Origin of the sequence: Pseudotabrizicola sediminis (assembly GCF_004745575.1) — a bacterium.
In the GTDB taxonomy this organism is placed as follows: domain Bacteria; phylum Pseudomonadota; class Alphaproteobacteria; order Rhodobacterales; family Rhodobacteraceae; genus Pseudotabrizicola; species Pseudotabrizicola sediminis.
In genome coordinates this window covers 57,121-114,530 of sequence record NZ_RPEM01000004.1, presented here as the reverse complement: position 1 = coordinate 114,530, position 57,410 = coordinate 57,121, and the positions used below count along the sequence as shown (strand labels likewise).

Sequence of the window (57,410 nt, the reverse complement as noted above, 5' to 3'; positions counted from 1 at the left end):
CAAAGGCCTGCCCGGCGATCTGAACTTTTCGTTGGGCAAGCGCGAAGAGCTGCCATCGGTTCTCGGGCAAAGCCCGGTCCGCCGGACCGAACTGGCAGATCTGTGCCGCCGCATCGTGTTCGAGATCTACACCCCCGCTGCCGTTTTGTTGAACAGCCGGCTCGAATGCCTGTATCTGCTTGGCGAGACCGAAACATATCTGAAGGTCACGCAAGGGCATCATGACCCCGGCATTGTGGGCATGTTGCCGAAATCGCTGCGGCTGCGGTTCCGCACCGCTGCGGCAACCTGCACGCCAGAGAACCCTTTGGTGACCGTTTCGGGCGGGCGCTTGCCGGGCACCGGCAATTTCAACATCGTCTTGCACGCCGTATCGACCGGAACCGAACCGTTGATGCTTGCCTGTTTTGTCAACGCCTCCGGTCAGCAGCCAAAGGGCGATGAACAGGAGGCCGACGGGCAGGATGGCCGCACCGGCGATCTGGAAGCGGATCTGAAAGCCGCACGCAGCGACCTGTCCGCTGCCTTGCGTGATCTGGAGGAAGAGGTCGAGGCCCATGGCATGGACGCGGCCGAGGCGCTGTCGGTCAACGAAGAGTTTCAGTCCACGAATGAGGAGTTGCTGGCGTCGAAAGAAGAGCTGCAATCGCTCAACGAAGAGCTGACAGCGCTGAACAGCCAGCTGCAGGAAACACTGGAACGTCACCGCACCACCGCGAATGACCTGCAGAACGTGCTGTTCAGCACCGATGTGGCCACCCTGTTTCTGGACCCAGACCTGAACATCCGCTTTTTCACGCCCGCCGCCCGTGCAATCTTTCGGGTGATCCCGACGGATGTCGGCCGGCCGATTGCCGATCTGGCTGCCGTGTCGAAAGATGACGATCTGGCGGCAGATGCGCGCGCCGTTCTGACGGATGGCGACCCCAGTGAGCGTGAAACGGTAGGTGCCGATGGCAAGTATTTCCTGCGCCGCATCCAGCCCTATCGCGCCGAAGGCGGACGGGTCGAGGGCGTGGTGATCACATATGTCGACATCACGGATCGCAAACGGAGCAATGCAGCCCTTGAGGCTGCCATGAGCGAGGCGGAGCGGGCGACCAAAGCCAAGTCGCGGTTTCTCGCCTCGGCCAGCCATGATCTGCGCCAGCCGCTGCAATCCATGGCGCTGCTGCACAAGCTGCTGGCCCCGCACAAACGGTCAACCGAAGGCGCACGGCTGGCCGCGCTGCTGGATCAGACGCTTGGCTCGATGACCGCAATGCTGGATTCGATGCTGGACGTGAACCGGATTGAATCCGGGATCGTGCGGCCCGCGATGCGGCCGGTGGCGATTGCGACGTTGATACAGCGCCTTGCCGATGAATTCGGCCCGCAGTGCAAGATAAAGGGGCTGAAGCTGCGCGCGGTGTCCTGCAAGGCCTGGGTGCGGACCGATCCGCAGCTTCTGGAACAGATGCTGCGCAATCTTCTGTCCAACGCGCTGAAGTATACGCCAAAAGGTGGCATCCTGCTGGGCTGCCGCCGGCGCGGCGGGGTGTTGAACCTTCTTGTCTGTGACACCGGGATAGGTGTGGCAGCGCAGGATACCAAAACCATCTTTGACGCCTATTCTACCGCCACCAAGCCAGCCGGGGCCTTCGGACAGGGGCTGGGGCTGGGATTGTCGATCGTGCAACGGTTGGCCGATTTGATGGATCACCCGGTCACTGTCCGTTCGACCCCCGGCAAGGGATCGGCGTTCATGATCACGCTGCCGGTTGCCGATCCGATACCCGATACATTGCCATCAGCGCAGTCCGTGCCAGAACACATAAGGGTTGCGAGCCAGATCGGGACGATTCTCGTGGTCGAGGATGAAGAGCCGCTGCGCGACCTTCTGGCCGAGTTTCTGACGAGAGAGGGTCATACCGTTGTGGCCAAGTCGAGTGCGCAGGACGCGCTGAACTGGGCCAGCGGCGATGTGCTGCCGCCGGATCTGCTTCTGGCTGATTTCGATCTGTATGGCGGGACCAATGGGCTGTCCCTGGCGCAGGATCTGCCCGATGTTCTGGGCTGTGCGGTTCCGACCATCATCCTGACCGGCGATATCACCACGTCGACGCTGAAGCGCATTGCGGCGTCGCCCCATCACCAGATCACAAAACCGGTGATGCCCGAAGTGCTGCTGGCGCTGATATCCGATCTGATGCGAAAGGCGCGCGTCAAGGCGGGCAAGAGTACCCGGCCGCCGGAAGCGGATGTGCCGACAGTGCATGTCGTCGACGATGATCCGATGATCCGCGAAACCATGCGCCGGCTGTTCGAGGCCGAGGGGTGGCGGGTTTTCATCTACAAATCGGCCGAAGGTTTTCTGGCCGCCCCGTGTCTTGGCGGCAATGCCTGCCTGCTGGTGGACAACCTGCTGCCCGGCATGGACGGGGTCGCTCTGATCACCCTGCTGCGCGAACGGCAGTCGGACCTGCCCGCCGTCATGCTGACCGGCCACGGCGACGCCGCGACGGCGGTGGCGGCGCTGCGGGCGGGAGCAACCGATTTGATTGAAAAGCCGGCCAGTGCCGCCGATCTGCTGGCCAGTATCCGGCATGCCATCAAGGCGGGCACCAAGGCGCATCCGATGACGGAAACGCGCAAGGCCGCCCAGCAGCGGTTTTCCGGCCTGACCGAGCGTGAGCGGGAAGTTCTGACCCTGGTTCTGTCGGGCGCGCCCAACAAGATCATCGCGCATGACCTTGGCATCAACCAGCGCACGGTCGAGAACCATCGCGCTTCAGTGATGCGCAAGACGCGCGCGGTGTCTTTGCCAGAGCTTGTCCGCCTCGCCCTCGCGGCAGAGGTGCCGATACGCTGAAATCAGGGTGGGGGCGGCTTCGTTCCGACGATGCCGCCCGTTCGTCACGGCCTAGTTCTGTGTGGCGGAAAAGCTCCGCCCTGCCAGCAAATCGCAGGTCGCTTGGTCAGCGGTCACATCAAAGCCATCTGTGTCACCCATGGTAAAGTCGCAGTCCATGGGAAGGGCATCGGTCGCCTCGGCATCCGTCGACGCTTCCAGCCGCAAGGTACCGTCTTCTACAGTGTACTGGCCGGACAGGGCTTGGGCGTCGCCTGTAATCTCAAACGTACCTGCGTCGGTCAAAACCAGGGTCATGTCTTCGGAATTGTATTCGCCAGCCTGAAGCAACGGCGACGGCTGGTTTGTCGCAGTCACGTCTTCGTCGGCAGCGTTGCTTTGGGTGGGGGCATCCTGATCTGACGCGCCAGCCTCATCCTCTTCAGGTGGCGTGTCATTCTGCGGCTCTGCTGAGGTGTCTTGGTCGCCAGCTTCTGGGTCTGACCCAACCGGTGTATCAGCCCGTGCTTCTGTCTCCGGTGCCGCCGCTGCGCCCGCCTCGCCGTCAGGCGCATCAGACGTTTCACCCGCCTGTTCCGTCGCCATGCGCCCGAAGTCTTCGGCCTCACTCGCGATCAGCGCGTTCTGCTGCGCCATCCGTTCTTCCAGCTGCTGCTCGATCCGCAACAGGTCTTGCGACCGGGTGGACACATCTTCGGTCAGGCTGCTCAGCACGGCCTGCCGCTCCTCTCGCTGCGCCTGAATGGCTGCCACATCTTCGGTCAGCGTGGCCTGCAAACCGCCCAGCCGCGCAACCTCATCGGTCAGGCTGCGTGACTGTTCCTCAAGCCGGATCGACTCTTCACGCAACTGCGCCGTCGCTTCCTCGGTCGCTGCCGCTTCTTGCAATACGGTTTGCAGGCGGGTCTCTGCCTCGGCCGCCGTCTCGCTGAGCGTGGCCGACTCGGCTGTCAGATCAGACAGCACCTGGCGCACCTCGGCTTCGCGCGCGCGCGCATCTTCCAACCGTGATCCGACCAGCGCCATCTCTTCCGTCTGCGTTGCAACCTGGGCTTCCAGATCAGCGCGGCGCTGTTCATACCCTGCGAGTTCGTCGCGCAACGGCTGAACCTGCGCCTCCAGTTCACCCAGGGCGCTCTGACCAGCCTCCTGCTCGGCGGTGATCCCGGTCAGCACTGCCTGTGCTTCGTCACGCTGAAGGGTCAGCTGATCCAGTTCGGCCTGCACGGCAGCCAGTTGTGCCGTTCTGTCGTCCACTTCGGGGGAGAGCTGCGCGATTGAGGCGTTCAACTCCGACAGCGTCGCTGACGCGGTGCGCTGGGCTTCAAGGTCTTGCTGCAGGGTTGTGCGCTCCGCGACCGCTGTTTCCAGCTGGTCGGCCATGTCGCGTTGCTGGGTGAAGAAATAAATGGTGCCGATCCAGCCGATCACGGCTGCAATCGCAATGACGCTGGTTGTCGTGTTCAGTCCGCTTTTCGTGTCATTGGCCATTGTGTGGCTTGCCCCCTTTTGAAAAATCTCTCTGAATGTCCGTCCAGATTGGGCCGACCGGTAGGACGGCCCAAGGCCGCAGGTCAGTCAGGTCGGACGACCCGGCACTTGGTAAAGCAACGACCGGACCAGCCATCAGGTTCCCGATCACCCAATATCATCGGCATTCTGCGCAACCGGGCAGCGTCAGCCAAAGGCTTCAGCGACCCGGCGCACCGCCGATGCGGGACCTGCGCTTAGGAAGTGATTTCTTCAATATCAACGCTGTGGCTGCCAGACTGGCGTCCGTCCAGCCGCAGCCGCCCTGTTACCGGGGCCACATCGTCGTAATCGCGGCCAAAGCCCACGTCGATGTGGTCATTGCGGGCAAAGCAGGCATTGGTCGGGTCGTAATCGACCCAGCCCATTTCCTCGCCCGTCCAGGCGCGGACCCAGGCATGCATCGCGTCGGCCCCGACCAGGCGTGGCTTGCCCGGCGGCGGCAGGGTGCGCAGATAGCCCGCGACATAGGCGGCGGGCACGCCCAGCCTGCGCAACGCCCCGACCATGATCTGCGCAAAATCCTGACAGACGCCCCGGCCCTGAACAAAGGCATCCTCGGGGGTAGTGTTGACGCTGGTGGCCTTGGAATCAAAGATCATGTGGTCGTGCAAGGCCCGGCCCAGCGTTTCCACCATATCGCGCACCGTGCGTTGGTCGTTGCGCAGATCCTGCGCAAAGGCGGCAATCCGGGGCGTGGCCGCAATACGGCGGGACGGCAGGGTAAAGTGATGCGGCGCGTGCGACCCCACACTGCGATGGGCCGCAAGCTCTGCCGCCAGACCCGGCAAGGGCGGCGACAGATCCAGCAAACTGTCATCTGCGGTGCGTTCGACCACCGAGTGCATCGTCAGCGCCAGACGGGTCAGGCCGGGGGGCATTGCGGCTTCGATCACATTGGTGCCGAAAAAGTCGCGAAACTCGCCGCGTTCCCCCACATCGGGTTGAAACGCATAGCCCGACTCGCGCACCTGTTGTCGCCCAGGAATATCGGCCGGCAGGATGCGGAACAGTTGCCGCCCCGCGCCGGTGGGGCGTGCGAAATCATAGCGTATGGATTGGCGAACGGCGTACAGCGTCACCGCAAGTAGGCCTCGGTCAGCAGATCAGAGATCCCGGCGATCTTGCCGCGCATATCCTGCAGCGCGGCGGTGGTCAGCGTGTCGGGCGTGGCGGTGGCAATATCGACCTGACAGCGCAGCATGGCGCGGCCTAGTGGCGACAGTTGCCCATGGGTGGCCGCGCCCGGCAGGGTCTGCACCTGTTCGTTCAGCCCGTCGAACAGATGGCGCAGCGAGCGGGGGTTCATCGGGTCGAGCGCCAGAAGTTCGATCACCGACTCGCGCGAAGACGCCACGCTGAAGCGGCGGCGGTGGGTCAGCACAGAGTCGCCCAACTCGATGCACAGATCAAGGCCGCCAGCCGCCGCCTTGGTATCTGCAAAGGCCGCCAATGCGCCGGTCAGCGAAGAAGACCGCTCCAGCTGCCGCCCGATCGACAGGAATCGCCAGCCGAAAAAGCGGTACATGTTTTCATGCACCAGACCGGAAAAACCCGCCAGCTTGCGCAGCAGCGCCGACAGGGCGCGGGCGGCATCATCGCCGGGGGTCACATTGCCGGCCATGCGCCGCGCAGTCTTGTCCAGATCATTCAGCGCCGACCAGCCATCGGGGGAAAAGCGGTCGCGCACCTGCCCGGCGGTGGCCACGGCCGCGCCCAACGTGTCCAGCAGTCCCGGCGGCAATCCGGCTGCGCCATCGACGCCATAGCCTTTGAGCACCGCATCCATCAGCTTTTGCAGCGGCAACGCCGCGCGCCCGCCTTCGGCCAGCCGGATATGCCGGGCGCGGAGCAGACGGATGATGCCTTCGGTCCGTTCGACATAGCGGCCCAGCCAATACAGGTTGTCCGCCGCCCGCGTTGGCAGCGCGCCGGGTACCGAACGCCGGTCGGGCGCATCTGCCGGGGGGACCATGCTGATTGCGGGCACTTCATCTTTGCTGACGATCCAGACATCCGCTGCACTGCCCCCGCGTTGCATCGCAAGCGCGGTCGGGTCGGTCGAGGCCCCGATCCGGGCAAAACCGCCCTGCATCACCTGCCAGCCGGTGGGCGTGCGGGCCAGAAACACCCGCAGGCTCATCGGACGCGGCACGATCCTGCCGTCGATCAGCGCAGGTGTGGTCGAAAGGGTAACGGCCTCTTGCGCCACCAGATCAGGCCCCTCCTGTGCCAACCGCTGCGCCAGTTCTTCCGGGGTCAGCGTCGCGCCAGGGATGCTTTCGCCCTGCCGGTCGAAGGGCAGGCCGGTGCCAAGTGCAGGTGACAGCACCAGACGCGCGCGCGCTGCCATTACCTGCGCCTGCTCGGCGCGGCTGCCGCACCACCAGGTCGCGATATTGGGCATGGCCAGCTTTGTGCCGGTCAGATGCAGCGACAGTTTGGGCAAAAACGCCATCAGCGCCCGGGTTTCCAGCACGCCGGACCCCAGTGAATTCACCATGGTCAGCCCGCCCTGACGCAGCACCGCCACCATGCCCGGCGTGCCGATGCGCGACGCTGGGTCAAGCTCCAGCGGGTCGGCGTAGCTGCCGTCCAATCGCCGCCAAAGCACATCCAGTGCGCGCAGGCCGGATACCGTGCGCACCATCAGCCGGCCATCAGCCACGGTCAGGTCTTCGCCCTGCACAAGAGAGACGCCCATATAGCGCGCGATCCACGCCTGCTCGAAATAGGTCTCGTTCAACGGGCCGGGTGTCATGATCGCCACCCGACCATCGCGCGCGCCGCGCAGGCCCAGCAGGGCATCGCGGAATTCGCGGAAAAACGCGGCAAGGCGGTGGATGTTCTGGCCGGCAAACACATCCGTATAGGCGCGCGAGGTGGCCACCCGATTTTCCAGCGCATAGCCCGCGCCCGAGGGGGCCTGTGTGCGATCGGCCAGTACCCACCAGCGGCCATCCGGCCCGCGCCCGATCTCGAACGCCACAAAGTGCAGAAAATGCCCCGAGGCCGGGCGCACACCCACAAGGGGCCGAAGCCATTCCGGGTTGCCTGCAACCAGTGCCGCAGGCAGATGCCCCTCGGCCACCAGCCGGTTGTCGCCATACAGATCCGCCATCACCTTTTCCAGCAGATCGGCCCGCTGGATCAGGGCGGGGGTCAGCTCGGCCCAGTCGGCCTCGTCGATCAGTACGGGAACATGGCTCAGGGGCCAGGGCCGTTCAACCGACTGGCCGGAGCCATATTGCCGGTAGAACACGCCCGAATCGCGCAGGTACTGATCGGCACGGCCGGTGGCGCGGGTAAGCCCTTCGTCGGTCAGGCTTTGCAGATGGTCGATCAGCGGCTGCCAAAGGGGCCGCAGCGTGCCGTCTGCCGTCACCAGCTCATCCGGCACACCGGGCAAGGCGCGGTAGGCCGACAGGCCGCGATCCCGCGTCTTGCCGGTTCCCGTTGTCTTCACATTTGCCGTCGCTGCACTGTCCATCGCCGGACTAGAGACCTATGGGCCGCCTCAGGTCAAGCGTCAGCGGGAATTCCCGGTGCGGGCGTTCCGGAATGGGGCGCGGATGATGACCGGGGCGATGGCCGCCCGCCTCGAACCGCGCCAGCCGCCGCGCCTCGGCCTCATTGCCGTTGACGGGGAAGGTGTCGTAGTTGCGCCCGCCCGGATGGGCGACATGATAGACGCAGCCGCCAAGCGGGCGCGCTGACCATGTATCATAAATGTCAAAGGTCAGCGGCGCATCGACCGGCAGCACTGGGTGGATCGCCGATGACGGCTGCCACGCCTTGTAGCGCAGGCCCGCCACAGCCTCACCAGCCCCCACACCGGTCAGCGGCATCATGCGACCGTTGCACAGCACCTGATACCGTGACGGGTCGGGCGCGGTCAGCTTGACCTGCAACCGTTCGGTCGAACTGTCGGTGTAGCGCACGGTGCCGCCGATGGCCCCGGTCTCGCCAAGCACATGCCAGGGTTCCAGCGCCTGACGCAGTTCCAGATGTACGCCTTCGTATTCCACCTCGCCGCAGAACGGGAAGCGGAATTCGGCCTGCGCCTTGAACCAGGCCTCATCGAGCGCGAAGCCGTGTTGCGCAAGGTCGGCCAGCACATCGCGGAAATCCTGCCAGACATGGTGCGGCAGCATGAAACGGTCGTGCAGGGCGGTGCCCCAGCGGGTCATTTCCCCCTGCGCCGGGCTGGCCCAGAACCGGGCGATCAGCGCGCGGATCAGCAGTTGCTGCGACAGGCTCATGCGTGGGTCTGGCGGCATCTCGAAGCCGCGGAATTCGACCAGACCGAGGCGCCCGGTGGGGCCGTCAGGCGAGAACAGCTTGTCGATGCAGATCTCGGCCCGGTGGGTGTTGCCGGTGACATCGGTCAGCATGTTGCGCAGCAGCCGGTCCACCAGCCATGGCATCGGGGCGGCACCCTGCCCGGGGGCGGGGATCTGCGCCAGCGCGATTTCCATTTCATACAGCGCATCGTGCCGCGCCTCGTCCATGCGCGGGGCTTGGCTTGTTGGCCCGATGAACAGGCCCGAAAACAGGTAAGACAGCGATGGGTGCCGGTTCCAGTGCAGGATCAGGCTGCGAAGCAGGTCAGGCCGGCGCAGGAAGGGGCTGTCATTGGGTGTGGCCCCGCCGACGACCACATGGTTGCCGCCCCCCGTTCCGGCATGCTTGCCGTCGATCATGAACTTGTCGGCACCAAGGCGGCACTGGCGCGCCTCTTCATAGACGGCGCTCGTGATATCGACGCAGTCCTGCCAGTTGTGGGCGGGATGCACGTTCACCTCGATCACGCCCGGATCGGGGGCGACGCGGATCACGTTCAGGCGCGGGTCATGCGGTGGGGCATAACCTTCGATATGGACCTGAAGGCCCAGCTTTTTCGCCGCCTCTTCCGCGGCGCGCACCAGTTCAAGGTAATCCTCCACCGATACCACCGGCGGCATGAACACGCACAGCCGCCCGTCGCGCGGTTCCACCGACAGGGCAGTGCGGATGTGGCCATCCAACTCCTTTTCGCCAGAGCCTTGTTCAACCATCGCGCCCTGCGCGCCCCCGGCGGTAAAGCTGGCAGAGGCTTGCGGGCGCTGTTCGGTCACGTCCGGGCTGTTCGGGGTGGGCAGCGGTGCGCGGTCAACCGTGGGATCAACCGGGTTGATATAGGGGTATTGCGACGGCGGCAGCCAAGGCAGGCTTTCCAGCGGCAGACGGTAGCCCACCGGGCTGTCACCGGGCACCAGGAACATGTGCCCGCGCCGCAGCTTCCATTTTTCGGTCCGCCAGCGGCGGCCCGAGGCCTGTGATTGCCAGCTTTGCACCGGCAGCACAAAGCCCGAAGGGTTGGTCAGCCCGCGGTTGAACACGGTGGCCAGACGATGCCGTTCCTCGGGGTCTTTCAGCTTGGAATTGGCCGGGGTCACATTGTCGGGCAGGTTGGCCTCTTTGACCAGCCATTGCGCCGGGTCCTCATAGGCGGGCACGATGCAGTCGGCCTCCAGCGCCAGATCCTCGGCGATCTGTGCCAGCAGACGCTGGGCATCCTCTGTGGTCACCCCTGTCTGCGCGCCCTCTTCGGCGATCAGGGCGGGGTCGGACCAGATCGGCTGACCATCGGTGCGCCAGTACAGCGAGAACGTCCAGCGCGGCAGCGTTTCGCCGGGATACCATTTGCCCTGCCCGTAATGCAAAAACCCGCCTGGCGCAAAACGGTCGCGCAGGCGGCGGATCAACTGGTCGGCCAGCACGCGCTTGGTGGGGCCGACTGCGGCGGTATTCCACTCTTCCGCCTCGAAATCGTCAATGGAAACAAAGGTTGGCTCGCCGCCCATTGTCAGGCGCACATCCCCCGCATCAAGGGCTGAATCCACCTTTTGCCCCAGCGCATTCAGCTGATCCCAGGCCTCATCGCTGAACGGTTTGGTGATGCGCGGATGTTCGGCCACGCGGGCCACAGTCATGTCAAACGCGAAATCGACCTCGGCAAAGCTCGCCATGCCTGAAATCGGGGCAGCGTTGCGGTAATGCGGGGTCGCGGCCAGCGGGATATGGCTTTCGCCGGCCAAAAGGCCGCTGGTCGGGTCAAGGCCCACCCAGCCCGCACCCGGCAGATACACCTCGCACCACGCGTGCAGATCGGTGAAGTCTACTTCGGTGCCCGATGGGCCGTCCAGCGCCTTCAGATCTGGTTTCAGCTGGATCAGATAGCCCGACACAAACCGCGCGGCAAAGCCCAGATGCCGCAGCGCCTGCACCAGAAGCCAGCTGGAATCACGGCACGACCCGCTTTGCACACCCAGCGTTTCCTCGGGCGTCTGCACGCCGGGCTCCATCCGGATGGTATAGCGCAAGTGTCCTGCCACCTGCGCATTCAGGTTCACCACGAAATCGACGCTGCGCACCCGGTCTTTCGGCACCGAAGCCAGAAACGCCTGCAACAGCGGCCCTGCAGGCTCGGCCCGTCGGTAAATTTCCAGATCATCTGTCAGATCGATCGGATACTCGAACGGCCATGTTTCCGCCGCCTCTTCGACAAAGAAATCGAACGGGTTGTAGATCGCCATGTCGGCGACCAGATCGACCTCAATCTTGAACTCGCGCACCGGCTCGGGAAACACGAAGCGCGCCAGCCAGTTGCCGAACGGATCCTGCTGGTGGTTCACGAAATGCCCGCCCGGACTGACCTTGAGCGAATGTGAGATCACCCGGGTCCGGCTGTGCGGGGCAGGGCGCAGACGAATGACCTGCGGCCCCAGCGTGACCGGACGGTCATATTTGTAATGCGTCAGATGATGAATCGCGGCCTTGATCGACATTCGGTTACTTCTCGTGAGGTCAGGTTCTGCATAGCAGCAGCATCGGTTTATATATGTAGATAGCCCTGTATGTCACGTTTGCCGCCTTACTGTTGCACAAATCCCAATCGTTTCCAAAATGACTGCGCAGGGATTGTGCAAATGCGGAACTTTGCGCGGCGATCGTTTGTTTCCCCTTCCGGAACGGTGCGCGGGAATTCCCCGGATAGGACGCACGAGTGCCGTGATCCTGCCTGATTTCGGGATCACTACCAACCTACGAACCCGTATTGCTGCCTGCTGGGGATAAAAATGGACCGATTGACTGAAATGGAAGCCTTCGCGACGGTCGTTGACCAGGGCGGCTTCACCGATGCGGCAAAAAAAATGGGTATCTCCAAATCTGCCGTGTCAAAGCACGTCTCGGCCCTCGAAGCGCGGCTTGGCGCGCGACTGTTGAACCGGACCACCCGGCGCGTCAGCCCCACCGAGATCGGCCTTGCCTATTACGACCGCGCCCGCCGGGTTCTGAACGACGCCGGAGAGGCGGATGCACTGGTCACCTCGATGCAATCGGCACCATCGGGATTGTTGCGCATCAGCGTGGCCACCGATTTCGGGGTCAACCTGCTGTCGCCCATTCTGGGTGATTTCCTGCTGGAATACCCCGATATCACCGTGAATATGGTGCTGAACAATCGCTACGTCGAACTGATCAGCGAAGGTTTTGACATGGCAATCCGCGTGGGTGAGCTGGAAGACAGCTCCCTGCGCGCCCGCAAGCTGACGGACACGACCAAGCGGATGATCGCGTCGCCCAGCTATTTCCAGCGCTATGGCCGTCCGCTCAAGATCGATGACCTGAACGAACACAAACTGCTGCACTATTCGAATCAGGCCAATGGCAATGTGTGGAAGATCACCGCTCCGTCAGGCGAAAAGCGTCAGGTCCGCACGGCAGGCTGGCTGACGGTCAATGACGGCCAGTCGCTGCTGAATGCGGCAATCTCCGGCCTTGGCATCGCCTATCTGCCCAGCTTTCTGTACGCCGAAGCGATGAAGGCCGGCCAGATCGAAGAGGCGCTGCCCGGTCTGCCGACCGAGGTTCTGGGCATCTATGCCGTCTACCCGCCGGGTCGCTTTACCCAGCCCAAGGTGCGAGCCTTTATCGACTTTCTGGCCCGCCGATATTCGGACAAAGGCCCTGACAAGTGGTGACCCACTACTGATCGTTTTCCGGTGACGGCATCAGGGTCGAGGTCACGATGACTTCGACCCTTCGGTTTCTCTCACGACCGTGTTCGGTCAGGTTGCTGCTGCGTGGGGCCAGATAGCCCACGCCCTGCGCTTCCAACTGTGCGGCCGGAATGTCCTCGGTGCCGATCAGAACCTGCCGAGCCGCCTCGGCGCGTTTGCGCGACAGGGCGATATTGCCCTCCAACCCGCCTGACGCATCGGTATGTCCCACCAGCGCGACGGTCGTTTCGGGGTTCTGGCGCAACCAGTTGGCCAAGGCGGTAAGCGACGCAAACGGCCCTTCGGCTAGCGTCGAAGAGCCGGAGGTAAACACCAGATCCTCCAGCGCGACCGCACCACCTGACATCAGACGTTCCCCGAAAGGGGCCTGTGCAGCGGCAGCGGGCTGCGCTGTCACCTGCGCGCTGCCATCCGGAGCCTTGGTCGATTTGGTCAGCAAGGGGGTTGCGCTGACCGGCCCGCCGACATGGATCAGCTGCACAAAACCCGCTGCCGCCGTCCGGCTGACGATCAGGCTGACCACCTCGTCCCCCCGCGCTGCCGCGAAAAATCGGTAATCGCCCAGATCGACATGCATCTCGGGTTCCGGCAGGATCTGCGTACCATAGCGGAAATCAAAGCCGCCACACGCCGCCGCTTCGCATTCAAAGACCGTTTTGAAACCTGCTGTGGTCAGCTGTGTGCGCAGGGGGGCCAGCAGTTCCAGTGTCGTGGCCCCAGCCGCATCGATCCGCCATGCGGTCTGTCGCAGCGGGCCTTCGACCGTGCGGGTGGGCACAGCGCCATTTGAAAAGGCCGCAACCGGCAGGGCGTAAGAGGTCAGCGTTTCAGTCTTGTCCACGCTCGGCACCGCCGCAAAGGGCATGTCCAGCGTAACTCCCTGTGCCAGCCCGATGGGTGCCACAAGCGTCAGCGCAAGCGCTGCAAGAAAGGTGTTTCGGGTCTGTTTCACCTGCCGTCGCCTCTTCGGGCTTATCGCTGCCGATAATGATACTGTCCCACAACCCCCATCCCAAGGGAAGCATAGAGGTTGCGCGCCGGGCTGTTCGCGACCGTGACCACCATCGTCAGACTGTCCGCCCCGTTCTGTTGCGCCCAGCCTGCCGCTGCCCGCAGGATATGGTGCGCGGAACCCTGCCGACGGGCTTTGCTGCGCACCTCTAACGCATGCAACATCGCCACCCCCTGATGGATCGCCACAAAAGCAACGCCGGTGGGCTGGTCATTGACCCGCCCTAGAACAACGCATTTCGGTGCCAAAGCCCGTTGCATAACCGCCAGCCGTGCCGGCCCGATGCCGCCATCGCGCCAGATTTCGGCGCATATCGCCAACGGCGGCCAATGCGCAAAGGCCGCCATCGGCGGTGGGGCGGGGTCAGCCAGCAGGGCGCAGGGGGCTGCATAGGCCACCACCGGATCGACCACCCGGTAGCCGCGCGACTGCAATGCCTGATCCAGCCCATCATCGCCTTGCCGGATCAGAAACAGTGCCTCCTGTCCCAGCGCTGCCATCGCCGCTTCGGCTTCCGGGATCGCCTCATCGCTCCAGCCCGGCCCGGCGGTTGCCGCACACACCCGCTTGCCGCCGCCTTGCCCATCGCGGATGCACCATGGCCCGACCGGGAAGGCCCGCGCAGGGGGCCAGGTCTGTTCCATCACATCCGCCAGCGTCTCGGGTGTCATCCGAACAGCGCCGCCAGCCGGGTCATCGCGGTGTCGATCTGCCCGGCATCGATGCCCCGGATCACCAGATTTGTGCCATGCGCGCCATTCTGAATGAAGGGATACGACCCCATGCTCAGGTCGGGAAACTCTGCCGCAAGCTGACCAAACGGCCCCGCCACCTCACCCTCGCCACGGTTGACGCGCAGAGACTGGCTCAGCAAGGGCGCGCCGCCGGTCAGGGTTGGCAGCACGCTGGCCACCATCGCCTGAAAGATATTGGGCACCCCCGCCATCACATGCACATTGCCGATGCTGAACCCCGGCGCCGTGCTGACCGGGTTGTCGATGAGTGCCGCGCCATCGGGAATGCGGGCCATGCGCCTGCGGGCTTCGTTGAACTCCAGCCCTGCGCGGTCATAATGTGCGGCCAGCAGCGCCAGCGCATCAGCGCGCTGGCTGATGTCCACGCCAAAGGCCGCGGCAATCGCCTCAGCCGTGATGTCATCATGCGTCGGCCCGATGCCGCCGCTGGTGAACAGATGATCATACCCGGCGCGCAGCGCATTGACGGCCGACACGATGGTGTCGTGATCATCGGCCACCACCCTCACCTCCATCAGGCGGATGCCGTGGCGGGTCAGCTCGCCTGCAAGGTAGTGCATGTTCGAGTCGCGGGTGCGGCCCGACAGGATTTCATCGCCAATCACCAGCATTGCGGCAGAAGGATTTCCAGAAGGATGTGTCGCCCGATTTTCCATCACATTTTCCTTTTCTTGATCCTGTCCGGGTATAGGCCGGGCGGGTCGCGTTTCAAACCCTGCTCTGCGGTCTTGTGCCCCTCTGGTCAAGCAGTACCGATTTGCCTATTTAGGGCAGCATGCAAAGGACATATGACATGCACGATACAGCCGGGCGCATCACCAAAGACGGAATCCGCATCTATGAAGATGCCGATTTCGCCGGAATGCGCGCCGCAGGACAGGTCGCGGCCGAGATCCTTGACGCGGTGGCCGAGCTGGTCAAACCGGGGGCGACCACGGCAGAGCTGGATGATTTCATCCGCCAAGACATCGAACGGCGTGGCGTGACCTCGGCCACGATCGGCTACAAAGGGTATCGGCACGCGTCCTGCATCTCGGTCAATCATGTGGTTTGCCATGGCATTCCGGGTGGCAAGTTGCTGGCCGATGGCGATATCCTCAACGTTGATGTGACGGTGATCGTTGATGGCTGGTTCGGCGATACCAGTCGGATGTATGTCGCCGGCAATCTGCCGCGCAAGGCCGAACGGCTGATCGACGTGACCCATGAAGGCCTGATGCGCGGCATTGCCACCGTGATGCCGGGCAACACCTTTGGTGATATCGGTCATGCGATTCAAACCTATGTCGAGGCGAACCGCATGTCGGTGGTGCGCGATTTCTGCGGCCATGGTTTGGGCCGGGTGTTCCACGCGCCCCCCAATGTGCTGCACTATGGCCGCCCCGGTGGTGGCGCGGTGTTGGAAAAAGGCATGTTCTTCACCATCGAGCCGATGGTGAACCTTGGCCGTCCCGAAACCAAGGTTCTTGCTGATGACTGGACTGCGGTGACCCGTGACAGATCGCTGTCGGCGCAGTTCGAGCATTCGGTCGGCGTCACCGCCACGGGCTGCGAGATCTTCACCCTGTCCCCCGCAGGCCGCTTTCACCCGACCTGGGGCTGAACGTCCGGGCCAGCACGGGGGCAAGCGCAGGCGGATCGCACCCCACTCCGCCGCCTGTGACGGCAAGCCACCTTTGTCTGGCGTGTGACCACAGACCCGCCGGTCTATTGGCACCGCGCAAGTGTTTGCCGGAACAAGCGTCTTCGAACCTGATAGGGTGCATTCAGTTCACCACAAAGTCCGCGTGCAATGCCCCGGCTGCCTTGATGCTTTTCAGGATGTCGATCATGTCATGCGGGGCCACGCCGAGCGCGTTCAGCCCGGTCACCAGTTCAGACAGGGACGTGCCGCCAGAGACTTCGGCCAGCCCGTTGCCTGGATCGCGGTTTATCTCGACATTCGTGCGCGGAACCACCATCGTTTCCCCTTCGGCAAAGGGGTTGGGCTGAACCACCATCGGTGCTTCTTCAATCCGCACGGCCAGGTTGCCCTGCGCCACTGCGACCCGGCTGATCCGCACATCTTGCCCGATCACAATGGTGCCCGACCGTTGGTCGACCACCACCCGCGCGCGGGTTTCGGGCGAAATGGTCAGATTCTCGATCTGCCCGATGACATGCGCAGGCGAGCGCATGCCTGCCACTGCTACATTCATCTCCACCGTGCCGGAATCCAGCATTACCGCAAAGCGCGGCCCGAATTCGCGGTTCAGTACCGTTTCAATTCGCGAGGCGGTGGTGAAGTCCGGGTTACGCAATGCCAGCCGGATTGACTGCAACATGGTGAAGTCAAAATCAATCTCCCGCTCCACCCGTGCGCCAGAGGGGATGACCCCGGCGGTTGGCACACCTTGCACCACCCGCGCGGCCTCCCCTTCGGCGGCGATGCCGCCGGCAATGATCGTGCCCTGCGCCACGGCATAGATCTGACCATCCGCGCCGTTCAGCGGGGTCATCACCAGGGTGCCGCCCAGCAGACTTTTGGAATCGCCGATGGCCGAAACCGTCACGTCGATCCGCCCGCCGGCCCGGGCAAAGGGCGGCAGGCTTGCGGTAACAAAGACTGCGGCCACGTTCCTTGGACGATACGCCTCACCGGCCACGTTCACGCCCAGCCGTTCCAGGAGGTTCGACATGATCTCTTCGGTAAAGGGCGCATTGCGGATCCCGTCACCGGTGCCATTGAGCCCGACAACCAGACCGTATCCCACCAGATCATTGCCCCGCACCCCGTCGAATTCGACAAGATCCTTGATCCGCACTTGATCCGTTAACCGGATCTCGTCTGCCAGCGCCGGGCCACAGCACAGTGCGAGCAGGACAATGACCAGCCGGCGGATCATCGCAGGAAATCCGTCAGCGACATGCGCGACAGCCGCGCCGTGATCGCATAAAGCGATTCCAGATTGGTCTGTACCGCTTCCAGCTCGATTGCCAGACGTTCGGGGTCGCTGCGGACCAGATCGCCTTGCGCCATTTCCTGCGCCAACAGATCCACCGCATTGCGGCTTTGCGCGGCCTCGATCCGACCCTCGGAAATGCCAAGCTGCGCGGCAAGGGTGGTCATGTCATCATTTCCGGTCAGCAGCGCTTCGGCTGAAAGGCGCGCAAGCTTCTTCGTCTCGGTTGCGGGCAGGGGAGAGGCAGGGTCACCCAGCAGCGCCGCCGCAGTCATGCCCTTGAGCATGGCGCGGAAGGCCGGATCTTCGGCGGTGACTGCCAGCCAGACCCGGTCGGTCGCCGACACGGCCACCGATCCCAGCGGCACGCCGCCCTGATAAGCCAGAGCGCGATAGCCTGCGGGGTCATCAAACCAATTGGAAATCCGGTCCATCGCCTCTTGCGCGGTGGTGGCCCCAACCAACTCGGCGCGCAGCGCGGGCAGGATCGTGTCGGCCCCGGCGACCGAAGGCTGATTTATCGCCTGTCCGGAAAACAGTGACCGCCCGCCCGACGTCACGTTCATGCTTGCCAGAACCGTATCCAGTCGTCCGCGCGCATCCACGCCGGTCAGGGCGACGTTGTCTTCGGTGCTCAACTGCGAGGCCGTCAGCAAGGGGGCCACCATCGCCTTTGTCGTGGCGGCTACCGTGGCCAGCGCCGATTGCATCGCGGCACTGTGCGCTGCCGCCTCGCGCGCGGCGGATTGATAGCCTTTGGTCATTGTGCGGTCGCGCGACACCGATGTCAGGCGGGTAAGATCGCCGTTCAGCGTGGCCGCGACATCGCTGATGCGGCCGGAGGCGAATTCCTCGGTCAGACGACCCAGGTCGCCCTTCAGGCGGGACGTCTGCGATTTCAGCAGCAGGGACTGGGCCAGATCGCCGGCAGATATCATCGTCATGTCACAACCCCAGCAGAATTTTGATCAGTTAGTCGACTGTCTGGATGACCTTTGCATTCGCGGCATAGGCCTGTTCGATCATCAGCAAGTTCTGCATTTCCTGATCGGTATCGACCCCATCGCGCAGCAGCGCGGATCTCAGACCCTCGGCGCGGGCACCGGCAAAGGCGGTGCCGGATTCTGCGCTCAACCGGTTGACCGCTTGCATTGATGCAATGTCGGACGCAAAGCCCGCCAGGCTGCGTGCGCCGGGCGACAGGCCGCCCGAGGCCTGCACCCGCACCGCGCTCAGCGCGCCAGACACTGCAGTCAGTCGCCCTTCAAAGCCTACGGGGCCGGGTGCCGCCGCACCCAGGCCATCGCGCAACCGCCACAGGGCACCGCCCGAGTCCGGCTCGACCAGCGGGTTCAGCGTGATGCGCCCGGCCAGCCCGATCTCGTTCAGCGGGACAAAAGCGCTGCCGTTGTCGGTGAACAGGGCTGGCGCGCCGGGCGCGCGGGTGGGGTCAACAGCGGGATCAGCCACCCGCTCGATCAGGTCGCGGGCCAACGCATCCAGATTGGCCTGAGCCTCCGGAGCCTGCCGGTCGCGCAGATCGAACAGCGCCGACAGCCGCCCTTCGCCCAGCCTGCCACCCGCCGGCGTTGTGGTCAGGGGCTTGCCGTTCACCGTCAGGCCCGACAGGGTGCCAGCGGCCAGTGACAGCTCGGGCGTGATCATCGCAGTCGCCGAAAAGACGATCTGAACCGGCTGCCCTTCCAGCAGGATTGTGCCGCCGGTGGTGTAAAGCGCGATCTTGTCATTTTCGCGCAGCGCTTCGCGCACCGGGACGATGGCAGAAATCGAATCGACCAACTGCTGGCGCTGGTCTTTCAGCGCACTGGTCTCACGCCCGGATGCAGCAAAAGTCTGAATGCGGGTGTTCAGTTCCGCCACCCCGGCCAGCGCATCATTCAGCCGCCTGACATCCAGCGCGATCTTTGTATCGGCGGCCTGCCGTTCGGTCTGGATCGCCTCGGCAATCTGACCAAGCTCTTGGGTCAGGCTGCGGGCAGCGTCGACCACCGAGGCAAGCCGTGCATCCACCTCTGGCCGGGCCGCCGCCTCGACCAGGCTGCGTTCAAAGGTGGCAATCCGCGCCGACAGGGACCCGTCCTGATCAGCGGTTCCCATCACCTGATCCATGCGTGACAGGAACGCAGATGCCGTGGCGCGTCCGCCCATGGCCGCCGACGCCAGCCGCAGATCCTGCAACAGCAAGCTGTCGATCTGTCGGGCAATCCCGGTGACCGAAACCCCGCCACCGCCCAGACCACGACTGCTGGCCGAAAGCTGCACCTCGCGCCGGGCATAGCCTTCGGTCAGGGCGTTCGAGACGTTGTTGGCGGTGACATCGGCCATCCGTGATGTAGCGGACAGCCCGGACAGGGCCGAGTTTAGCGCAGATGCAATGCTCATCTATCGACCCTTACCGTTTGATATTGGTGGTTTCCTGCAGCATTTCATCAACCGTCTGGATTACCTTGGCGTTTGACGAATAGGCCCGCTGGGTGGTGATCAGCGCGGTCAGTTCCGCGGCGATATCAGTGGTCGATCCTTCGCGGGCAAAGCCCTGAATACTGCCGGTCGGCCCTTCGCCAGCGTTCCACAGGAAAAAGGCCCCAGAGGCAGAAGAGATTTCGAAGGTCTGGGCGCTGAGCGCGGTCAACCCGTTCAGATTGGGCACATCGACCAGCGGAATCTGGTACACCCGGCGTATGAAGCCGGTGTCAAAACTTGCCATCAGATAGCCATTCTCGTCAATTTCAAGCCCGGTCAAAGTGCCGGTGGGCGAGCCGTTTTTCGACACATTGCCGGGCACAAACTTGTCACCCAACTGGGTCAGCCCTCCCGGCTCGCCAATGCGGCCGATGGTCAGCGCGATGGGGCCGCCGGTTGCGGCAACAGGAAGAGTCATCGCGCCTGTGGCCGGATCATAGGCACCGCCTGTCACGGTGGTGACCGATGCCAACGTGCCGCCAGCCGTGCCGGTGGTATCAAATACCAGCGTATATGTTCCAATGACTGCCCCGCCGAGGGCGCTGTCGGTGACTTCAAGCGTCCAGCTGTTGGATGCGGCGGTGGCAGGGGCTACCGGTACGACCGGCGTAAAGCTGAGCCCCAGCGACTGCGCGGTGCCGGTATTGGTGTAATACTCCACCCGCAGTGGAATCTCGCCCCCCGGCGACCCGACGTTGGTTTCTGCTGCAGGAAGGTTGACGGCAAGGCTGACGGTCGTGGTCGGATCGGCGGCGGTTTGGTTGGTGGCAATCACCACCGGCCGCAGTCCCGATGTCGTATCGCGTGAGAAATCCGGGATGTTGCCGTTGCGGTCAGCGGGCACGCCCATCAGCACCAGCCCGGAATCGGTGCGCAGAACGCCATCCTTGTCCATCCGGAACGACCCGGTCGTGGTCATCAGCATGGGTTGCGCGCCAGTGGCGTTTCCGGTCAGCCGCACGGCAGGCATCACCGGCAGCATGCCACGCCCCGCCACGGCAATATCCAGCGCGTTAGACGTGCCGACAAGGCCGCCCTGTTCATCAATCAGCCGTTGGCTGGATGCGCGCACGCCGCCGGCCGAGTATTTGCCGCCGCCGCCGCCTGCCGAAAGCACCATGCTTTCAAATTCGGTCGCGGCCCGTTTGTAGCCAAAGGTCGACGCGTTGGCGATGTTGTCAGAAATGGTTGCAAGCCTGGTCGCATTCGCGCTCAAGCCTGCAACGCCCGCGTTCAGCGAGGAAGAAATAGTCATCAATGCCGCCTTTCTACAGGTCGATGCCTCTATGTGCCTCGCACCCTGCAACATGGCGATTAACAGCCAGCTAATATCGACAGTTTGACGAAACCGGCTAGCGGTCGTTTCGCAGCAAGATCACCTCCAGCCGGTTGTTTCGGATCACCGACGGGTCCGGGGTCAGCGGTTTGCGGTCGGCAAAACCGGTGACGCGGGCAAAGCGGCTGTCTTGTACTCCTTGGCCCTGCAACAGCGTGCGGCCCGCCTGTGCCCGGGCCGCAGACAGCGGCCAGACCGGATTTTCGCGCAACATCATCGGATAGCTGCGCACATGCCCGCCCACAGCCAGATCATTGCGGGTGGCCTGCAACACCTCGGCCAGCACCTGTGACAGATCGCGCAGGGTCTGCGTCGGATTGGCGGTTTCGGCGTCGAACAACGGGGCCTGCTCTAGATCGAACATCTCGATCACCAGCCCTTCGTCGGTCACCCGGGTGACCACATGGCGCAGCAAACGTTCCATCGTCATGCTTTCGCCACTGCGGGCCATAAGGGCCTTTTGCGCCTGCGCCAGCCGTTCTTCCTCGGCCTCGGCCGCCTCACCGGCTTCCCCGGACTCACCTTTTGCCTTTTCCTGCTTTGTAGGTGCGCCCGGTGCCGCTCCGGTGCCGCTTTGGGTCAGCGTATCTTCGGACATGATGGAATCGCCACCAAAGGCACCATCCCCGCCGCCAGAGACCCGGCTTAGCGGAATAACCGGACTGAAATAGTCCGAAATTCCCTTTCGTTGTTGATCAGTCGTTGCGTTCAGCAGCCACATCAGCATGAAGAAGGCCATCATGGCCGTCACGAAATCAGCATAGGCAACCTTCCACGCACCCCCGTGGTGGCCACCGCCGATAACTTTCTTCTTCCGCTTGATGATGACTGGCGCGGCATTTGCTTGCCCTGCCATCACACACCCATTTTTTACACCCGTCCCCGGTCTACACGGGCGCGGTAAACCGGGGCTTAAAGATTGGTGTTTTAGGTATTTCCGGACCTTAGTCCGCCGAAGACCGCGCCCACAGATTGATGTCTTCTTCCGCCGCCACCTGGTCAATCTGCGCCAGTTCCCCGGCGGTGAAGGTCAGGTTATGGATGGCCCCCACGCAATCCACCACCTGTTCCGGCTTTGACGCGCCGATCAGTGCCGTGGTGATCTTTTCTTCGCGCAGCACCCAGGCAATCGCCATCTGCGCCAGCGTCTGCCCGCGGGCCTGCGCGATGGCATCCAGTGCTTTCACACTTTCAATCGCGCGTGGGGTGATGGTGCCGGGGTTCAGGCTTTTGCCTTGCGCGGCGCGGCTGCCATCCGGAATGCCGCCCAGATATTTCTTGGTCAGAATCCCCTGCGCCAGCGGGGTAAAGGCGATCGATCCGATTCCCAGCTCCTGCAGCGTTTCGCGCAACCCGTCTTTTTCCACCCAGCGGTTCAGAATGTTATAGCTGGGCTGATGGATCACGCAGGGCGTTCCAAGCGATTTCAGAAGCGCCGCCGCCTCACGCGTCTTCGCGCTGGAATAGCTGGAAATTCCTACATACAGCGCCCGGCCTGACCGCACGATCTGGTCCAGCGCGCCCATGGTTTCCTCCAGCGGCGTGTCGGGGTCAAAGCGGTGCGAATAGAAGATATCCACATACTCCAGCCCCATCCGCTTCAGGCTCTGATCACAGGATGCGATCAGATTTTTCCGGCTGCCCCATTCGCCATAAGGCCCCTGCCACATCAGATAGCCCGCCTTCGAGCTGATGATCAACTCATCCCGGTGTCCGGCAAAGTCAGTCCGCAAAATCTCGCCGAACGCCTCTTCGGCACTGCCGGGGGGCGGGCCGTAATTGTTGGCCAGGTCGAAATGCGTGATCCCGTGGTCAAAGGCCGTGCGGCAGATGTCGCGCTTGGTCTGATGTGGGGTGTCATGCCCGAAATTGTGCCATAGCCCAAGGCTGATGGCAGGCAGTGTCAGCCCGGACGCGCCACAGCGGCGATATGACATGCGCGAATAACGGTCGGGATGTGCGGTGTAAGTCATGGGAAATCCTTCTGTTGGCGTTATCATTTCACCCCAGGACAGGTTCTGCAAGTTGCACACAGGTGGACAACGGGCATAGATGGGCGCATGAAACAGCGGTTGGTATCAGGATTTTACTTTCTGTCGGCGGTCTGGGGCCGGATCAATGACGGCCATTTCGGCCTGATTGCCGCCGGCGTGGCGTTTTATGCCATGTTCGCGGTGTTTCCCGGCCTTGCCGCCAGCGTCGCGATCTTCAGCCTGATGGCCGACCCCAAGGTGATTGAAGAGTATCTGGACGTGGGTGAGCAGTTCCTGCCCACCGATGCCGCGCTTCTGATCCACAATCAGGTCATGGGCCTGCTGTCGACACCCCGCACAACGCTGGGTTGGGCCACCTTTGTCTCGCTGATGATCGCGCTTTACTCTGCACGTGCCGGAGTTTCGGCGCTGATCACCGGGCTTGACGTGGTAAACCGCGCCACGTCGCGCGGCTGGGTCTGGGGCTGGGTGGCCGATATCGGGCTGACGCTGGCGCTGATTTTTGCTATCGTCGTTGGGCTGGCCACCATCGTTCTGGTGCCGCTGGCGTTGAACTATATCAATCTCGGTCCGGCGGAAGAGTGGTTTCTGGGTATCTTGCCATGGGTCGCCATGTTTGTGCTGGTGCTCAGCTGCCTGTCGATCCTGTATCACTTTGGTCCCAACCTGCCCTCGGGCAACGGGCGGCCCCGGGTGTCGGTCGGCGTGGTGGTGGCGGCGCTGACATGGTCGGCAGTCAGCTTTGCGTTTTCGGCCTATCTGGCCAATTTTGACAGTTACAACCGGATATATGGCTCCATCGGTGCCGTGGTGGCGCTTTTGATGTGGCTGTATCTTGGCGTGCTGGCGGTGTTGCTCGGCGGTGCGGTTAACGCCGAACTGACGTCGCCCAAGATCAGAACCCAAAAACTCACGGCCCCGGAGCTCAAGGACTGACCGTCACCTCCGCATTCGCGGTCACCTCGCGCCAGTCGGAAATCCGCCCATCCGGCCAGATCACCCGCACCTCGGCCCGATCCGCCTCGCCCAGCCCAAAATGCTGCGGCCCCCAGATGCCGCTGACATGCCCGCCGCCCGAGGTGATCTCGTGCCGTTGCAGATGATCCCCTGTCCGCACCTCGACCCAAGCCCCGATTCCGGTGGGGTTCGGCCCCGGCTGGCGCAGATCGATGCGGGTCCAGTTGCCGACCTGCCCAATGTTGCGCCAGACCTGTGCGGGCGCGTTGCGGTTGACCACCACCAGATCCAGCGCACCGTCGCCGTTCAGATCGACCACAGCGCCGCCGCGCGCGGCCTGCGTGCTGGCCACGCCCGCCGTGTCTGCGCTTTCCACAAACACCCCATCCGCGCCCTGCAACAGCAGATTGTTGGGGTCCGCCATGGCAAAATCAGGCATTTCCCAGACATTGCCCTTGGCCACGAACAGATCGGCCCGCCCGTCATTGTTCACATCGGCAAACTGCGCATGCCAGCCGGTTGATGGCCGCAGATCATCCCCCATGAAGGGCCGATGCGCCGTCACACCCTTGGCCCAAGCCACATCGGTATACTCCGGCACGGCATCCGGGGCGGGGGTGACAAGCCGTTGCAGCTTGTTGTCCGCCATGCTGGTCAGGTAAAACTCGGGGTAGCCATCGGCATCCAGATCGGTGCTGGCGATGCCCATGCCCCAGATCCGCAGCCGTTGCCAGCCTTCCTCGGCGGTGTACAGGCGCGGCGGCTGGCCCGGGTCCAGATGCCACATCTGTTCCTCTCCACCCTCGTAATACTCGCGGTCGTTCGACACCCGCAGCGACTTTCTCCCCGATCCGTTCCAGTCGGTGAACAGCATCGACAGCGCACAAAAGCTGGGCGTCAGGGGCAGGGGGGGCGCATAAGCGGCCCCCGACGGGCGGTGCAGCCAGTTGTCGGTGCACGACCCCCAAGGATACGCCTCTTCGCGCTGGTTGATGTAATTGCCGATGGCCAGCGTGGGCAAAGTTGCCCCCGTTTCCCACATCGCGGCAAAGGCGGTGGACCATGCATCGCCACCGTCAAAGCCCCAAGCCTCATTTGCGCGCTCGAACCGGCAGTTCCCAAGCCCGCGCATCACCACATTCTCGCCCACGCGCAGCAGCACCAGATCGGTGATTCCGTCGCTGTCGATGTCGATGGGATAGGTGCCCGTTACCGCCTCAAGCTCGATCCCTGACTCAACGGGCGCAAAGGCCAATGCCCCGCCCGCAGAGCTTTCGTTCACGAACAAAGCCGCAGGCGCGGTGCCGCCCGACAGCGCCAGATCGGGCAGCGCATCGCCGTTGCAGTCAAACGCCGCCAACCCGCCGCCGACCATATATTCCCACTCGCCAGTGAACTGGTGTGCCAGACCCGAAACCCCGGTTTCCTCCACAAACTGCAGTACGCTCTGCGCGGCAACAGGCGCTGCCAACAGCACAAGACCCAGCACCCGGAACAGTCCGCCTGTCATGCCAATGTCCTTAACGCCACCGAATAAGCCCCGATGCAGCGGCCCTGATCCAAGCCCTGCTCGATGGCCGACCGGAAGTGAATCCCGCCATACAGCCGCGAAATCCCCGCCTCATCGGCGGCTTGCCAGAAGCTGCCATAGGCCCGCCCGTCCAGCCCCTCACGCTCATGCGTGAAGTCCTCGTAAGTGTAGTCTTCCCCCAAGGCCGCAGTCAAAGCGGTCGCCGCCGCGCCCGATACTGTGGAATGGCCCGAAGGGTATTCCGGGAACGGCGGCGTGATCAGCAAGGGCTTCCACGCGGGGTCGATCACGCGGTTAATGTAGGTGACCGGGCGCAGCAGGTTATACGCGGTCTTGTCATGCCAGCAGCCGATGAAGGCATCGGCCATCGCGATGCCCAGCCGCGCCATCAGATCTGCCCCCACCGCCAGCGGCAGCTGCCGCCGGGTGATCAGGTCATTGGCGATGAAAATCCAGTGCCCCGGCGGGGTCGAAGACAGCATCGGGTCATCCGACCAGAACCGCGCGATCAGCGCCTGTTCGTCGGTCAGCGCCTTCGTCACCGTGTAGACCTCCATCGCCTCGGCATAAAACGCCGATCCCGGGTCTTCGCTATAGGCGGGCGGCGGGGGCAGGGCGCAAGCATTGCCCGCCGGCATGGCAAAGGGCCGTACATTTCCCCAGTCGGGCAACAGGGGCGCTTGCTGCTGGCGCACCAGTGAGGTCGGCACCCAGGCCGAAGGATCATCCACCGCCGTGTAGCTTTGCGGAAAGCCCATGTTTTCCACCACCGCACCGCCGTCGCCATCGGCCCAGCCGCAGACATGCGCGGCAATCGCTCGGCCCAGAGCTGCACTGCGCGCGGCCACATCGGGCGGCAGCCCTTGGGTCACCTTCGCATCCAGGCTGCGGGTCATGGCCGCCATTGCCCGCTGGCCCGACGGGCCGGTGTTGGCAAAGAAATGCGCCACCGCTGCCGACAGCGCCGCTTGCAGCACCGCCGCCGCATCATGCGCGCCCGGCTCTGGCGATGGCAGGAGCGTCAGCCCGTTCAGTTGCCGGGCAAGGCTGGTCATCGCGGGGTCACAGGCCGCCACCGCCTCGTACCCCGTCACGCCCAGATAGCCAAAGGCCCGCGCGGCCACAGGGGGCGAATAGGTGGCGGTGTGCCGCACCAGTTGCAGGGTCAGCTTTGTCCAGTTCGTCAGAACCGGCACCGGGTCAGCGGCGGCCATCGCCCGCCCCGGCAGCAGCGCGGCAATTCCTGCCGACGCGCCCCAAGCCAATACCCTACGCCGGTGCATCAGTCCCTCCTCAGATGTATTTGTTCCACAGGTTCTCCAGCCGCTCCTGCCGGCCCGATTTCGGCTGTGGTTCCAGCCTTTCGGCAGTCACCCGCGCCGCCGCAGCCTCCAGCCCGCCCTCCAGCATGGCCTGCGCGGCGGGGGTCTCCCACCCAGCATAGCGGGTGCGGCGGTTGGCCTCCATCTCGTCCGACTCCAGCATCGCCGCGGCACATTTCAGCGCCCGCGCGCACGTGTCCATCCCGCCGACATGGGCAAGGATCAGATCTTCGGGGTCAAGGCTTTGCCGCCGGATCTTGGCGTCGAAATTGGTGCCGCCGGTGGTATAGCCGCCCGCGCGCAGAATTTCATAGAAGGCCACCGCCTTTTCGGCATGGTTGTTCGGGAACTGGTCGGTATCCCAGCCTGACTGGTAATCGTTGCGGTTCATGTCGATCGACCCGAAGATCCCAAGGCTGGCCGCCATCGCAATCTCATGCTCGAACGAATGCCCGGCCAGAATGGCATGGCCCTGTTCGATGTTGGTCTGCACCTCACCCTCCAGCCCGAAATCCTTCAGGAAGCCGTAGACCGTGGCCACGTCGTAATCATACTGGTGCTTGCTGGGTTCCTGCGGCTTTGGCTCGATCAGGATCGCGCCTTTGAACCCGATCTTGTGCTTGTATTCCACCACCTGCTGCAGGAAGCGCCCCGCATGGGCGCGTTCCGCTGCCAGGTCGGTGTTCAGCAGCGTCTCATACCCTTCACGCCCGCCCCACAGCACATAGTTCTGGCCGCCCAGCTTCATGGTGGCGTCCATATTGGCCTTCACCGTGGCGGCGGCATAGGCATAGACATCGGGGTCGGGGTTGGTGGCCGCCCCGCTCATCCAGCGGCGGTTGGAAAACAGGTTGGCGGTGCCCCACAGCAGCTTTGCCTTGTGGCTTTCCTGCTTTTGGCCAAGGTAGTCGACCATCGCATCCAGATTGCGTTTGCTCTCGGCAAAGGTCGCCCCTTCGGGCCGCACATCGGCGTCGTGGAAGCAATAGAACGGCACGCCCAGAATATCGAACATCTCGAACGCCACATCGGCCTTCAGCCGCGCCAGATCCATGCTGTCGCCGAACCAGGGGCGCTCGAACGTCTGGCCGCCGAACGGGTCGCCGCCGGGCCAGGCAAAGCTGTGCCAATAGGCCACCGCAAAGCGCAGGTGGTCTTCCATCCGCTTGCCCAGCACCACCTCGTCGGGGTTGTAATGGCGGAAGGCGAATTCGCTGGTTGCAGCTTCGCCCTCATATTTGACAGCTGGGATGTCTTTGAAAAATTCGGTCATGTCAGGCCTTTGATGGCAGATTGAGCAGTAAGGTGGCGGGCATGGCCCGCTTCGAAGGCGTCCTTCAGGCCCGGGTCGGGGTCGATGACGCGGGCGATGGCGGGCAGGGTGGCCACCTCGGCCCCGGCCCCGGTGGCCGCCATCAGCGCCAGCCGCGCCGCCCCGAACGCCCCGCCGAAATCGCCCGCTACCGGCACCTGCACCGGGCAGTCCAGCGCGGTGGCAATGCAGCGCAGCCAGTAGTCGGACTTCGACCCGCCGCCCACCGCCAGCAGAGAGTCCAGCTTGGTGCCCGTGGCAGCCAGCGCATCGCGGCAATCGCGGAAGGCGAATGTCACGCCTTCCAGAATGGCCCGCGTCGCCGCCTGCCGGTCGGTCGCATGCTCAAGGCCCACAAAGGCCCCGCGCACCGAAGCCGAGTTCAGCGGCGTCCGCTCGCCGCCCAGATAGGGCAGGAACAGCGTCCTGCCGGGGGCCTGCAACGCCCCCAGATCGCCGGTCAGGCTGGCAGCATCGCTGCCGGTCAGGTTCGCAAACCAGTTCAGCGCATCGGTACAGGCGAGGATCACCCCCATTTGATGCCAGGTGCCGGGCAGCGCGTGGCAGAAGGTATGCACCGCCGTCGCCGGGTCGGGCTGATACCCGTCATTGGCCGCAAACAGCACTCCGCTCGTGCCCAGCGACACAAAGGCCTCGCCTGCGCGCACCACGCCGACGCCGACGCCCGAGGCCGCATTGTCGCCGCCGCCGCCCGCAACCACCACGCTGCCAGTCAGCCCCCAGCGCGCCGCAAGGCCTGCGCGCAGGGTGCCCGACACCTCAGACCCCTCTACCAGCCTTGGCATGTGGTCACGCGACAACCCGGTGGCGGTCAGCAGTTCATCTGACCAGTCACGCGCGCCTGTATCCAGCCAGGAGGTGCCTGCCGCATCCGACATCTCGCTCACATGATCGCCGGTCAGCCAAAGGCGCAGGTAATCCTTGGGCAGCAGCACCTTTGCCACCTTGGCCCACAGGGCTGGCTCATGCGTCTGCACCCACATCAATTTTGGCGCGGTAAAGCCGGGAAAGACAATATTGCCGGTCAGTCGCCGGAACATCGGGTCATCGTCCAGTTCCGACGCTTCCAGATGGCTGCGGCTGTCGTTCCACAGGATGCAGGGCCGCAGCACCTGATCGGACGCGTCCAGCAGCGTGGCCCCGTGCATATGCCCTGACAGGCCAATGCCGCGCACAGAACCCAGACCATGCGCCGCCAGCGCATCCATCACGGTTTCTGCCGCTGCAATCCAGTCGTTCGGCGATTGCTCGCTCCACCCTTCATGGGGGCGCTGCACGGTCAGGCGGGCAGTGGCTTCGGCCACCACCTGCTGCGTGTCGGACATCAGAATGCCCTTCAGCCCCGATGTGCCCAGATCCAGCCCGATATACATCAGTAGGCCTTTGCAGGTTTCTTACCCATGATGATCATGCCCAGAATGTCGTCATCGGTCACATCGCCCACATTCACCGTGCCCACGCGCTGGCCGTTCTTCATCACCACGGCGCGGTCGCACAGGTCCATCACGGCATGAATGTCATGCTCGATCAGGAAAATCCCCAGGCCCTGCCGCTTCAGCTCCTGGATCAGCTCTGCCACCATCTGGGTTTCCTGCGGGCCAAGCGCCGCTGTCGGTTCATCCATGATCAGGATCTTGGCGTTGAAATACACCGCGCGCGCAATGGCCACCGACTGCCGCTGCCCGCCTGACAGCGCCGACACCGGCACGTTGAACTTGCGGAAGTTCGGGTTCAGCCGCGCCATGATCTTGCGCGTCTCGGCCTCCATCTGCGCGTCATCGACAAAGCCAGCCGCCGTCACCAACTCGCGCCCCAGAAACAGGTTCGATGCCGCATCCAGATTGTCGGCCAAGGCCAGCGTCTGATAGATCGTTTCGATATTGTAATGCCGGGCGTCGCGCGGATTGCTGATCTCGGCCTTCTCGCCGTTGATATAGATCTCGCCGGCGTCCTTCTGATAGGCGCCCGACAGGCATTTGATCAGTGTGGATTTGCCGGCCCCGTTGTGGCCCAGCAGGCCGACAACCTCACCCGGGTGCAGGTCGATGCTGACGTGATCGACAGCCTTGATTCCGCCGAAGGAAATCGAGATGTCGCGCATCTCGACCAGCGGGGTTCCTGTGTTCGTGGTCATGTCTGCCTCCTCACTTCGTGCGGGCGCGGTAAAGGTTGTCGAGATAAACGGCGAGCACCAGAACCATGCCCACCACGATCCGCTGGATAGCGGCATCAAAGCCGATCAGCACCATCCCCGATTGCAAGGACTGCATCACCAGCGCGCCAAGGATGGCCCCATAGATCGTGCCAACCCCCCCGGCCAATGACGTACCGCCGATCACCGCCGCCGCAATCACGTAGAGCTCGTCCAGCGTGCCCAGTGCATTGGTGGCCGAGTTCAGACGGGCCGAAGCGATGATCGCCGCAAGCCCGGTCAGCGCCCCCATCAGCGCAAAGATCTTCATCGTCATCCAGCGGGTGTTGATCCCCGCCAGCGCCGCCGCCTCGGGGTTGCCGCCGATGGCAAAGACATAGCGGCCAAAGCGGGTGCGGGTCATCAGAATGGTCATCAAAATCGCCACGCCAATCATGATCAGCACTGGAATGGCAAACCCGTGCGAGACAAAGGCATCGTCGGGCAGATCCATCTGGCGCAGGATACCGCGCGGCAGCGGATAGGCGTTCATCAGCAAGACCGCCCCGATGATCGCGGCAAAGCCGATCACGCCCAGCGTCACCTCGGCCCACATCGGGCGCAGCGGGAATTCATGCTTGATCCGTTGTTGGCGCCCCTTGATCAGCAGCCACAAGACTCCGGCGCAGGCAACCGCCCCGACAATCCAGCTGCCGTAGGCCCCGATGCTGCCGCCCGGCCCGCCGCCCAGCAGTGCAAAGGTGCTGTCGACCGGCGAAATCGTCCGCCCGCCGTTGGAGATGAACGCCATCCCGCGCCAGACCATCAGCCCACCCAAGGTCACGATGAAAGACGGTATCCCGCGATAGGCGATCAGCCAGCCATGCAGCGAGCCGATGATAGTGCCCACGATAATCCCGACGATGCAGGTGATAATCCAGATCGACCAATGCCCCAGCCCCAGAATCGGCGGCAGTATTTCCACCTGCAAGATCCCCATTGCCATCCCGGTCACGCCGATCATCGACCCCACCGACAGGTCGATGTTGCGGGTGACGATGACCAGAACCATGCCCGTGGCCATGATCCCGATGCTCGATGTCTGCACCGACAGGTTCCACAGGTTGCGCGGCGTCAGAAAGGCACCGTTGCCGTTCACGACGGCCCCGTAGAAGTGGAAGCCGCCCCAGATCAGCAGCAGCGCGGCAAGCATGCCCAGCAGGCGGGTGTCAATCTCGGTCGCGGTCAGAAACCGCTTGATCGGGTTGCCGCCGTTCGCCGTGTGGCTTGGCGCAGTGGGTGGCGCGGAAAGAGGTGTATTGGTCATGGCATCGTCCAACGCTGAGGGGGGGGACAGCGACACCCTGCAAAGGCAGCCCCGTATGGCACATGCCACGGATCAACCACCGGGCCACCCAAAGCCCGCAAGATGCCGGAAAATCAAAAGTGCGGCGCGGCACCCGAAGGTGCCGCGCCGCCCCATGCTTATTCGCAGCCAACCACGCCAGCCACAGCGCCTTCGCAGGCGGCGGCTTTGGTGATGTGGCCCGCATCAATTGCCACATTCAGGTTGTCTTTGGTCAGCGGGGTCGGGTCCAGCAGGATGGCATTCAGTTCGATGCCCTTTTCCCCGCCAGAAAACTTGCCCGCACCCTCGATCGAGTCAAGCGAGGCCCCGTCTGCCAGCGCCGATGCGATTTCGCCTGCCGCCTTGCCCAGTGCGCGCGCGTCCTTCCAGACCGAAACGGTCTGGGTGCCGCGTGCCACCCGGTTGATGGCGGCGTGATCGCCGTCCTGCCCGCCGACCGGAATCACGATCCCTTGGCCTTGCAGCGCGGCAACGATGCCGCTGGCCATGCCGTCATTCTGGCTCAGGACCGCATCAACGTCGTTGTTGTTAGCGGTCAGGATCTGTTCCATGTTCTTCTGGGCGTTTTCCGGCTTCCAGCCTTCGGAGAAGTTTTCGCCTACAATCGTGATCTTGCCCGCCTCAACGTCGGCCCCGATCACTTCCATCATCCCTTGCAGCAGGAAGCTGGTGTTGGTGTCGCCGGGGTCGCCTTTGATGATGGCGTAATTGCCTTCGGGGGCCGCGGCCTTGACGCTTTCGGCAATGATCCGGCCCACCCCGACGTTGTCGAACGTCAGATAGAACGTGCGGTCGTCTTCGATCAGGCGGTCATAGCCGACAACCGGAATGCCCTCGTTGGCGGCGTTCTCGATTGCGGGCGCAATCGCGTCCTTGTCCCAGGCGTTGATGATCAGGGCGTCAACGCCCTGCGCGATCAGCGCTTCCACATCAGTCAACTGCTTGGCGGAAGACGATTCAGCATCGGCCGAGACGTATTCGTTGCCAGCGGCTTCCAGCGCAGCTTTGACAGCCGCTTCATCAATCTTCCAGCGCTCCTCCTGAAAGCTCCCCCAGGAAACGCCGATCTTTTTGCCCTCTGCCAATGCAGCGGACGAAAATCCTGTCGCCGCGATCACGGCGAGCACGATTGCATTACGCATGTGTATCCTCCCTATGGATGCAGCCAGCGTATGGCTGGTTCGACGGATTCGTCGATACGGGCGAAAATTGCCCTTATTAATTTCAGTTGTCAAAATAAAAATAGTATTCAAAGCTGGCGATATACAAACATCTGGCCTTCGATTGCTGCTATGCAGCAACTTCCGGACGGTACATGGACCATCTTGGTGCGATTTAGTTAGGGTATCGAATAAATGTTCACGCAATATGCTGGGGGCGACACGGGCGACGGACGCAAGGGCGTGGGGCCGCTGATCCCGCCCCTGTCCGATGCGCTGCGGCCTTTGCGTCAGCAGGTGTTCGAATGTGTCCGTGCCGCCGGGCTGATTGCGCGTGTGCAGGTGGCGAAAGATCTGGGTGTCAGCCCGGCTTCTGTGACCACGATCACCTCTGAACTGATCGAATCGGGCCTGATCGAAGAGGTGGCCACCCCGCCACGCGATGGCGAAACCGTGCGCGGCCGTCCTGCCGTGGCGCTTGGCGTGCGTGCCTCGGCGCACCGGGTTGCGGGGATGAAGATCTCAGACCGCGAGCAGACCGCTGTGATCGTGGATTTCGCAGGCAAGCTGATCGCCGAAGAATCGATCCCCCGTCGCCCTGGCCCGATGACCGTGGCCGAATTGCTGGTCGTGATCGAAACCCTTCTGGACCGCGCCTGCGACAAGGCCGGCATCCGCCGGGCCGATCTGTCGGGCGTCGGGATGGGCATTCCGGGCTTTGTCGACAGTGCCGAAGGTGTCGTGCTGTGGACCCCGCTGCTCGACACCCGCAATGTGGCGCTGGCGGCACTTGCCAGCGCGCGGCTGTGCCTGCCGGTCTGGGTCGACAATGAAACCAACCTCGTCGCCATGGCCGAGTTGTGGTTCGGCGCGGGGCGGGGCCTGTCCGATTTTGCCGTGGTCACCATCGAACACGGCGTCGGCATGGGCTTTGTGATGAACCACCGCATCTATCGCGGCGCGCAGCGGGTCGGGCTTGAACTGGGCCACACCAAGGTGCAGCTTGACGGTGCGCTGTGCCGCTGCGGCCAGCGCGGCTGTCTGGAAGCTTACGTGGCCGACTATGCCCTTGCGCGCGAGGCGACCACGGCGCTGAATTGGGGCCACAAGGAAGGCCAAAGCATCGCCGTCCTGCTCGAAAGCCTGTATGACCACGCCAAGGCCGGCAATGCCACCGCGCGCAGCATCTTTCGCCGCGCCGGGCGCTATCTGGCGGTGGGTCTTTCCAATGTCGTCAACCTGTTCGACCCCGCGCTGATCATCCTGTCGGGAGAACGGATGCGCTATGACTATCTCTACGCCGCCGAAACGCTGGCCGAGATGGACAACCTGATGATCAACACCGGCCGCCCCCGTCCGCCGATCGAGATTCACGCCTGGGGCGTCCGGCTTTGGGCGCATGGTGCGGCGGCATTGGCGCTGTCGGCGGTCAGCGAAAGCCTGCTGTCCGCCAACCGCGAGATTGCGGCGCAATAGCCCGCCCGACCCCGGTTGTCGCAGGACAAACGACCCGCGTCATTTATGCAATACCCTCCGATTCACGCAAAATGTGATGCGTCAAAACCTGCGCAAGACAAGCGCTTGATTGCACATCGCTGCGGCTGTTGCGATAGTCGCGCTAACCACGCGTGAGGTTTCCAGTGACACAGTGCAGATATCCAAAGCGCAGACACGCCCTGTCCCGCCTGCCCTTTGTGGCCTTCCTTGCTGTCGCGCTGACGCTGGGGCAGACCGGCCACGCGCTGGATCGGGTGCAGTTTCAGGTCTCCGCCGCGTCTGACAATCTGAATGATGCATTGCGCGCGGCGTCCGGCCTGTTGGCCCTCGAAAATGAAGAAGACCGGCCCGATCAGGTGCTTGCCGCCGCCCGTGCCGAATATGGCCGCCTTGTCGGCGCGCTTTATGCCCAAGGCCACTACTCCGCCGTGGTGTCCGTCCTGCTCGACGGGCGCGAGGCGGCGGGGATCGCGCCCCTTGATGCCCCGCAGCGTGTCTCAAGCATTGTGGTGCGGGTTGATCCCGGCCCGCAGTTCCGCTTTGGCCAGACCGCCATTGTCCCGCTGGCCCCGGAAACCGAGCTTCCCGATGGCTTCGCCCCGGGCGAACCCGCGCAGAGCGGGCTGGTGCGTCAGGCCGTGACTGCGGGCATGGATGGCTGGCGGGGGCGGGGCCACGCCAAGGCCCGCGTCACCGGTCAGGATGTTGTGGCCGACCACCCCAACCGCACCCTGTCGGCCCGCGTCGGCATCGACCCCGGCCCGCGCCTGCGCTTTGGACCTGTCGATGTCACCGGCCAGAGCCGCACCCGCGAAAACCGCGTGCGCAAGATCGCCGGCATCCCGCAGGGTGAAACCTATGACCCCGCCGAAGTGGCCCGCGCCGAAAGCCGGCTGCGCCGCACCGGCACCTTCGCTTCCGTCACCATTACCGAAGACGAAGGCATCACCCGCCCCGACCTGTTGGGCACCACCATCACCGTGGTCGAGGAAAAGCCCCGCAACCTCAGCTTCGGGGCGGAAGTGTCCAGCCTCGAAGGGCTGGATCTGTCCGCCGCCTTCATGCACCGCAACCTTCTGGGCGGGGCAGAACGGCTGCGCCTCGAAGGCTCGGTCACCAACATCGGGGCCAGTGGCAATGGCATGGACTATGGTCTGAAACTGACCATCGACCGGCCCGCCACCCTGACCCCCGATACCACTGCGCGTTTTTCCAGCGAAATCCGCCATCTGGACGAACCGGATTTCCGCGCCGATCTGGCCCGGCTTGGCATTGGCTTTACTCATGTGTTTTCCGACAGCCTGACCGGTCGCGTTGACTTGGCATACAGCATCATCGACGGCACCGAAATTTCAGACGACCGCAGCAGTTTCAACGATTTCCGCTTCCGCAGCCTGTCGCTGCCGGTCGCCCTGACATGGGATCGCCGCAACGACAAGAACGATGCCACGCGCGGCTATTTCATCGAGGCAGAGGTAAAACCTTTCCTTGGCTTCGGCACCACCGGGTCAGGCGTGCGCGCCACCGCCGATTTGCGCGGCTATCGCGGCTTTGGCGAGGATGACCGCTTTGTTGTTGCCGCCCGGATACAGGCGGGCATCGTCTCTGGCGCGGGCATTTCGGACACGCCGCGCGACGATCTGTTTTATTCGGGCGGTGGCGGCACGGTGCGGGGCCAGCCATTTCAGGCGCTGGGCGTGAACATCCAGCTCGACGGCAATACCTTCAAGATCGGCGGTACACATTTCGTGGGCAGTTCGCTCGAACTGCGCGCCAAGGTGTCGGGCAACATCGGTCTGGTCGGATTTGTCGATGCGGGCCGGGTGGACTTCAACAGCTTTTTGAATCCGGCGGGCGACTGGCACGCCGGGGCCGGGCTGGGTGTGCGCTATGCCACCGGCTTCGGCCCGATCCGGCTGGATGTCGCTGCCCCGGTCGGTGGCAATACCGGCAAGGGCGTGCAGATCTACGTCGGTCTGGGGCAGGCATTCTGATGCGCTGGCTCCTTCCCCTTGCCCTGATCGTCGCGCCCTGCATGGCCTTCGCCCAGGATGATGAACCGCTGACCGAGGCCGAACGCACCGATCGCGGCACGATCGTCGCCTTTCTGGAAGACAACCTGTCCGGCGCGGGCCGCCAGATCACCCTGCGCGGGTTCGAAGGTGCCCTGTCATCGCGCGCCACCGCCACCCAACTGACCATCGCCGATGATGATGGCGTCTGGCTGACGCTGAACGATATCGTGCTGGACTGGTCCCGCTCGTCGCTGCTGGCCGGTCGGGTCCAGATCACCGAACTGACGGCAGGCGAAATCATCGTCGCCCGCGCGCCGCTGGCGGATGAGTCGATGGCCAATCCCGAGGCATCGGGCTTTGCCCTGCCCGACCTGCCGGTGTCGGTCAACATCTCCAGCCTCGCGGCTGACCGCGTGGTGCTGGGGGAATCGCTGCTGGGTCAACCTGTTGAAGGCAGCATTCAGGCGTCGGTATCGCTCGCGGGGGGCGAAGGCGCGGCAGACCTGACCATTACCCGCACCGACAGCGGCCCAGAGGGGTTGATCGAGCTTTCGGCCTCTTACGCCAATGCAACCACCCGGCTCTCGCTTGATCTGAACGTGGTGGAAGAGGCAGGCGGCATCGCGGCCACGCTGCTCGACCTGCCCGGCGCGCCTGCCGTGGGGCTTCAGATCAACGGCGCAGGCCCGCTGAACAACTTCGCCGCCAAGGTCAACCTGACCAGTGATAATGCCCAGCGGCTGGCCGGAACGGTCACCCTGCTGGGCACCGAGGATGGCGGCACCAGGTTCAACGCCGATCTGGGCGGCGATCTGGCCCCGCTGTTCCTGCCCCAGTATGCCGGTTTCCTTGGTGACGCGCTCACGCTGAACGTCACTGGCCAGCGCAGTGCGACCGGTCGCCTCGATCTGTCCGCGCTTGATCTGCGCGCCCGGTCCGTTGAGCTGCGCGGCCAGACCAGCATCGCCGCCGATGGCCTGCCCGAGGTGATCATGCTCAACGGTTTTCTGCGCGACCCCGATGGAAACGCCGTTGTCATCCCCGGCTTTGATGCCGGGGTCTCGCTCCGCGCCGCAAGGCTGGAAGTCACTTACGATGCCCGAACGGATGAGACATGGCGCGTGGTGATTGACGCCGAAGATGTGGTGACCCCCGAGGCGCAGATCGCGCGGGCCGACCTGCGCGGCTCTGGCCGGATCGCGCGCGGGGCGCAGGGCCGGGTGATCGGCGGCACCTTCACGCTCAACGGCACCGGCATAGCCTTGCAAGACCCCGGCCTGTCGATGGCGATTGGTGACACCATCACCGCATCGACCCGCCTGTTCTGGCAGGAAGGCACCGGCGTTACCCAGATCGGCGTACTTGACCTGGCCGCCGGGCCGGTCACCCTGTCGGCAGGCGGAGAAATTTCCGGGCTGGAAGATGGCTTCCGCACGAGTGGCCGCCTGCGCATCGACGCCACCGATCTGGCCCCGCTGTCGGGCCTCGCCGGTCGGCCTTTGTCGGGGCGCGGCACCATCACCGCGTCGGGGCAGGGTAGCCCGCTGGGCGGCGATTTCGACGTTCAGGCCCGGATCGACGGCCAGAACCTTACCTTGGATATCCCGCAAGCCGACAATCTGCTGCAAGGCCCGTCCAGCATCGCGCTCGATGTCCGCCGCGACACCACCGGCACCGTGCTGCGCAGCTTTGCCATCCGCGCACCGGCGCTTGCGGCCGATGGCTCTGGCACCCTTACCTCTGACCTCGCCGACCTGACCCTGACCCTGCGGATGGATGATCTGTCCCGGCTTGGGTCTGAGTACGGCGGTGCCATCAGTGGCGACATGCGGCTGTCCGGCCCGCTGACCAGCGGTCAGGCCCGGATCGTCACCGATCTGGAAGCCACCTCGCTGCGCATCGGTCAGCCCGAGGTGGACCGCCTGCTGAACGGTGCATCGCAGCTTTCGCTTGTCGCCGATCTGGTCGACTCCACGCTGGTTGTCGAACAGCTGAATGTCACCGCCCCCGGCGCCGCCATCGCCGCCACCGGAACCCTTGCCACCACCGGCAGTGATGTGACCGCCCAGCTGACCGTGCAGGATCTGGCCCGACTGCGCGACGGCTTTGGCGGCAGCATGGCCGCCAACGCCACCTTCGCCGGCACCGCTGAAACCGCCACCCTCACCCTCGACGCCACTACAAATGCCCTGCGCACCGGGCAGGCGCAGGCCGACCGTTTGCTGGCGGGCGATTCGACCTTCAACGCCGCCCTGCGGCTGGAAGATGGTCTGGTCCGGCTTGACAGCCTTACCCTCACCAGCCCGCAGATCACCGCCAATGCCACGGGCCGCCTGACCGGCACACAGCGTCAGATCGACCTGTCGGCGCGGCTGGCCAACCTTGGCGCCCTGCTGCCGGAATTCCCCGGCCCCGTCACCCTGTCGGGCACCGCGGTTGATGGCGGCAGCGGCTATACCCTCGCGCTGACCGGCACCGGTCCCGGCAGCATCAACGCCCGCGTCGCAGGCCAGATCGCCAGCGATTTCGCTACCGCCAACCTGACCGTGCAAGGCACGTCGCAGGCTGGTCTCGCCAATCCCTTCCTCGGCAGCCGTGTCATCTCCGGTCCGCTGGCCATCGACCTGAGGCTCAGCGGTCCCTTCGTACTGTCCTCACTGGCAGGCCGCGTCAGCCTGTCGGGCGGCACCCTTGCCGACCCGTCCCTGCCGTTCTCTCTGCAGGCCATCGACGCCACCGCCACCCTGTCGGGCGGCTCTGCCCAGATCAGTGCCGCCGCCGCCGTCTCCACCGGCGGGCGGGTCAGCCTGACTGGCCCCATAAACCTTACCGCCCCCTACCGGGCCGACCTTGGCCTGGCGCTGTCCAGCGTCACCTTGCGCGATCCGCAGCTGTACCAGACCCTCGCCAATGGCCAGCTCAGCCTCACCGGGCCGCTTGCGGGCGGCGCGCTGATCGCTGGCCGGATCGCCCTGCCGCAGACCGAGATCCGCATCGCCGCCACCGGCCTTGGCGGGCAGGAACTGATCGATGGGTTGCAGCACATCGGCGAACCCGCCCCCGTGCGAGAAACCCGCCGCCGCGCGGGCCTTATTGCCGACCCGGGGGAAGCCGCCCGCCGCAGCGCCGCCCGCCCCTTCGATCTGGACATCGAAATTTCGGCCCCGAACCAGCTGTTCATCCGGGGCAGGGGGCTGGATGCCGAACTGGGCGGCACCCTGCGCCTGACCGGCACCACCACCGACATCATCCCCGCAGGCTCGTTCGACCTGATCCGCGGCCGCCTCGATATTCTGGGCCGCCGCCTCGACCTCTCCGAAGCCTCCTTGCAGCTGGAAGGAAATTTCGACCCCCGCCTGCGCGTGGTGGCCAGCAGCGTGAATGACAACGTGACCAGTTCGGTGGTGATCGACGGCTCGGCCAGCGATCCGCAGGTCAGCTTCACCTCCAACCCGCAACTCCCGCAGGAAGAGGCGCTGTCGCAGCTTCTGTTCGGCCGCCGCCTCGACTCGCTGTCGGCGCTGCAAGGGCTGCAACTGGCCAATGCGGTTGCCACCCTCGCCGGCCGCAGCGGCGAAGGGCTGATCAGCCGGCTGCGTCAGGGCTTTGGCCTCGACGATCTGGACGTGCAGACCGATGCCGAAGGTGCGGCACAGCTGACCGCGGGCAAGTACCTGTCGGAAAACGTCTATTCCGAAGTTGTGGTCGATCAGGACGGCAAAAGCCAGATCAACCTGAACCTTGATATCAGCGACACGGTCACGCTCAAGGGCAGGGTCGGGGCCGATGGCAACACCGGCATCGGCCTGTTTTATGAACGCGATTATTGACGGCGCGACGAGTGAAGGCTGTGCCTAAATCCAGCCATCGATCGCCGCCACCGCCTCTTCTGCGGTTTCCACAAAGCGGAACAGCGCCAGATCCTCGGGGCTGATCGTGCCGGCCTCGGCCAGCGCATCCCAGTTGATGATCTTTTCCCAGAACGCCCGGCCGAAAAGCAAGAACGGGATCGGCTTCATCCGCCGGGTTTGAATCAGTGTCAGCGCCTCGAACATCTCGTCCAGCGTGCCGAAGCCACCCGGAAACACGCAGATTGCCTTGGCCCGCATCAGGAAATGCATCTTGCGGATGGCGAAGTAGTGGAAGTTGAAACACAGGTCCGGTGTCACATAGGCATTCGGTGCCTGTTCATGCGGCAGCACGATGTTCAGGCCAATCGACTGGCCCCCGGCCTCATGCGCGCCCAGATTGCCCGCCTCCATCACCCCCGGCCCGCCGCCGGTTATGATCACGTTTTCCCGGCCATAGCTTTCCATGCTGCGCTCGGTCATCAGCTTGGAAAACCGCCGCGCCTCGTCATAATAGGCCGACAGCGCCGACAGCGCGGGCGTGCGCCCCAACTCAGGGGTGGCTGGAATCCGTGCGCCGCCGAACAGCACGATGGTCGATTCAATGCCACGTTCGTCCATCACCACCTGAGGTTTCAGAAGTTCCAGCTGCAATCGCACCGGGCGCAATTCCTCGCGCGTCATGAAATCCGGGTCGGCAAAGGCCAGCCGGTAGGCAGGGGCGCGGGTCTGGATGGTGTCGGGGCACAGGTCAGCCGCTTTCACATCCTCGACCGAGTCGCGGAACGGGTGGGCGCGGGGTTCGTCTTTCATAAGGTGCTCTTGCATTGCGTGAGGGTGATCCAAGCCTTATAGGCAGGGCGCAACAGGACCAACCGAAAAAGGGTGACAGCATGTCAAACGCCGCTCTGGAAGCCGCCATCGAAGCCGCATGGGAAACCCGCGACAGCATTACCCCCGACACAAAGGGCGAGACGCGCGATGCCATCGAGGCGACGCTGACAGCGCTTGACGCAGGCACGCTGCGGGTCGCGGAAAAGCGCGACAACGGTGACTGGCACGTGAACCAATGGGCGAAAAAGGCGGTGCTCCTGTCGTTCCGCCTGACCGACATGCACGAAATTTCGGGCAGCAACGGCGGGTCCAACTGGTGGGACAAGGTGCCGTCGAAATGGCAGGGCTGGACCGAGGCCGACTGGCGCGCCGCAGGCTTTCGCGCCGTGCCCGGTGCCATCGTCCGCCGGTCGGCCTATATCGCCAGAAACGTGGTGCTGATGCCTTCTTTCGTGAACATCGGCGCCTTTGTCGATGAAGGCACCATGGTCGATGGCTGGGCCACCGTGGGGTCGTGCGCGCAGATCGGCAAGAACGTGCACCTGTCTGGCGGCGTCGGCATCGGCGGCGTGCTGGAACCGATGCAGGCCGGCCCCACCATCATCGAAGACAACTGCTTTATCGGCGCGCGGTCGGAAGTGGTCGAAGGCTGCATCATCCGCGAAGGCTCGGTGCTCGGCATGGGCGTGTTCATCGGCAAATCGACCAAGATCGTCGACCGTGAATCGGGTGAAGTGATGTACGGCGAAGTGCCCGCCGGGTCGGTGGTGGTGGCCGGATCGATGCCATCAAAGAACGGCATCAGCCTCTATTGCGCCGTGATCGTGAAGAAGGTCGACGCCCAGACCCGCAGCAAGACCAGCATCAACGAACTGCTGCGCGACTGATCTTTCTGTTTCCCCCAGCCTTCGGGCTGTGGGAAATGTTGAGATCTGGTTGAAGTGTCAGATTCAATATATTGATATCATTGGATATGACAGGTTTTCCCCTGTGTGCGCATCCCCGAAAGGCCCTGCCATGACTGACGATAAACCCGCCAAGACCAGCCGCCAGCAGGTCTATACCTTGCTGGTTCAGGTCGGCCGCAAGCCCGGCGACGACCTGCCCGCCAAGGCCACCGGCGGGGCGCTTATGTGCTATGCCAGTGGCGTCGACGAGGCTGAGGCGGTGCGTGAAACCGTGGCCATCCTCAAACAGGCCGACCTTGCCGTGCTGGAGGTGGAAGGCCACGGCTCGCTGGATGAACAAAAAGAGGCCGGGGCCGAAATCCCGCCCGAAGAAGAGGCGCTGATGCTGCGCGCGCTGGAAGAAAACTCGGTCATCGTGGCCCAGATGACCGCCCTTTACGATTAGGCGGCCCCAAACAGGCTCCGCCGGGCCATCAGGCTGACCAGTTGCTGCGCCTCATAGGGCAGCAGCACCTGCAGCGGCGGCTCGGCCAGCGCCCCGTGGCTCAGCAGCCTCAGGCCGTCCACCAGCAGCAGTTCGGGCAGACCAAGGTCCAGCGCCACGCAATCAATCGCCGCCTGCCGCCCGTCCAGCCGCCCGATGGTGCCGTTCGCCAACGCCCCGGCGCTGACCAGCACCTCTTCGACCCCAAACATATACTCCACCTCGGCCCCGCTCAGCACGACAAGCTGGTCTGCCGACAGCAGCACATCGCTGCCCTGACCCAGAAAGGGTGCGCGCAGGATCACCGGGGCAAAGCTGCCCCGGCTGGGCAGCCGCAGCCGGTTCACCCGCAAGACCGGCTGCAACCCGCTGTCCGCCGTCCGCACCAGTTCCCCCACCCGCAGCGCCCCCGCCGCCACCGGCCCCCGCGCGGTCTGAACCGGCGTGCGCAGGCCCAGCCACGGCGCGCGTTCCGGCGGGCGGGCACCTTGCGTCACCCCGAACCACAGCAGCGACCGGTGCCGCAGCGCGGCGCCGTCACGCCGGCACAGCCCCGCCAGTTCGTGTGGTGACAGCGCAATTGGTCCGACACCCGCGATGGTGCACTCCTCGCCCAGTCCGATCCGCCCGTAACTCAGCCGCCACGCGCCGGTGTGGCGGCTCCAGCCATAGGTGATCCGCGCGCTGCCTTGCCCGAACGGCAAAGGCCCCGGCAAAACGTGCCGCCGCACCAACTGCCCCGCGCGGTGCAGCACCACAATTCCGGCCCGCGGATCGGCAAAGATTGAAAAACTGCGCTGTGGGCCGTCCTGCCATTGCAGCAAGACAGAGCCCTCGCCCAGCGGCAGGGCTGTCTCGCAGATGAACAGCCCCTGTTCCAGCGGGCGGGTATCGCCCCCGGGCAGGGCCAGATCAGACAGCGCCAGCCAGTCACCCATGGATCACGCCGCCTTTTCCGCCGCTGCAAACAGCAGCTGCGCCTCGAACGGCCGCAGCGTCCGCCGGGCCGCCGGGCTGTAGCCGCCACCGGTCTGCGGGTTCAGCTCGGGGAACAGGCTGCAGATTTCTTCGATGATCTCGGCCTCGAACATCCGCGTCGATTGCGGCCCGGGCAAAAAGCTCTCGGTCGCCAACCCTTCGGAAGAGACGATCTGATGTCGGTCAAACAGCAGGTGCACATAGTCTACCGCGCCCCCCTCCATCACCCGCACCGCCCGACCGTTGACCAGATCGCGCGCCGCGACCAGCACCTCGGTTTCGCCAAACAGCAGTTCGGCCAGCGGGTCATGCACCAGCACCCGGTGCTGCGGCGACACCAGCAGCCGGCGATGGTTGCCAAAGGTGCCGGCCCTGATCTCGATGGGTGCCAGTGCCCCCACTGCAGCCACTTGCCGCCGCCCGGTCCAGCGCAGCGGTTGGGGGCCGTCATCCTTTGTCATCACCAGATCGCCGGGGCGCAGCGACTCAACCGGGCATTCCCCTTTGTCGGTCAGGATCATCGTGCCCGCGACAAAGCAGGGAATCGTGGTGATCTTGACGATCCCGGTGTCGACATGGCCGCCAATGGTCGAGGCGACGGTATAGGTGAAATTCACCTGCTCGCTGTCGCCATTGCCGATCACCGTGATGGTGCCATCGGCATTCAGCTGCACCTGCTGACCAGATGCCAATGTCACAACCTGCCCGGGCGACACGTTGGCACCGTTGATCTGGGTGACGTTCAATGTTCCCGCGCCGCTGTAATGATCATTGGCCAAAATGTCGAAAGTCTTCTCGCCGGTGGCAAACATGGTGTCTTCATCGTCGCGGGCGACCAGCGTGGTCTGGATGCTGTCGCCCACAATGATCAGGTTTGAATCGTATCGCGCATCGCCGGTGTCGGCGATTCCGATGCGCAGCGAATTCACCACCCCGGCCTGCACCGGAATGGTCAGGGTCATGGTGACCGTGAACCCGTCCATTTCCGTGTTGTACTCGTCGTTCAGGTTGCTGATGAACAGGTTCGGCTGGGTCATCGGGTTGATGTTGTTGATCGACGAGGTGCCGTTCCCTATCGCGATCGGCACATAGGTGCCGTTGGCCCAGACGCCCATCACATCGTTGAACGCCGAGTTCACGTATTCCGGGTATTCTTCCGAGCTGAAGACGAACCGCATGGTCATGACATCGCCGGCGGGGATGAAGTCCACATCAATCCAGACGGCATCAAAGGTGCGAGCCCCCGCGATGGCATTGAACTGGCTGTTGTTGTCTATGCCCGACGTGTCGGTCGAGGTGTCGGTGGCGCGGTTGGGGTCGCCGCCGGACTGGGTGAAATCCCGCACGTTGCCGGTCGACAGGATCACCCCGGAAGAGGATGGCAGCACGCCGGGGGACAGGTCGCCATTGGTAAAGGTGGCCGAACTTTCGCGCGGCCCGGTATAGCTTGCTCCCACGACGGTCACACCATCGCCGAACATTGCATTCGCCATCGCCATTGCGTTTGCGTTGACGTTGTAGTTCAGTTCTGCGCCTGTCGCCAAGACTGCCTCCCCCCGTTGGAGACAGAGCATTGTAAGCGGTCAGGCGAATGCCTGCCGGAGCGTTTGTCGTGAATGGGTACGTTGACCCTGCTCTGCCCTGCCTCTGGGATCTAAATTTTAACGAAGGTTAACAGAGTCCTGCCGCAAGTCATCCACATTTCTGCCCGCAAGAATGGCAGGCCCGTGGGGCTGGGGCCGAACGTGTCTTGGCGGCAACAATAGGTGGCCGCGCTGCAGACAGTTGCAGCGCGCGCGCCCTGTGGGTATGCCTGCATCACCGCTGCCGGAGAGCCAAGATGACCAGTCCCATTGACCCTGTTGCCCTGACCGCCGATCTGGTGCGTTGCCCTTCGGTGACCCCGGCAGAGGGGGGCGCGCTGGTCTTGCTCGAAGGTGTGCTGACCGAAGCAGGTTTCACCTGCACCCGGGTGGACCGGGGCGGCGTGCCCAACCTGTTCGCCCGCTGGGGCACACGCGGGGCCAACCGCAGTTTCGGCTTCAACGGTCACACCGATGTGGTGCCGGTGGGCGACGCCGCCGCCTGGACGCAAGACCCGTTCGGGGCCAAAGTGGTCGATGGCTGGATGTATGGCCGGGGCACGACTGACATGAAATCCGGCGTGGCGGCCTTTGTCGCGGCAGCGGTGGATTTCGTGCGCGATACCCCGCCAGATGGCGCGGTGATCCTGACCATCACCGGCGATGAGGAAGGGGTGGGGGTTGATGGCACCATGGCCCTGCTGGACTGGATGGCCGGGCAGGGCGAACGGATGACACATTGCCTTGTGGGCGAGCCGACCTGCCCGAATGACATGGGCGAAATGATGAAGATCGGCCGCCGCGGCAGCATGACCGCCTTTATCACCGCCACCGGGGTGCAGGGCCATTCGGCCTATCCGCACCGGGCCAAGAACCCGATGTCGGCGCTGGTCAGGCTGCTTTCCCGGCTGGAGGAAAAACCGCTGGACCAAGGCAGCGCCCATTTCGACGCCTCAACGCTGGCGATCACCACCATCGACTGCGGCAATCCGGCCAATAACGTGATCCCGGCGCGGGGCTCGGCCACTGTGAACATCCGCTTCAACGACCTGCATACCGGGGAAAGCCTGACCCGCTGGCTGCAAGATCATGCGCAGGCCGTGGCGCAGGAAACCGGGGTGCAGATTGACCTTCGGGTGCAGATTTCGGGCGAAAGTTTCCTGACCCCGCCCGGAGATTTCTCGGCCCTGATCGCCCACGCCGTGCAGGCGATCACCGGGCGCACGCCCGTGGCCTCTACCTCTGGCGGCACGTCGGACGCGCGTTTTGTCAAAAACCATTGCCCGGTGGTGGAATTCGGTCTGGTGGGCAAGACCATGCATCAGGTCGATGAACGGGTAGAGGTCGCGCAGATCCACCAGCTCAAGACCATCTACACCCGCATCCTGCAGGACTACTTCGCATGATCCACATCGCCCCCACCCGCGACATCGCCACCTGCCGCCAGTTGCGCCGCACCGTGTTCATCGAGGAACAGGGCGTGTCCGAGGCAGACGAGGTGGACGACAAGGATGACGAGGCCATTCATTTGCTTGCGATGGTCGATGGCATCCCCATGGGCTCTGCCCGGCTGCTGCTGTCCGGCGACACCGGCAAGATCGGCCGCGTCTGCGTTCTGCCTGCCGCACGCGGCACCGGTCTCGGCGCGGCCCTTGTAAGGGGCGCGGTAGAGGAACTCCGCCGCTGGCCCGGGATAAGCCGCGCCAAACTCGGCGCGCAGACACATGCTCTGGGTTTCTACGAACGCCTGGGCTTCACCGCCGAAGGCCCGGTTTACGACGACGCGGGCATCCCGCACCGCGACATGGTACTGGCGCTGTAGCGGCAGACTTGCCTTCAGGCTACCGCGCGGTCGCTGGCCAGCATGTCGCGCACCATCGGAATGACGGTCTGACCATACAGCCGGATACACGCCATCAGATCGCCATGCGGCTGCGGGCCGGTCGCGTATTTCATGTCAAAGCGCTGAATCTTCAATGTCCGCACCGTCTTTGCGATCTTGCGCGCGACCGTCTCCGGACTGCCGACATACAGCGAGCCATGCTCGATCTCGGCCAGATACTTGTCCTTGGTGACCGGCGGCCAGCCCCGTTCTCGCCCGATGCGGCCGAACATCTCGCGGTAATGCGGCCACAGCGCCTCTTGCGCCACCCCGTCCGTCGCGGCGACAAAACCGGGGGAATGCACACCAATCGGGCGCACCTTTGCATCCATCGACGCCACAGCGCGGTGATACAGATCGATATAGGGCACAAACCGCGCCGGATCGCCGCCAATGATCGCCAGCATCAGCTGCAGATCCTGCCGCACCACCCGCACCACCGACTCCGGGCTGCCGCCAACACCGACCCATGTGGTCAGCCCCTTTGGCCCCAATGGCGGGTAGACCACCTGATTTTTCAGCGGGGCGCGGGTTTCGCCCTTCCAGCTGACCTTTTTCTCGCGCACCAGACGCGCGAACAGGTCCAGCTTTTCCTCGAACAGCTGATCGTAATTGGCCATGTCATAGCCAAACAACGCATAGCTTTCGCTGAACGATCCACGGCCCAGAATGGCCTCGGCCCGGCCATTCGACACAGCATTCAGGGTGGAAAACCGCTGGAACGCCCGCACCGGGTCATCCGACGACAGCACGGTCACGGCGGTGCCAAGATGAATGCGGCTGGTGCGCCCCGCAATGGTGGCCAGCACAATCTCGGGCGCAGAAATGGCGAAATCATCGCGGTGGTGTTCGCCAAGCCCGATGAAGTCAATGCCCACCTGATCAGCCAGCACCGCCTGTTCCACCACGTCGCGCAGCACTTGGGCCATCGGCAACATCTGCCCGTCCGCGCCACGGTTCACATCGCCGAACGTGTCCAGCCCCAAGGAAATCTCGCCCATACCGGCCTCCTGCTCTTTGCATCACCATAGGCAAGGCCGCAGTCGGTGCAAAGGTGCCGGCCCGCACGGCAGCTGTGCGCGTCAGGACAGGTCGCGCAGTTCCAGCTGGCCACTCGGGCTTTGCCGCACCTCGAACCGGGGCAGGCGGCGCACCAGATCTGACAGCTTGGCCGCGCCATAGGTGCGGGTGTCGAAATCCGGGTTGGCCTGGGTGATGAACTGGCCCAAAGGCCCCAGCGTATACCATTCGCCATCCGGGTCGATGGCCCGCATCGCGGCGACGATCAGCGGAATGGCCCCGGACGGGGCTTCCTTGGTGCCGGGGCGTGGTGGCGGGGCATCTTCCACTGTCTCGCTGCGGAACATGCTGCGCGGCGCTTCCTCGGCAGGGGTGTTCAGGTTTTCCACATAGATGAACCGCTTGCAGGCCATGCGGAATGCCTCAGGCGTCTTTTTCTCGCCGATGCCATAAACGTCCAGACCCTGCTCGCGGATGCGTGCGGCAAGCCGGGTGAAATCACTGTCTGACGATACCAGCACAAAGCCATCGAATAGGCCGGAATGGAGGAAATCCATCGCGGCGATCACCAGCCCGATGTCTGACGCATTCTTGCCCTTGGTGTTGGAAAACTGCTGATCTGCCACCAGACCAAGCGCCGCGACCTTCTTGGCCCAGCCGCCCAATCGCTGCGCCGACCAGTCGCCATAGATCCGGCGGACGGACGCTTCACCCAGCGCGGCGATCTCTTCAAAGATCGCCTCGGCATAGCTGGCGGGAACATTGTCGGCGTCGATCAGAACGCAAAGGCGGGGGGTACGGGTTTCAGGCATTGGTCTCTCCATTCCGCCGCTTGTCGCATTTTGGCCCGCCCATGGAAAGCCTCAAGCTGACAGGCCAGTGCCAGCGCATCGGGAGTCCCACCATCCCGTCACTTCTTATTACCTGTTGAAAAATATCCCACGGGGGGCCGGGGGGTGTGAAACCCCCCGGTCAACGTCAGCCTTAGTAGATCACGACAGACCGGATGCTTTCGCCGGAATGCATCAGGTCAAACCCTTTGTTGATGTCCTCCAGTGCCAGCGTATGCGTGATCATCGGGTCGATCTGGATCTTGCCATCCATGTACCAGTCCACAATCGTCGGCACATCCGTGCGCCCGCGCGCGCCGCCAAAGGCAGTGCCTTTCCAGACCCGCCCGGTCACCAGCTGGAAGGGGCGCGTCTCGATCACGGCGCCCGCCGGGGCGACGCCGATGATGATGCTTTGGCCCCAGCCGCGGTGGGTGCATTCCAGCGCGTCGCGCATCACCTTCACATTGCCGGTGCAGTCGAACGAATAATCCGCGCCGCCGATCTGGTCGAAGGGCGTCTTGGTCAGATCGACGATGTGCTGGACGACCGAGCCTTCGATCTCTTTGGGGTTGACGAAATGCGTCATCCCGAACCGCTCGCCCCATTCCTTGCGGTCATTGTTGATGTCGACCCCGATGATCATGTCGGCCCCGGCCAGCCGCAGCCCCTGCAACACGTTCAGCCCGATGCCGCCCAGACCGAACACCACCGCCTTGGCCCCGATCTCCACCTTGGCGGTGTTGATCACGGCGCCGATGCCTGTGGTGACGCCACAACCGATGTAGCAGATCTTGTCAAACGGCGCATCCTTGCGCACCTTTGCCAGCGCGATTTCCGGCACCACGGTGTGGTTGGCGAAGGTCGAGCAGCCCATGTAGTGATGGATTGGCGTGCCATCCAGCATGGAAAACCGCGTGGTGCCATCGGGCAGCAACCCCTGGCCTTGGGTGGAACGGATCGCGGTGCACAGGTTGGTCTTCTGGCTCAGACAGCTGGGGCACTGGCGGCATTCGGGGGTGTAGAGCGGGATGACATGGTCGCCGGGCTTCAGGCTTTTCACCCCCGGTCCGCAGGCAATGACCACGCCGGCACCTTCATGCCCCAGAATGGCGGGGAACAGCCCTTCGGGGTCGGCACCCGACAGGGTGAATTCATCGGTGTGGCAGATGCCGGTCGCCTTGATTTCCACCAACACCTCACCCTCTTTGGGGTCGGCCAGATTGACCTCCATCACGGTCAGCGGTTTGCCGGGGGCAAGGGCAACGGCGGCACGGGTGCGCATGGGTATTCTCCTGTTTCGGTTTGGCGACAGGCTGCGGGAAACTGCCTGCCAAGGCAAGACCCTGCGTCGGGAATTTCCACTTCTGTCCAAGGCCGTAAAGCCATGGCTGCGCAGGCTTTCGCCTGTGCGCACGGCAGGGGTTGAAGACGGGCAGCGGGAATGGCCAAATGCTTGGGCAGGTGCGGCCCGGCACCCAAGCTGCCGCCGAAGAATGGAGACCAGTATGAAACACGCAGCCTTTGCAGGATGTATTGTGGCCGCTCTGGCAGCGTGCCAGCCCGTCGTGCCGGATGGCCCTGACCTTTCCAGCTGTGGTGCAAATGCGCTGCAGGGGCTGGTGGGCCAGCCAGCCTCGGTTCTGGAAACGATGAAGTTCGGTCAGCAAACCCGGATCATCCGCCCGGATACGGCGGTAACGATGGATTACCGGGTTGACCGGCTGAACATCGAGATTGACCGCACCGAGCGGATCTCGCGCGTGCATTGCAGCTGAACGGGCGGATTTGAGTGGCAAAAGGCCCCCGACAAAAGGGGGCCTTTCCTTGAACAGACGGGACTGACTTACATCCGGTATGTGGAATGGCAGTCGCGGCAGGTGCCACCGACGGCCCCCATCCCGGCCTTAACCCCGTCAAGCGAGCTTGGGTCCAGCGCGGTTGCAGCGGCTTCCAGCACCTCGGCCTTGGCTACGAAATCATCCCAGTTGGTCCAGACCTCGGGTTTGGCTTCGGCCACCGGGTCGGTCGCCTGCGGTTCAAACTTCGCGGCGATATCGGCCGTAGCGGCGACCAGAGCCACTTGTGCGGCGGCGGCGGCGGTGGCGTCAAAAGCCACCTTGTCGGTCGCCATGTCGCCCAGAACCTTGACGTTCATGCCAATGGTGCTCATCAGGTCCATCCGGGCCTTCACGGTCGGGTCCTGCACGCCCTCTTTGGCGACAGCGACACCGGCAACAAGCAAAAGTCCGGCAATCAGGCTTTTCGAGATTAATTTCATGGATTCTGGCTCCTGGCTGATACTTCCGGCGCAGTATATGTGCAGGTTTGCATCGCGGAAGTGACGTTGTCGTAGATCGCTTGCAGATCACGAGAACGTCATCAGGGCCAGTCTGCCGTCACTCCAGCGCGCGGGCTTCGCTCAGCAGCATCACCGGAATGCCGTTGCGGATCGGAAACGCCAGACGGGCCGCTTTGGACACCAGCTCCTGCGCGGCGGCGTCATAGGTCAGCACGGCATGGCTGACCGGGCAGATCAGACTTTCCAGCATGCGCGGGTCCACGGTCTGCGCGGTGCCGGCGGCACCTTCACGCGCGGTTGTTTCGGTCATTGCATCACCTCGTCATCAGCGCCGCCCCGCAAGGCGAATTCGATCAGCGTCACCAGCGTTTCGCGCCGGGTGGACAGCGACGGAGCCTCCAGCAGGGCCTGCTTGTCTTCGGGTGTGAAGGGGCACAGCATCGACAGCGAGTTGATCAACAGTTCGGCTTCGGCCTCTTTCAGGCTGTCCCAGTCGGTGGCAAGGTTCAGCGTGGTCAGATACCGCCCCAGAACCGCCAGAAAGGCCGGGCGGTCAAAACCCGGATCACTTTCATCCTCGCGGTTCAGGTCGCTGCCGAATGACGACCAGTCGACCAGACAGCGGCGATAGGGGGCAAAACCCTGCACCTCTTCGCGCACCCGGAACCGCGACATGCCCGACAGTGTGATCATGTAGCGCCCGTCTTCGGTTTCCGAAAACCCCGTCAACCGGCCCGCACAGCCAATGGACTGCAGGCGCTTTTCCCCACCCGGCGTTTCGCGCGTCTGGATCATGCCGATCAGCCGCGTTTTGGTTTTCATGCAGTCTTCCACCATCGCCAGATAGCGCGGTTCAAAGATGTGCAGCGGCAGCCGCGCCCGGGGCAGCATCAGGGCACCTGGCAGCGGGAAAACCGGAATTGTGTCGGGCAAGTCAGATGCGTTCATCATGTCTTTCCACCTAGGCCGGAAACGGCGTCAGGCAAATATCATCGACGACAGTTTGCGCCGCCCTTTCATGACGATGGGATCTTTGGCCGCCAGCGCATCGAAAATAGTGAAAAGCTGGGTGCGGGCCGCGCCGTCATTCCATTCGCGGTCACGCCGGAACAGTTCCAGCAACTGATCGACCGCGGCTTCGGTCTTGCCTGCCGCCAGCAGCGCAGCGGCATAGTCGAACCGGGCCTGATGATCGGCGGGGTCCGCCTCGACCGCGTTTTGCAGATCTTGTTCCGGGCCGGCATTCGCCGCCTGTTTGGCCAGTTCGATCTGGGCGCGGGCCGCTTCAACCTCTTTGGCGGTGGCGATGGCTTTGGGGGCATTGGCGGCCAGCACCTCGGCCTGTTCCAGATTGCCAAGCGCCAGATGGGTGCGGATCAGCCCGCCATAGGCGGCGGCATTTTCCGGCTCTTCCTCGAGGATGGCGGCGAAAGTCTCGGCCGCATCCACCGCAGCGCCTTCGGTCAGCATCTGCTCTGCCGCCTCGATCGCTTCGGCCAGACCACCATCGCCACCAAGGGCCTTGATCCGATCGATGAATTTCTTGATTTCCGATCCCGGCACCGCGCCCTGAAAGCCATCTACCGGCTGGCCCTGCCAGAAGGCAAACACGGTGGGGATCGACTGCACCCGCAGCTGGCCTGCGATCATCTGGTTTTCATCGACGTTGACCTTGACCATACGGACCTTGCCGCCTTCGGCCTGTACCGCCGCTTCTAGCGCCGGGCCAAGCGTTTTGCACGGGCCGCACCACGGGGCCCAGAAATCAACGATCACCGGCACGTCGCGGCTGGCCTCGATCACGTCGGCCATGAACGTGGCCTCTGTCGTGTCCTTGATCAGGTCGTTTTTCGGTGCGGCGGTGGGCTTGTCACCAAGGCTGAACATGAAGGTCCCTCTTCCGGCTGAAATCAGGTCCTTATATGCGCATGGTGCGCGCAAAGGCCAAGGGGTTTAGGGGCATTTACGACGGCACATTCTGCCCGTAGCCTGTGCGCAGCACAGCGATGGAGGATGCGATGCCGTTTCTGATGACCTTTGGTGACAGCAACACCCATGGCACGCCGCCCATTGTCACGCGGGGCGAATACCACCGCTTCGGTCCGGGGGTGCGCTGGCCGCAGGTCTGCTTGCGCGCCTTGGGCGTGGGCTGGGAACTGGCCGAAGAAGGCCTGCCCGGGCGTACGGCGCAGTTTCCCGATCCGGTGATAGGCGCGCACATGAACGGGCAAGACGGGCTGAAGATCGCCCTGCAAAGCCATGGCCCGGTCGATGTGCTGACGATCATGCTGGGCACCAATGACGTGAAGGCACGGTTTTCCGCCACGCCCGAGGCGGTGACGGCCGGGGTGGCCGGGCTGGTCGATATCGCGCTCAGCCTTGAGATGCAGGCCCGGCACGGCGGGTTCAGGGTGCTGTTGATCTGCCCGCCCCCGGTGGCCGAGGTGGGGCCAATCGCCGGTGAATTTCTGGGGGCGACCGCCCGCAGCACCGGGCTTGCCGAACGCTATCAGGCTTTGGCGCAGGCGCGGGGTCTTGGCTTTCTGGATGCGGGACAGATCATCGCGGTCAGCCCGCAGGATGGCATCCACTTCGAACCCGAGGCCCACGCCGCCCTTGGTCTTGCCGTGGCCGAGGCTGTCGGGCAGCTTTAGACCGCCGATGGCGTCAGGTCGGCCCAACCGCAGCGCGCCGCAAGCTCTGCCGGGTGTGCGCCGGTGTGCACCGCGCCGCCCTCACGCATTGCCAACGATTTGCGCATGTTCCAGCGTTCGCGCATCAGGTGCAGCCCAGACCGGCTCAGCTTGGTGACAGGGGTCTGGATCGGCAGGAACTGCGGCCATTTTGTCTGCATCCAGCGATAGCTTTCGGTGAAATCCATTCCCAAGGCATCGTGAAACCGGTCATTGTGAATACAGGGCAACCCCACTGCATAGGCCCCCTTGCCCGATGCGCGCGCGTGGCAGACGATGTCGGTGCCATACATGTGCCAGCCAGGCTGGGTTTCGTCGAACCGCAGGCCGGACGACCGGCGCAAGAGGATCAGCATTTCGTCAAAGCTGACCACCGGCTCCGGCTGCAACGGCACGCGCCCGATGATCTCCCCCAGCGATGACGTCCAGACCGGCCCGAACTGCCGATAATCTGCCGCCACCCCGTACGCCCCGGCCAATGCCCAGTCGGGATGACGCTGTGCAAGGTCGGTCAGCCGCCGTTCCAGCAAGATATCCCAGCCCTTTGGCAGGTAGACATCATGATGCACGAACAGGATCAGGTCGCTGTCCGTCGCATCGATTGCGCGGTTATAGGCGATGGCCGCAGAGGGTGCGCCGCGCTGAACGTGCAGGGGAACACCCCCCGCCAGCAGGGGCGAGGCTGCCAGATTCGCCGCAAGAATGGCATCGGAATTGCTGGCGCAGGCAATGACAAGTGAAGCGGTCATCCCACATGGCCTTTGCTGGCAAAAAGCTCGGTCAGTTTTTCCGCCTCGTGGTTGATGTCGTGCCGGTCCAGAACCCGCAGGCGCGCCGCCTGTCCCATCGCTGTCAGCCGGTCGGGCGGGGTGGAGGCCATGTCCTGCATCGCCTGTGCCAAAGCCGCCCCATTGCCCGCAGGCACCAGCCAGCCGGTATCGGGCGTCACCAGCTCGGGGATACCGGCAATCGACGTGGCGATCACCGGGCGTCCTGCAGCCATGGCCTCCATGATCACCACCGGCAAACCTTCGGCAAAGGATGGCACGATCAGCGCTTGCGCGCCTCCCAGCGCCTCGCGCACCCGCGCCTCGTCCAGCCAGCCGGTCAGGGTGACATGGCGGCCCAATCCGTGGCCGGCGATGGCCGCTTCGATCTGCGGGCGCAATGCGCCATCGCCCACCAGCGTCAGATGCAGGTCGGGCAGGGTCTGCACCGCCTGCGCCACCGCCTCGATCAGCAGCGCAAAGCCCTTTTGTTCAGACAGCCGCCCGATGGCCACCAGATGCGGCCCCCCCGCAGGCATCGGGGTCGGATCGGGAAAGCGCCAGGGTTCGATCCCGCAATGCACCACGTGCAGCCGGGGCCAGGTTCCGGCAGCGGTCCAACGGCACAACTGACTGCGCCCAAAGCTGGAAATCGCAACCGCAAAGGCGGCCCGGTCGGCCTTGAGGCCCAGACACAGGGTTCGGGGCGCATCAAATTCTTCGGGTCCGTGGACGGTAAAGGAATACTCCGGCCCGCCCATCATGGCCGACAGCATGGCCACGGTGGTGGAATTGGTGCCAAAATGGGCATGAAGATGTGTCAGACGCAGGTCATGGCAGCGACGCGCCAGATGTGCCGCCTCTGCCAGATAAATCAGGTGGCGCATCCGCCCCCCAGTGCCCGGTGTCACGCCATCGGCCCGCGCCCCGCAGCGCAGCGCCATGCCGACTGCGCGCACTGCGCCGACAGGATGCTTTGCCATCCAGCCGAGGGCTGACATCATCAGCTTGCCCGCCCCCAGTTCCAGAACATGCTCGGTCCGCGCGTCCTCTGCCATATCCGCCGGATCGACCAGCGCCGACCGATCTGACCGCAGGGCAAAGCGGTAAATATCCCAGCCCTGACGCTCCAGCGCCAGAATCTCGCGCCGGATAAAGGTAAGCGAGTTGCGGGGATAGGTGTTCACCAGATAGGCGATTTTCAACGCAGACTCCGCAGCAAACGGCGATAGGAATTGGCGCAGGTGCAACGTGCCAAAGGCACACCAACGGACTGCTTTGCAGAACTGCCATCCTGTATCATCCGAAACATCCTGCGGCGGTCACTTCAGCACCACCGCCATCAGAACCAGCGCCAGCACGGCCCCGCCCAGAACAAGGCGGCTGCGGTTTCCGGTCATGCCCGGCAAGTGTCCGGCATCGTTCTCGATCAGCGATGTGATCACCCTGCGCCCCAGCGGCTTGCGGCTGCGGTGCTGGACTTCTGGGATCGACACCACCGGGCGCAGGTTCAGTTCGCGCTCCATCTGGGCGGCGGTGCGGATGACAGGGTTCAGCAGATCAAGCACAAAGGCCAGAACAAGGGCAAGACCGGCACTGCCGATCAACCCGGCAATTGCTATTTTTCGGCCACCAGAGCCGATCGCATAGTCGGGGGTGATCGCGCGTTCCAGCATGGCAAACCGTTCGGTCTGCTGGCGCGCGGCAAGGCTTTGTGCGGTTTCCGCCTCGGCCTTGCGCTGTGACACCAGCGAATACTGATCCTGCAACTGCCGCATCTGCCGGTCATAGGCGGAAAGCACACGTTCCACCTCGGCTGTGTTGCCAAGGGTCTCCTCCAGCGCCGTTTTGCGGTCCAGAAGGGGCGCGCGCTGCGCCGTCAGCACGGACAACCGCTGCGCGATGTCCTCTTGCCGCCGCCGGTCTGTTGCGCGCGGGGTCTGCAAGGTGCCGATCTGCGCCGCCTCGCTTTGCAGGCCCGTTATCTCCTGATCCAGCCCGCGCAGCGAGGTTTCCAGCTGGGCAATCTCGTCCTGCCGTGCCTCGCGTACCCCGGGCAATGCACTGCGATTGGCATTGCGAAAATCCGAAATCTCGGTCTCCAGCGTGGCGATCTCTTGCCAGAGTCGGTTTTCCTGTTCGCTGAAAAAGGCAAAGCTGGCCTCGGCAGTCGCGCGCTTGCCTTCGGCCCCCAGATCCAGCACGCTCTGGGCCAGGTCATTGGCGATGCGCGCCGCATCCTCGGCCCGCCCGGCCTGTGCCACGATGATCAGCGCCGACAGGGCCCCCGACGGCCCTGTCACGCTTTGAAACCGGATCGACCGCCGCATCGCATCGACCTTGTCTTCCAGCGACATGCCCGGCGCATCGGCAAACAGGCTGTGACGTTCGATCAGCGTGATCATGGTTTCGCGCGTGGTCAGACGCTGTTCAATGCTGGTTAGCAGTTGCAGAACATTCACCGGCACGGCCAGGGCCCGCCCGCCTTCGCTGACCATAGGGAACTCAACCTGCAGCACGGCGGTCGCCTCGAACACATCGGGGCGCGTCTTGGCATATGCGACCGCAAGCAGGGTTCCGGTCAGCGTGATCAGCACCATCAGCCAGATCCGGCGCCGGATCAGGCTGACCAGATCTTCAACGGTTTGAATCGGACCCATCGCCTAGTCCTGCCCGTAACGCAGGCGGCCAAGGCCACGGTCCTGCGCACGGTTCAGAACGATGCCCATCAGGGGAATCCGGTTTTCAAACAGTGCCTCACAGGCGCGGATGTCCTTCGCGGTGCTTTGCTTGCCGTCGACCACCACCAGAACCGCATCCAGCTTGCCCCGCATGGCCAGCACATCATCGCTGACCAGCGCCGGGGGCAGGTCCAGCACGATGATTTCAGGGTCCAGCAGCTGTTCGATGGACTCCAGCGCCTGCAGCGTCTCCGCGCTGTGCAGGATATCACCCGCATCGGACGCGGCCTCAGAATTGAACCCGATGGCCAGCGT

47 protein-coding genes (2 of these 47 only partly in view) are annotated in these 57,410 nt (G+C 63.9%); 13 read left to right on the top strand and 34 right to left on the bottom strand.

The window, feature by feature from the left end:
• A protein-coding gene (locus EEB11_RS07430; protein WP_135429840.1) for a CheR family methyltransferase crosses the window boundary here: on the top strand, positions 1-2,851 show its 3' portion. Its footprint begins 1,460 nt before the window's first position; 2,851 of the gene's 4,311 nt are visible here — the last part of the coding sequence; its start codon lies beyond the left edge, outside the window; its stop codon occupies positions 2,849-2,851.
• Between the two features lie 51 nt (positions 2,852-2,902).
• Here the strand turns inward: EEB11_RS07430 and EEB11_RS07425 are convergent, their stop codons facing one another.
• The 4 genes from EEB11_RS07425 to EEB11_RS07410 all read right to left on the bottom strand — a co-directional run bounded on the left by EEB11_RS07425 (position 2,903) and on the right by EEB11_RS07410 (position 11,211).
• Positions 2,903-4,342 (bottom strand): coiled-coil domain-containing protein, encoded by a 1,440-nt coding sequence (locus tag EEB11_RS07425; RefSeq protein WP_135429838.1) that lies wholly within the window; start codon positions 4,340-4,342, stop codon positions 2,903-2,905.
• A gap of 236 nt (positions 4,343-4,578) precedes the next feature.
• Positions 4,579-5,463 carry a transglutaminase family protein gene (locus tag EEB11_RS07420; protein ID WP_245298805.1) on the bottom strand — a complete coding sequence of 295 codons (885 nt, stop codon included), beginning with the start codon at positions 5,461-5,463 and terminating at the stop codon, positions 4,579-4,581.
• Positions 5,460-7,871: a circularly permuted type 2 ATP-grasp protein gene (locus tag EEB11_RS07415; RefSeq protein WP_135429836.1), complete on the bottom strand. Its 2,412-nt coding sequence runs from the start codon at positions 7,869-7,871 to the stop codon at positions 5,460-5,462. The genes EEB11_RS07420 and EEB11_RS07415 overlap by 4 nt, the downstream gene beginning before the upstream one ends.
• Before the next feature lie 7 nt (positions 7,872-7,878).
• A complete protein-coding gene (locus EEB11_RS07410) occupies positions 7,879-11,211 on the bottom strand; it encodes a transglutaminase family protein (RefSeq protein WP_135429834.1) in 3,333 nt (1,110 codons plus the stop codon).
• Positions 11,212-11,502: 291 nt separating this feature from the next.
• Here EEB11_RS07410 and EEB11_RS07405 point away from each other — a divergent pair, with 291 nt between their 5' ends.
• On the top strand, positions 11,503-12,408 hold the full coding sequence (locus EEB11_RS07405; protein WP_103334241.1) for a LysR family transcriptional regulator: 906 nt from the start codon (positions 11,503-11,505) through the stop codon (positions 12,406-12,408).
• A 4-nt stretch (positions 12,409-12,412) separates the two neighbouring features.
• Here the strand turns inward: EEB11_RS07405 and EEB11_RS07400 are convergent, their stop codons facing one another.
• Genes EEB11_RS07400 through EEB11_RS07390 form a run of 3 tightly spaced genes read right to left on the bottom strand, consistent with a single transcriptional unit; the run spans position 12,413 to position 14,870 of the window.
• Positions 12,413-13,399, bottom strand: coding sequence for an OmpA family protein (locus EEB11_RS07400; protein WP_245298804.1), 987 nt, complete (start codon positions 13,397-13,399; stop codon positions 12,413-12,415).
• A 20-nt stretch (positions 13,400-13,419) separates the two neighbouring features.
• Positions 13,420-14,130 (bottom strand): GNAT family N-acetyltransferase, encoded by a 711-nt coding sequence (locus EEB11_RS07395; protein ID WP_135429832.1) that lies wholly within the window; start codon positions 14,128-14,130, stop codon positions 13,420-13,422.
• Positions 14,127-14,870, bottom strand: coding sequence for a competence/damage-inducible protein A (locus tag EEB11_RS07390; protein WP_135429830.1), 744 nt, complete (start codon positions 14,868-14,870; stop codon positions 14,127-14,129). The genes EEB11_RS07395 and EEB11_RS07390 overlap by 4 nt, the downstream gene beginning before the upstream one ends.
• 137 nt (positions 14,871-15,007) lie before the next feature.
• Here EEB11_RS07390 and map point away from each other — a divergent pair, with 137 nt between their 5' ends.
• Positions 15,008-15,817 carry a type I methionyl aminopeptidase gene (gene map, locus EEB11_RS07385; RefSeq protein WP_135429828.1) on the top strand — a complete coding sequence of 270 codons (810 nt, stop codon included), beginning with the start codon at positions 15,008-15,010 and terminating at the stop codon, positions 15,815-15,817.
• Positions 15,818-15,980: 163 nt separating this feature from the next.
• Here the strand turns inward: map and EEB11_RS07380 are convergent, their stop codons facing one another.
• From EEB11_RS07380 to mgrA, 6 genes are all read right to left on the bottom strand, one after another.
• Complete coding sequence (locus tag EEB11_RS07380) at positions 15,981-17,099, bottom strand: flagellar basal body P-ring protein FlgI (protein WP_135429826.1); 1,119 nt, start codon at positions 17,097-17,099, stop codon at positions 15,981-15,983.
• Positions 17,096-18,100, bottom strand: a complete 1,005-nt coding sequence (locus tag EEB11_RS07375; protein WP_135429824.1) for a flagellin family protein — start codon at positions 18,098-18,100, stop codon at positions 17,096-17,098. The genes EEB11_RS07380 and EEB11_RS07375 overlap by 4 nt, the downstream gene beginning before the upstream one ends.
• Positions 18,101-18,128: 28 nt before the next feature.
• Positions 18,129-19,559 (bottom strand): flagellar hook-associated protein FlgK, encoded by a 1,431-nt coding sequence (flgK, locus tag EEB11_RS07370; RefSeq protein WP_135429822.1) that lies wholly within the window; start codon positions 19,557-19,559, stop codon positions 18,129-18,131.
• Between the two features lie 10 nt (positions 19,560-19,569).
• The gene (locus EEB11_RS07365) at positions 19,570-20,895 is read right to left on the bottom strand and encodes a flagellar hook protein FlgE (protein WP_135429820.1); all 1,326 of its coding nucleotides are present in this window, start codon (positions 20,893-20,895) and stop codon (positions 19,570-19,572) included.
• A 97-nt stretch (positions 20,896-20,992) separates the two neighbouring features.
• Positions 20,993-21,832 (bottom strand): flagellar motor protein MotB, encoded by an 840-nt coding sequence (locus EEB11_RS07360; RefSeq protein WP_135429818.1) that lies wholly within the window; start codon positions 21,830-21,832, stop codon positions 20,993-20,995.
• A gap of 88 nt (positions 21,833-21,920) precedes the next feature.
• The gene (mgrA, locus tag EEB11_RS07355) at positions 21,921-22,949 is read right to left on the bottom strand and encodes an L-glyceraldehyde 3-phosphate reductase (protein WP_135429816.1); all 1,029 of its coding nucleotides are present in this window, start codon (positions 22,947-22,949) and stop codon (positions 21,921-21,923) included.
• Positions 22,950-23,036: 87 nt separating this feature from the next.
• Here mgrA and EEB11_RS07350 point away from each other — a divergent pair, with 87 nt between their 5' ends.
• Positions 23,037-23,906: a YihY/virulence factor BrkB family protein gene (locus EEB11_RS07350; protein ID WP_167852689.1), complete on the top strand. Its 870-nt coding sequence runs from the start codon at positions 23,037-23,039 to the stop codon at positions 23,904-23,906.
• On the opposite strand, the gene EEB11_RS07345 is transcribed toward EEB11_RS07350, so the two are convergent.
• From EEB11_RS07345 to EEB11_RS07315, 7 genes are all read right to left on the bottom strand, one after another.
• Positions 23,896-25,437, bottom strand: coding sequence for a CRTAC1 family protein (locus EEB11_RS07345; protein WP_135429812.1), 1,542 nt, complete (start codon positions 25,435-25,437; stop codon positions 23,896-23,898). The two genes, EEB11_RS07350 and EEB11_RS07345, sit on opposite strands and share 11 nt — an antisense overlap.
• On the bottom strand, positions 25,434-26,741 hold the full coding sequence (locus EEB11_RS07340; protein WP_210134387.1) for a vanadium-dependent haloperoxidase: 1,308 nt from the start codon (positions 26,739-26,741) through the stop codon (positions 25,434-25,436). Before EEB11_RS07340 ends, EEB11_RS07345 begins: the two co-directional genes overlap by 4 nt.
• Positions 26,742-26,751: 10 nt before the next feature.
• Positions 26,752-28,053: a xylose isomerase gene (gene xylA, locus EEB11_RS07335; RefSeq protein ID WP_135429810.1), complete on the bottom strand. Its 1,302-nt coding sequence runs from the start codon at positions 28,051-28,053 to the stop codon at positions 26,752-26,754.
• Positions 28,050-29,486 carry a xylulokinase gene (xylB, locus tag EEB11_RS07330; RefSeq protein ID WP_135429808.1) on the bottom strand — a complete coding sequence of 479 codons (1,437 nt, stop codon included), beginning with the start codon at positions 29,484-29,486 and terminating at the stop codon, positions 28,050-28,052. The genes xylA and xylB overlap by 4 nt, the downstream gene beginning before the upstream one ends.
• On the bottom strand, positions 29,486-30,247 hold the full coding sequence (locus EEB11_RS07325; RefSeq protein ID WP_103334254.1) for an ATP-binding cassette domain-containing protein: 762 nt from the start codon (positions 30,245-30,247) through the stop codon (positions 29,486-29,488). The genes xylB and EEB11_RS07325 overlap by 1 nt, the downstream gene beginning before the upstream one ends.
• Before the next feature lie 10 nt (positions 30,248-30,257).
• Positions 30,258-31,571: a sugar ABC transporter permease gene (locus EEB11_RS07320; RefSeq protein ID WP_135429806.1), complete on the bottom strand. Its 1,314-nt coding sequence runs from the start codon at positions 31,569-31,571 to the stop codon at positions 30,258-30,260.
• 158 nt (positions 31,572-31,729) lie between these two features.
• Positions 31,730-32,755, bottom strand: a complete 1,026-nt coding sequence (locus EEB11_RS07315; protein WP_135429804.1) for a substrate-binding domain-containing protein — start codon at positions 32,753-32,755, stop codon at positions 31,730-31,732.
• A 213-nt stretch (positions 32,756-32,968) separates the two neighbouring features.
• Here EEB11_RS07315 and EEB11_RS07310 point away from each other — a divergent pair, with 213 nt between their 5' ends.
• The 3 genes from EEB11_RS07310 (at position 32,969) to EEB11_RS20235 (ending at position 40,115) form a co-directional block, all read left to right on the top strand.
• Positions 32,969-34,249, top strand: a complete 1,281-nt coding sequence (locus EEB11_RS07310; protein WP_135429802.1) for an ROK family protein — start codon at positions 32,969-32,971, stop codon at positions 34,247-34,249.
• Between the two features lie 164 nt (positions 34,250-34,413).
• Positions 34,414-36,264, top strand: a complete 1,851-nt coding sequence (locus tag EEB11_RS07305) for an autotransporter assembly complex protein TamA (protein WP_135429800.1) — start codon at positions 34,414-34,416, stop codon at positions 36,262-36,264.
• Positions 36,264-40,115: a translocation/assembly module TamB domain-containing protein gene (locus EEB11_RS20235; protein ID WP_135429798.1), complete on the top strand. Its 3,852-nt coding sequence runs from the start codon at positions 36,264-36,266 to the stop codon at positions 40,113-40,115. Before EEB11_RS07305 ends, EEB11_RS20235 begins: the two co-directional genes overlap by 1 nt.
• Positions 40,116-40,139: 24 nt before the next feature.
• On the opposite strand, the gene EEB11_RS07295 is transcribed toward EEB11_RS20235, so the two are convergent.
• The gene (locus tag EEB11_RS07295) at positions 40,140-40,946 is read right to left on the bottom strand and encodes an LOG family protein (RefSeq protein ID WP_135429795.1); all 807 of its coding nucleotides are present in this window, start codon (positions 40,944-40,946) and stop codon (positions 40,140-40,142) included.
• Positions 40,947-41,026: 80 nt separating this feature from the next.
• Between EEB11_RS07295 and dapD the strand changes: the two genes are divergently transcribed.
• Positions 41,027-41,854: a 2,3,4,5-tetrahydropyridine-2,6-dicarboxylate N-succinyltransferase gene (gene dapD / locus EEB11_RS07290; RefSeq protein WP_135429793.1), complete on the top strand. Its 828-nt coding sequence runs from the start codon at positions 41,027-41,029 to the stop codon at positions 41,852-41,854.
• 130 nt (positions 41,855-41,984) lie between these two features.
• Positions 41,985-42,320 carry a DUF8846 family protein gene (locus EEB11_RS07285; protein ID WP_135429791.1) on the top strand — a complete coding sequence of 112 codons (336 nt, stop codon included), beginning with the start codon at positions 41,985-41,987 and terminating at the stop codon, positions 42,318-42,320.
• On the opposite strand, the gene EEB11_RS07280 is transcribed toward EEB11_RS07285, so the two are convergent.
• A complete protein-coding gene (locus EEB11_RS07280; RefSeq protein ID WP_135429789.1) occupies positions 42,317-43,297 on the bottom strand; it encodes a Hint domain-containing protein in 981 nt (326 codons plus the stop codon). The two genes, EEB11_RS07285 and EEB11_RS07280, sit on opposite strands and share 4 nt — an antisense overlap.
• A 3-nt stretch (positions 43,298-43,300) precedes the next feature.
• A complete protein-coding gene (locus tag EEB11_RS07275) occupies positions 43,301-44,881 on the bottom strand; it encodes a Hint domain-containing protein (protein WP_245298803.1) in 1,581 nt (526 codons plus the stop codon).
• Between the two features lie 296 nt (positions 44,882-45,177).
• Here EEB11_RS07275 and dapE point away from each other — a divergent pair, with 296 nt between their 5' ends.
• Complete coding sequence (gene dapE, locus EEB11_RS07270; protein WP_135429787.1) at positions 45,178-46,326, top strand: succinyl-diaminopimelate desuccinylase; 1,149 nt, start codon at positions 45,178-45,180, stop codon at positions 46,324-46,326.
• A complete protein-coding gene (locus EEB11_RS07265) occupies positions 46,323-46,742 on the top strand; it encodes a GNAT family N-acetyltransferase (protein WP_135429785.1) in 420 nt (139 codons plus the stop codon). Before dapE ends, EEB11_RS07265 begins: the two co-directional genes overlap by 4 nt.
• Positions 46,743-46,756: 14 nt before the next feature.
• Here EEB11_RS07265 and EEB11_RS07260 read toward each other — a convergent pair whose 3' ends face one another.
• From EEB11_RS07260 to EEB11_RS07250, 3 genes are all read right to left on the bottom strand, one after another.
• A complete protein-coding gene (locus tag EEB11_RS07260; RefSeq protein ID WP_135429783.1) occupies positions 46,757-47,803 on the bottom strand; it encodes an LLM class flavin-dependent oxidoreductase in 1,047 nt (348 codons plus the stop codon).
• Positions 47,804-47,884: 81 nt separating this feature from the next.
• On the bottom strand, positions 47,885-48,634 hold the full coding sequence (locus tag EEB11_RS07255) for an NYN domain-containing protein (protein WP_135429781.1): 750 nt from the start codon (positions 48,632-48,634) through the stop codon (positions 47,885-47,887).
• Positions 48,635-48,806: 172 nt separating this feature from the next.
• Positions 48,807-49,937 (bottom strand): S-(hydroxymethyl)glutathione dehydrogenase/class III alcohol dehydrogenase, encoded by a 1,131-nt coding sequence (locus EEB11_RS07250; RefSeq protein ID WP_135429779.1) that lies wholly within the window; start codon positions 49,935-49,937, stop codon positions 48,807-48,809.
• Positions 49,938-50,160: 223 nt separating this feature from the next.
• Here EEB11_RS07250 and EEB11_RS19525 point away from each other — a divergent pair, with 223 nt between their 5' ends.
• Positions 50,161-50,430 (top strand): I78 family peptidase inhibitor, encoded by a 270-nt coding sequence (locus EEB11_RS19525; RefSeq protein WP_167852688.1) that lies wholly within the window; start codon positions 50,161-50,163, stop codon positions 50,428-50,430.
• A 68-nt stretch (positions 50,431-50,498) separates the two neighbouring features.
• Here the strand turns inward: EEB11_RS19525 and EEB11_RS07240 are convergent, their stop codons facing one another.
• From EEB11_RS07240 to trxA, 4 genes are all read right to left on the bottom strand, one after another.
• Positions 50,499-50,933 (bottom strand): c-type cytochrome, encoded by a 435-nt coding sequence (locus EEB11_RS07240; protein WP_135429775.1) that lies wholly within the window; start codon positions 50,931-50,933, stop codon positions 50,499-50,501.
• A 118-nt stretch (positions 50,934-51,051) separates the two neighbouring features.
• Positions 51,052-51,264: a Trm112 family protein gene (locus EEB11_RS07235; protein WP_135429773.1), complete on the bottom strand. Its 213-nt coding sequence runs from the start codon at positions 51,262-51,264 to the stop codon at positions 51,052-51,054.
• On the bottom strand, positions 51,261-51,905 hold the full coding sequence (locus tag EEB11_RS07230; RefSeq protein ID WP_135429771.1) for an LON peptidase substrate-binding domain-containing protein: 645 nt from the start codon (positions 51,903-51,905) through the stop codon (positions 51,261-51,263). Before EEB11_RS07230 ends, EEB11_RS07235 begins: the two co-directional genes overlap by 4 nt.
• Before the next feature lie 27 nt (positions 51,906-51,932).
• A complete protein-coding gene (trxA, locus tag EEB11_RS07225) occupies positions 51,933-52,841 on the bottom strand; it encodes a thioredoxin (RefSeq protein WP_135429769.1) in 909 nt (302 codons plus the stop codon).
• A gap of 131 nt (positions 52,842-52,972) precedes the next feature.
• Between trxA and EEB11_RS07220 the strand changes: the two genes are divergently transcribed.
• Positions 52,973-53,608, top strand: a complete 636-nt coding sequence (locus EEB11_RS07220; RefSeq protein WP_135429768.1) for an SGNH/GDSL hydrolase family protein — start codon at positions 52,973-52,975, stop codon at positions 53,606-53,608.
• Here the strand turns inward: EEB11_RS07220 and EEB11_RS07215 are convergent.
• The 4 genes from EEB11_RS07215 to EEB11_RS07200 form a co-directional block, all read right to left on the bottom strand.
• Positions 53,605-54,396, bottom strand: a complete 792-nt coding sequence (locus EEB11_RS07215; RefSeq protein WP_135429766.1) for a glycosyltransferase family protein — start codon at positions 54,394-54,396, stop codon at positions 53,605-53,607. The genes EEB11_RS07220 and EEB11_RS07215 overlap by 4 nt on opposite strands.
• Complete coding sequence (locus EEB11_RS07210; RefSeq protein WP_135429764.1) at positions 54,393-55,619, bottom strand: glycosyltransferase family 4 protein; 1,227 nt, start codon at positions 55,617-55,619, stop codon at positions 54,393-54,395. The genes EEB11_RS07215 and EEB11_RS07210 overlap by 4 nt, the downstream gene beginning before the upstream one ends.
• 117 nt (positions 55,620-55,736) lie before the next feature.
• Positions 55,737-57,074 carry a GumC family protein gene (locus tag EEB11_RS07205; RefSeq protein WP_135429762.1) on the bottom strand — a complete coding sequence of 446 codons (1,338 nt, stop codon included), beginning with the start codon at positions 57,072-57,074 and terminating at the stop codon, positions 55,737-55,739.
• 3 nt (positions 57,075-57,077) lie between these two features.
• Positions 57,078-57,410, bottom strand: the final stretch of a protein-coding gene (locus tag EEB11_RS07200) for a CpsD/CapB family tyrosine-protein kinase (RefSeq protein ID WP_135429760.1). Its footprint extends 603 nt past the window's final position; the window shows 333 of its 936 coding nt (coding positions 604-936); its start codon lies beyond the right edge, outside the window — the gene reads right to left on this strand; it ends in the stop codon at positions 57,078-57,080.

What these genes read in the sequence shown, in the direction of transcription:
- EEB11_RS07425 (WP_135429838.1), bottom strand. Translation starts at nt 4,342, where the DNA reads ATGGCCAATGACACGAAAAGCGGACTGAACACGACAACCAGCGTCATT.
- EEB11_RS07415 (WP_135429836.1), bottom strand. Translation starts at nt 7,871, where the DNA reads ATGGACAGTGCAGCGACGGCAAATGTGAAGACAACGGGAACCGGCAAG.
- EEB11_RS07410 (WP_135429834.1), bottom strand. Translation starts at nt 11,211, where the DNA reads ATGTCGATCAAGGCCGCGATTCATCATCTGACGCATTACAAATATGAC.
- EEB11_RS07405 (WP_103334241.1), top strand. Translation starts at nt 11,503, where the DNA reads ATGGACCGATTGACTGAAATGGAAGCCTTCGCGACGGTCGTTGACCAG.
- EEB11_RS07395 (WP_135429832.1), bottom strand. Translation starts at nt 14,130, where the DNA reads ATGACACCCGAGACGCTGGCGGATGTGATGGAACAGACCTGGCCCCCT.
- EEB11_RS07390 (WP_135429830.1), bottom strand. Translation starts at nt 14,870, where the DNA reads ATGGAAAATCGGGCGACACATCCTTCTGGAAATCCTTCTGCCGCAATG.
- map (WP_135429828.1), top strand. Translation starts at nt 15,008, where the DNA reads ATGCACGATACAGCCGGGCGCATCACCAAAGACGGAATCCGCATCTAT.
- EEB11_RS07380 (WP_135429826.1), bottom strand. Translation starts at nt 17,099, where the DNA reads ATGATCCGCCGGCTGGTCATTGTCCTGCTCGCACTGTGCTGTGGCCCG.
- EEB11_RS07375 (WP_135429824.1), bottom strand. Translation starts at nt 18,100, where the DNA reads ATGACGATGATATCTGCCGGCGATCTGGCCCAGTCCCTGCTGCTGAAA.
- flgK (WP_135429822.1), bottom strand. Translation starts at nt 19,559, where the DNA reads ATGAGCATTGCATCTGCGCTAAACTCGGCCCTGTCCGGGCTGTCCGCT.
- EEB11_RS07365 (WP_135429820.1), bottom strand. Translation starts at nt 20,895, where the DNA reads ATGACTATTTCTTCCTCGCTGAACGCGGGCGTTGCAGGCTTGAGCGCG.
- EEB11_RS07360 (WP_135429818.1), bottom strand. Translation starts at nt 21,832, where the DNA reads ATGGCAGGGCAAGCAAATGCCGCGCCAGTCATCATCAAGCGGAAGAAG.
- mgrA (WP_135429816.1), bottom strand. Translation starts at nt 22,949, where the DNA reads ATGACTTACACCGCACATCCCGACCGTTATTCGCGCATGTCATATCGC.
- EEB11_RS07350 (WP_167852689.1), top strand. Translation starts at nt 23,037, where the DNA reads ATGAAACAGCGGTTGGTATCAGGATTTTACTTTCTGTCGGCGGTCTGG.
- EEB11_RS07345 (WP_135429812.1), bottom strand. Translation starts at nt 25,437, where the DNA reads ATGACAGGCGGACTGTTCCGGGTGCTGGGTCTTGTGCTGTTGGCAGCG.
- EEB11_RS07340 (WP_210134387.1), bottom strand. Translation starts at nt 26,741, where the DNA reads ATGCACCGGCGTAGGGTATTGGCTTGGGGCGCGTCGGCAGGAATTGCC.
- xylA (WP_135429810.1), bottom strand. Translation starts at nt 28,053, where the DNA reads ATGACCGAATTTTTCAAAGACATCCCAGCTGTCAAATATGAGGGCGAA.
- xylB (WP_135429808.1), bottom strand. Translation starts at nt 29,486, where the DNA reads ATGTATATCGGGCTGGATCTGGGCACATCGGGGCTGAAGGGCATTCTG.
- EEB11_RS07325 (WP_103334254.1), bottom strand. Translation starts at nt 30,247, where the DNA reads ATGACCACGAACACAGGAACCCCGCTGGTCGAGATGCGCGACATCTCG.
- EEB11_RS07320 (WP_135429806.1), bottom strand. Translation starts at nt 31,571, where the DNA reads ATGACCAATACACCTCTTTCCGCGCCACCCACTGCGCCAAGCCACACG.
- EEB11_RS07315 (WP_135429804.1), bottom strand. Translation starts at nt 32,755, where the DNA reads ATGCGTAATGCAATCGTGCTCGCCGTGATCGCGGCGACAGGATTTTCG.
- EEB11_RS07310 (WP_135429802.1), top strand. Translation starts at nt 32,969, where the DNA reads ATGTTCACGCAATATGCTGGGGGCGACACGGGCGACGGACGCAAGGGC.
- EEB11_RS20235 (WP_135429798.1), top strand. Translation starts at nt 36,264, where the DNA reads ATGCGCTGGCTCCTTCCCCTTGCCCTGATCGTCGCGCCCTGCATGGCC.
- EEB11_RS07295 (WP_135429795.1), bottom strand. Translation starts at nt 40,946, where the DNA reads ATGAAAGACGAACCCCGCGCCCACCCGTTCCGCGACTCGGTCGAGGAT.
- dapD (WP_135429793.1), top strand. Translation starts at nt 41,027, where the DNA reads ATGTCAAACGCCGCTCTGGAAGCCGCCATCGAAGCCGCATGGGAAACC.
- EEB11_RS07285 (WP_135429791.1), top strand. Translation starts at nt 41,985, where the DNA reads ATGACTGACGATAAACCCGCCAAGACCAGCCGCCAGCAGGTCTATACC.
- EEB11_RS07280 (WP_135429789.1), bottom strand. Translation starts at nt 43,297, where the DNA reads ATGGGTGACTGGCTGGCGCTGTCTGATCTGGCCCTGCCCGGGGGCGAT.
- dapE (WP_135429787.1), top strand. Translation starts at nt 45,178, where the DNA reads ATGACCAGTCCCATTGACCCTGTTGCCCTGACCGCCGATCTGGTGCGT.
- EEB11_RS07265 (WP_135429785.1), top strand. Translation starts at nt 46,323, where the DNA reads ATGATCCACATCGCCCCCACCCGCGACATCGCCACCTGCCGCCAGTTG.
- EEB11_RS07260 (WP_135429783.1), bottom strand. Translation starts at nt 47,803, where the DNA reads ATGGGCGAGATTTCCTTGGGGCTGGACACGTTCGGCGATGTGAACCGT.
- EEB11_RS07255 (WP_135429781.1), bottom strand. Translation starts at nt 48,634, where the DNA reads ATGCCTGAAACCCGTACCCCCCGCCTTTGCGTTCTGATCGACGCCGAC.
- EEB11_RS07250 (WP_135429779.1), bottom strand. Translation starts at nt 49,937, where the DNA reads ATGCGCACCCGTGCCGCCGTTGCCCTTGCCCCCGGCAAACCGCTGACC.
- EEB11_RS19525 (WP_167852688.1), top strand. Translation starts at nt 50,161, where the DNA reads ATGAAACACGCAGCCTTTGCAGGATGTATTGTGGCCGCTCTGGCAGCG.
- EEB11_RS07240 (WP_135429775.1), bottom strand. Translation starts at nt 50,933, where the DNA reads ATGAAATTAATCTCGAAAAGCCTGATTGCCGGACTTTTGCTTGTTGCC.
- EEB11_RS07235 (WP_135429773.1), bottom strand. Translation starts at nt 51,264, where the DNA reads ATGACCGAAACAACCGCGCGTGAAGGTGCCGCCGGCACCGCGCAGACC.
- EEB11_RS07230 (WP_135429771.1), bottom strand. Translation starts at nt 51,905, where the DNA reads ATGATGAACGCATCTGACTTGCCCGACACAATTCCGGTTTTCCCGCTG.
- trxA (WP_135429769.1), bottom strand. Translation starts at nt 52,841, where the DNA reads ATGTTCAGCCTTGGTGACAAGCCCACCGCCGCACCGAAAAACGACCTG.
- EEB11_RS07220 (WP_135429768.1), top strand. Translation starts at nt 52,973, where the DNA reads ATGCCGTTTCTGATGACCTTTGGTGACAGCAACACCCATGGCACGCCG.
- EEB11_RS07215 (WP_135429766.1), bottom strand. Translation starts at nt 54,396, where the DNA reads ATGACCGCTTCACTTGTCATTGCCTGCGCCAGCAATTCCGATGCCATT.
- EEB11_RS07205 (WP_135429762.1), bottom strand. Translation starts at nt 57,074, where the DNA reads ATGGGTCCGATTCAAACCGTTGAAGATCTGGTCAGCCTGATCCGGCGC.